General features: G+C 40.7%; 32 protein-coding genes, 2 rRNA genes and 1 pseudogene. 22 read left to right on the top strand and 13 right to left on the bottom strand.

The genetic code is table 11. From position 1 onward, the window contains the following. The first annotated feature begins 1,140 nt into the window (after positions 1–1,140). Positions 1,141–2,829, top strand: a complete 1,689-nt coding sequence (locus tag ACE3PQ_RS09995) for a DUF4394 domain-containing protein (RefSeq protein WP_374297440.1) — start codon at positions 1,141–1,143, stop codon at positions 2,827–2,829. Between the two features lie 488 nt (positions 2,830–3,317). On the opposite strand, the gene ACE3PQ_RS10000 is transcribed toward ACE3PQ_RS09995, so the two are convergent. Next, complete coding sequence (locus ACE3PQ_RS10000; RefSeq protein ID WP_374297442.1) at positions 3,318–4,430, bottom strand: endonuclease/exonuclease/phosphatase family protein; 1,113 nt, start codon at positions 4,428–4,430, stop codon at positions 3,318–3,320. Positions 4,431–4,711: 281 nt separating this feature from the next. Between ACE3PQ_RS10000 and asd the strand changes: the two genes are divergently transcribed. The 5 genes from asd (at position 4,712) to truA (ending at position 10,840) form a co-directional block, all read left to right on the top strand. Then, a complete protein-coding gene (gene asd, locus ACE3PQ_RS10005; protein ID WP_374297444.1) occupies positions 4,712–5,827 on the top strand; it encodes an aspartate-semialdehyde dehydrogenase in 1,116 nt (371 codons plus the stop codon). A 216-nt stretch (positions 5,828–6,043) separates the two neighbouring features. After that, complete coding sequence (locus ACE3PQ_RS10010) at positions 6,044–7,720, top strand: FimV/HubP family polar landmark protein (protein WP_374297446.1); 1,677 nt, start codon at positions 6,044–6,046, stop codon at positions 7,718–7,720. Between the two features lie 2 nt (positions 7,721–7,722). Beyond that, the gene (locus ACE3PQ_RS10015) at positions 7,723–8,913 is read left to right on the top strand and encodes a hypothetical protein (RefSeq protein WP_374297448.1); all 1,191 of its coding nucleotides are present in this window, start codon (positions 7,723–7,725) and stop codon (positions 8,911–8,913) included. 47 nt (positions 8,914–8,960) lie between these two features. Next, a complete protein-coding gene (locus tag ACE3PQ_RS10020; RefSeq protein ID WP_374297450.1) occupies positions 8,961–9,983 on the top strand; it encodes an asparaginase domain-containing protein in 1,023 nt (340 codons plus the stop codon). Between the two features lie 59 nt (positions 9,984–10,042). Further along, complete coding sequence (truA, locus tag ACE3PQ_RS10025) at positions 10,043–10,840, top strand: tRNA pseudouridine(38-40) synthase TruA (RefSeq protein WP_374297453.1); 798 nt, start codon at positions 10,043–10,045, stop codon at positions 10,838–10,840. Between the two features lie 323 nt (positions 10,841–11,163). Here the strand turns inward: truA and ACE3PQ_RS10030 are convergent, their stop codons facing one another. Beyond that, positions 11,164–12,183, bottom strand: a complete 1,020-nt coding sequence (locus tag ACE3PQ_RS10030; RefSeq protein WP_374297455.1) for an AraC family transcriptional regulator — start codon at positions 12,181–12,183, stop codon at positions 11,164–11,166. Between the two features lie 253 nt (positions 12,184–12,436). Here ACE3PQ_RS10030 and infA point away from each other — a divergent pair, with 253 nt between their 5' ends. Then, positions 12,437–12,658 (top strand): translation initiation factor IF-1, encoded by a 222-nt coding sequence (gene infA / locus ACE3PQ_RS10035; protein WP_004920223.1) that lies wholly within the window; start codon positions 12,437–12,439, stop codon positions 12,656–12,658. A gap of 648 nt (positions 12,659–13,306) precedes the next feature. On the opposite strand, the gene ACE3PQ_RS10040 is transcribed toward infA, so the two are convergent. Next, complete coding sequence (locus ACE3PQ_RS10040; RefSeq protein WP_374297457.1) at positions 13,307–15,613, bottom strand: bifunctional (p)ppGpp synthetase/guanosine-3',5'-bis(diphosphate) 3'-pyrophosphohydrolase; 2,307 nt, start codon at positions 15,611–15,613, stop codon at positions 13,307–13,309. A 237-nt stretch (positions 15,614–15,850) separates the two neighbouring features. Further along, positions 15,851–17,326 (bottom strand): 23S rRNA (uracil(1939)-C(5))-methyltransferase RlmD, encoded by a 1,476-nt coding sequence (rlmD, locus tag ACE3PQ_RS10045; RefSeq protein ID WP_374297459.1) that lies wholly within the window; start codon positions 17,324–17,326, stop codon positions 15,851–15,853. Between the two features lie 157 nt (positions 17,327–17,483). Here rlmD and ACE3PQ_RS10050 point away from each other — a divergent pair, with 157 nt between their 5' ends. Further along, positions 17,484–17,681 carry a hypothetical protein gene (locus tag ACE3PQ_RS10050; RefSeq protein WP_298892902.1) on the top strand — a complete coding sequence of 66 codons (198 nt, stop codon included), beginning with the start codon at positions 17,484–17,486 and terminating at the stop codon, positions 17,679–17,681. Between the two features lie 11 nt (positions 17,682–17,692). Here ACE3PQ_RS10050 and ACE3PQ_RS10055 read toward each other — a convergent pair whose 3' ends face one another. Both ACE3PQ_RS10055 and cysM read right to left on the bottom strand, forming a co-directional pair. Beyond that, positions 17,693–18,502 (bottom strand): 3'-5' exonuclease, encoded by an 810-nt coding sequence (locus tag ACE3PQ_RS10055; RefSeq protein ID WP_374297491.1) that lies wholly within the window; start codon positions 18,500–18,502, stop codon positions 17,693–17,695. 36 nt (positions 18,503–18,538) lie between these two features. Further along, entirely contained in the window at positions 18,539–19,501 is a 963-nt protein-coding gene (gene cysM, locus ACE3PQ_RS10060; RefSeq protein ID WP_374297460.1) for a cysteine synthase CysM, read from the bottom strand. Positions 19,502–19,687: 186 nt separating this feature from the next. On the opposite strand from cysM, the gene ACE3PQ_RS10065 reads away from it, so the two are divergent. The 4 genes from ACE3PQ_RS10065 to ACE3PQ_RS10080 all read left to right on the top strand — a co-directional run bounded on the left by ACE3PQ_RS10065 (position 19,688) and on the right by ACE3PQ_RS10080 (position 25,358). Further along, the gene (locus ACE3PQ_RS10065; RefSeq protein ID WP_374297462.1) at positions 19,688–22,603 is read left to right on the top strand and encodes an ATP-binding protein; all 2,916 of its coding nucleotides are present in this window, start codon (positions 19,688–19,690) and stop codon (positions 22,601–22,603) included. Positions 22,604–22,865: 262 nt separating this feature from the next. Beyond that, complete coding sequence (locus ACE3PQ_RS10070; RefSeq protein ID WP_374297464.1) at positions 22,866–23,660, top strand: crotonase/enoyl-CoA hydratase family protein; 795 nt, start codon at positions 22,866–22,868, stop codon at positions 23,658–23,660. Between the two features lie 35 nt (positions 23,661–23,695). Beyond that, positions 23,696–24,571, top strand: coding sequence for an NAD(P)-dependent oxidoreductase (locus ACE3PQ_RS10075; protein WP_374297466.1), 876 nt, complete (start codon positions 23,696–23,698; stop codon positions 24,569–24,571). A gap of 10 nt (positions 24,572–24,581) precedes the next feature. Next, positions 24,582–25,358: a hydroxypyruvate isomerase family protein gene (locus ACE3PQ_RS10080; RefSeq protein ID WP_374297468.1), complete on the top strand. Its 777-nt coding sequence runs from the start codon at positions 24,582–24,584 to the stop codon at positions 25,356–25,358. Positions 25,359–25,491: 133 nt separating this feature from the next. On the opposite strand, the gene tig is transcribed toward ACE3PQ_RS10080, so the two are convergent. Then, positions 25,492–26,829: a trigger factor gene (gene tig, locus ACE3PQ_RS10085; RefSeq protein WP_374297470.1), complete on the bottom strand. Its 1,338-nt coding sequence runs from the start codon at positions 26,827–26,829 to the stop codon at positions 25,492–25,494. 279 nt (positions 26,830–27,108) lie between these two features. Here tig and ACE3PQ_RS10090 point away from each other — a divergent pair, with 279 nt between their 5' ends. The 10 genes and pseudogenes from ACE3PQ_RS10090 (at position 27,109) to ACE3PQ_RS10135 (ending at position 39,876) form a co-directional block, all read left to right on the top strand. Next, positions 27,109–29,376 carry a TonB-dependent receptor gene (locus ACE3PQ_RS10090; RefSeq protein ID WP_374297472.1) on the top strand — a complete coding sequence of 756 codons (2,268 nt, stop codon included), beginning with the start codon at positions 27,109–27,111 and terminating at the stop codon, positions 29,374–29,376. Between the two features lie 96 nt (positions 29,377–29,472). Then, positions 29,473–30,156 (top strand): Fe2+-dependent dioxygenase, encoded by a 684-nt coding sequence (locus tag ACE3PQ_RS10095; protein ID WP_374297474.1) that lies wholly within the window; start codon positions 29,473–29,475, stop codon positions 30,154–30,156. A 241-nt stretch (positions 30,157–30,397) separates the two neighbouring features. After that, positions 30,398–32,092: a 2-isopropylmalate synthase gene (gene leuA, locus ACE3PQ_RS10100; protein ID WP_374297492.1), complete on the top strand. Its 1,695-nt coding sequence runs from the start codon at positions 30,398–30,400 to the stop codon at positions 32,090–32,092. Between the two features lie 232 nt (positions 32,093–32,324). After that, on the top strand, positions 32,325–33,527 hold the full coding sequence (locus tag ACE3PQ_RS10105) for a homoserine O-acetyltransferase (RefSeq protein WP_374297476.1): 1,203 nt from the start codon (positions 32,325–32,327) through the stop codon (positions 33,525–33,527). 2 nt (positions 33,528–33,529) lie between these two features. Then, positions 33,530–34,123 (top strand): methionine biosynthesis protein MetW, encoded by a 594-nt coding sequence (gene metW / locus ACE3PQ_RS10110; protein ID WP_374297478.1) that lies wholly within the window; start codon positions 33,530–33,532, stop codon positions 34,121–34,123. Then, positions 34,120–34,713 (top strand): tetratricopeptide repeat protein, encoded by a 594-nt coding sequence (locus ACE3PQ_RS10115; protein ID WP_374297480.1) that lies wholly within the window; start codon positions 34,120–34,122, stop codon positions 34,711–34,713. The genes metW and ACE3PQ_RS10115 overlap by 4 nt, the downstream gene beginning before the upstream one ends. A gap of 183 nt (positions 34,714–34,896) precedes the next feature. Next, positions 34,897–36,432 (top strand): TolC family protein, encoded by a 1,536-nt coding sequence (locus ACE3PQ_RS10120; protein WP_374297482.1) that lies wholly within the window; start codon positions 34,897–34,899, stop codon positions 36,430–36,432. 188 nt (positions 36,433–36,620) lie between these two features. After that, positions 36,621–37,607 (top strand): annotated as a pseudogene (locus ACE3PQ_RS10125) (HlyD family secretion protein); the annotation flags it as partial. Between the two features lie 53 nt (positions 37,608–37,660). After that, entirely contained in the window at positions 37,661–38,791 is a 1,131-nt protein-coding gene (locus tag ACE3PQ_RS10130; RefSeq protein WP_374297494.1) for an ABC transporter permease, read from the top strand. Continuing rightward, positions 38,788–39,876: an ABC transporter permease gene (locus ACE3PQ_RS10135; RefSeq protein WP_374297484.1), complete on the top strand. Its 1,089-nt coding sequence runs from the start codon at positions 38,788–38,790 to the stop codon at positions 39,874–39,876. The genes ACE3PQ_RS10130 and ACE3PQ_RS10135 overlap by 4 nt, the downstream gene beginning before the upstream one ends. Before the next feature lie 62 nt (positions 39,877–39,938). Here ACE3PQ_RS10135 and ACE3PQ_RS10140 read toward each other — a convergent pair whose 3' ends face one another. The 6 genes from ACE3PQ_RS10140 to ACE3PQ_RS10165 form a co-directional block, all read right to left on the bottom strand. Next, positions 39,939–41,708, bottom strand: a complete 1,770-nt coding sequence (locus ACE3PQ_RS10140; RefSeq protein ID WP_374297485.1) for a dynamin family protein — start codon at positions 41,706–41,708, stop codon at positions 39,939–39,941. Next, on the bottom strand, positions 41,709–43,682 hold the full coding sequence (locus ACE3PQ_RS10145) for a dynamin family protein (RefSeq protein WP_374297487.1): 1,974 nt from the start codon (positions 43,680–43,682) through the stop codon (positions 41,709–41,711). 29 nt (positions 43,683–43,711) lie between these two features. After that, positions 43,712–44,629 (bottom strand): hypothetical protein, encoded by a 918-nt coding sequence (locus ACE3PQ_RS10150; RefSeq protein ID WP_374297489.1) that lies wholly within the window; start codon positions 44,627–44,629, stop codon positions 43,712–43,714. 18 nt (positions 44,630–44,647) lie between these two features. Then, positions 44,648–46,729: a hypothetical protein gene (locus ACE3PQ_RS10155; protein WP_374297490.1), complete on the bottom strand. Its 2,082-nt coding sequence runs from the start codon at positions 46,727–46,729 to the stop codon at positions 44,648–44,650. Between the two features lie 241 nt (positions 46,730–46,970). Continuing rightward, positions 46,971–47,085: ribosomal RNA gene (rrf, locus tag ACE3PQ_RS10160) — 5S ribosomal RNA — on the bottom strand. A gap of 207 nt (positions 47,086–47,292) precedes the next feature. Further along, positions 47,293–47,399, bottom strand: a 23S ribosomal RNA gene (locus tag ACE3PQ_RS10165); the annotation flags it as partial.

Genomic DNA, 47,399 nt, shown 5'->3' on the forward strand with positions numbered 1-47,399 from the left:
GGTCAGCTTCTGTTTTTAGGTTTTTGGCAAATTCTTTAGCTAATGCCAACATTGCTTCATCTTTCATGGTAAACACCTGTGTTACCCCCAACAACGTTGAGGGATAGTTTAAGCGTTTACACAGTTTTATTTACAGTCTCTTCCTGATACATTACAAGGTTTTATTTCAAGAGCCAATAAAACCAAATGGAGTTATGCTTTTTTAGCTTTTATACCACTTATCATTTTAGCCTTTATAGTCCATCTATCTTGGCACACATTACAAGATTTCACCTCAGTAAAAACGATTAATAACTTTGAAGAGGTATGGATTATCCTGATTCAACGTATACCCTTGACAATTCTTGTAATTACATTCGCTTCAATGTGTTTAGCTTTTTTATATAAAATGGTTAGACATTTGACTGAAATTCAGCAACAAGAGTTAAATTTATCAAAAATTAGTTTATTAGCGAGAGATGTGTCCGATTCGGAATTTAACAACCTTGAAGAAAGTGCTAAACAAAAACTCCGCATAGATCGAAAAATGAATTTAATCAGGGACTTTTTGAATTCAGAATTCAATAGATATCTTTCTTTTAATCAAAAAGAAGAAGCAAGAAAGCCCAAATACTCGTTCATACCTAGACTACCATTTGCAACGCCATTTCTCAAAAAGATAACGCAAAACAGTGAATCAAACTAGGACTTTATTACACAGATAAAAATATAAACCCGAATTGAACTCCCTGTCCAATTCAGACTGAGTGTTCTTTTAGAGATAACTGCACCTTAATCATACAACATGTGAAGTCTAAGTGAAGAATTACAACGTTTACACTTACCCACCACACTCGCACTATTAAGCTCAACTATACATTCATAATGCAAAACGATAGCTTAATAAAAAATAAACTTCGCTTTTATTTTGATCATATCTTTTTGCATAAATCAGATGTGTATTCTTTATGTTTTCGCCAAGTTTTTGGTGCAGTAATGACGTTTATAAATCAAAGCAACGATGTAGTTTCGTGCTTTCAATTTTTACAGAGTCAATCACAGCAATACCGATTTTGGTTTAAGCAAATCAAAAAATGGAAGCTATAAAATCAACTGAATAAACAAGTCTTTAATGAACAAAACAATGTCAGGAGTGACAATATGAAAAAGCGCAATTTAGTTTTAGCATTATGTGCCATTGGGAGTATCGGTTTAGCTGGCTGTAATGATGACGATTCAGACAATAATTTTTCCTCAACATCAGGAGACACCATCATTCTAACCAGTGATGGCATGATTAGTTCAATCAACAAAAATGCTCCAGATGAAGTTGTGTCCAACCGAAGCGTATCAGGATTGCAATCTGGCGATGAGTTGGTGGGTATCGATTATCGCCCGAGTAATGGCATGCTCTACGCAGTTGGGATGTTAGGTAATATTTATACCGTCGACCCTGATACGGGCGAGGCAACTTTTGTTGCAGCATTGACAGCAGATCCAAACGACACTACTGATGGTAATGATCCATTTGAGTCCATTATGGGTGATGCTGATCTGATCACCGTCAATTTCAATCCAGTTGCAGATCGACTTCGAGTGATGACCGAAACAGGACAAAATTTGCGAATCAATGTCGATACGGGTGCAACCATCACTGATGGCATGATCAATATGGATGGTGGCGATCCATCTGTCATCGCTGGTGCATATACCAATGCCTTTGCAGGAACAGGCTCAACCAAACTATATAGCCTTGATCAAAATAGCGACCGCATTTATTTACAGAATGCCAATGCAGGGACTTTAGGTATGTCTACCGCATTGGTGACTGGTGTCGATATTGCAGGCTCGATTGGCTTTGACATTGATGGCATCAACAATGAAGCTTATATTGCGTTGAAGTCATCTGGTCAATATATAATGCACACTTTAAACCTTGCAAATGTTACCACTGGAGCTGATGCTGTGGTGAGCTCGTTAAATTTGGCATCGAGTTATAATGACAAAAATATTCGTGGCATTACCTTAAAGCCCGCTGAAGACTCTTCGGCAATGGCATTGGGTCTGACGACTGACAACAAGATGCTCAGCTTCTCATTGATGACACCGAGTGAAACCACTGAAATCATGGTCACAGGATTAGCCACAGATGAGCGCTTAGTTGGTATTGATTACCGTCTTCGCACGATGACAGACAACTCAGGCATGCTATATGGTTTGACCAATCAATCTAATCTCTACACCATCGACCCAGCAACGGGTGTCAGCACCATGGTCAGCACACTTACACCAGCAGCTGACAGTGCTTTTGAAGAAATGGAGGGCGAGCAATTTGTAGTTGACTTCAACCCTGCCGCTGACCGCCTACGTGTCATTAGCAATACAGGGCAAAACTTAAGAATTAATGTCGATACGGGTGAAACTATTTTAGACGGTGAAATCAATGGTATCGAAGGTGCTGTAGTTACAGGCGCAGCTTATACCAACAGCTTCAAAACGGCGATTGAAGACTTAGGCACAGCGTTATTTGATATCGATCAAGCTAACAATTTGCTCGTACAACAATTACCGCCAAATGATGGCACGCTCATCTCTATCGGCACAATCGCAAATTCACTTGGCATGGATAATGGATTTGATATCGCAGGTGGTGATAATGGCTTTGCCTTTGCCACCGTACCATCAACAAGTGGCGGTTCAATGCTATATCGTGTAGATATCAATCCTGATACAAGTCTCACCACACCTCGAATGCGTCCTGCTGTGAATGTTGATGGCACGCCTAATGCAGAGGCATCCATGATTGGTGGTGACAGCAGTGTGATTGATATTGCAATCCTCTTGAAATAACAGCATCGATCAAATTCGATCAGTCAATCTAGCTTAGTTCAACGGTGTTGGACTAAGCTTTTTTAGATTTGAACTATTTTATTTGAACATTGAGAGAATATAGTAAAAAATAAAGCAACAAAGCATTGATTCAATGATGATAACTAACAAACGATACTCAATAAAAATTATTGAAACTGATGAAATCAACTTAAAATAATGAAATGACAACATCAAAAAAAAAACATAAACCCGAATTGAACTCCCTGTCCAATTCGGGCAATATGCGGTTGTGCGACGATTTTTGTTTTTATTAGGTCTTCCTTACCACATCTTTTCCATGATGATGTTCCATTCAGCTAAAGTCTATCCATTGTGTGGGCTTCCAAGCCCGATCCTGCGCTGATGTAGTTATCTTAAGAAAAACACACTTTCACCGAAAGTCGCAAATCACAACAGCTTTTGTAAGCCATTTCTTACAGTATTTTTACAACAGTACATATCACCCTTTATGGCGCTTGTACTTGACCGTTTGGAATATCAGTTTTTAGGTTCTCAGTCCGAGATTTTTCAATACCTTCTTGGATTTTTTCATCGGCTTCTTCTTGGTCACCCTCTTCCTCTTCGATCTCCTCATGGATGTGCTCATACATACGATCTGTTTGTAGTACGGTATACACAGGGAAATGATCCGAACCGATATGTGGTAGCCGTTCCATTTTTACCAATGCGAAGTCAATGCTGTGGAAGATATGATCCAATGACCAACGGAAGCATGGATAGTCCGCATGAAAAGTATTGATAAATTTGCGCCCAACACGTGGGTCAAGCAAACCACTGATGCGCTGAAAAAGGCGTGTGGTCTTCGACCAAGCCACATCGTTGAGATCACCCATAACGATACAACTTTGATCTATATCTTTGATTGCATCACCAACCATGAGTAGTTCCGCATCTCGCAAAGTAGACTCCGCAGCTTCCGTCGGACTTGGTGGCTGTGGGTGCAAACAATACAAATCGACTTCATTGCCTGAGCGTAAGATCACCGAAGCATGAATTGATGGGATTTTATCACTGAGTAAATATTTCACCTCGGCATCTTTGAGTGCAAGCTTGCTATACAGGTGCATCCCGTAGAGATTGTCTAAGGGCACAGCGACACGATAGGGATAATCTTTTTCGATGACATTCAAGGCATTTTGCCAAGATTGATCGGTTTCGAGAGTAAGTAACAAATCAGGTTGCAACTCATCGACCAGATCAATCAGTTTTTGATATTGACGATTTGGTGTCAGTACATTGGACACGATCATGGAGATTTGATTGTCAGGATTGATGTCTTCTTGGCGCACCAACTTGACTTGATCTTTCCATATAAACGTATAAGGCAAGATCATTTTCAGCTGATATGCGATTGCGACCATCAAGGCAATGAGTAAAATTTCACGCCAAATCGTCCACGCTTCAGGCCACCAAATCAGCCCTGCCAATGTTAAAATCCCGACAAATAAAATTTGTAATCGTGGAAAATCAGCGATACGAAACCACCATTCATCACGTGGAATCCGTGACGAAATGGTCAGCCAAATCACCAATATTGCCAAAATCACAAACAACAACATGCTGTAAATCCCCAAACTTTTTATTCGTTTTGTTGGTCAAGCTTACTTTAATGCACTGATATTAACCAATGATGGCAAACGGTGCAGAAATTTTTTGTTATTTATCAGCTTTTAAAAAGCTGAATAGATCATCAGAGTTTGGATTGCATTTTATTGCCCGCAAGCTTATAGAATTGTTACCACTTCGTATGATAAATGCTGTGCAGAACCCATCGCATTTGCTACACTTTAGTCCCTTTAGTCCTAATTACTTTTAATTAAAAAACCTGAGGCAAGATGACATGAAAGTAGGTTTGGTTGGCTGGCGTGGAATGGTTGGTTCTGTTCTGATGCAACGTATGGTTGAAGAAAATGATTTTGCGAATTTTGAGCCATTTTATTTTTCGACCAGTAATGCAGGTGGTGAAGCACCTACATTAGGTGGAAAGACAGCCCCTGCTTTGATGGATGCCAACGATATTAGTCGCTTGAAGCAGATGGACGTGATCCTCACTTGTCAAGGTGGTGACTACACATCTGCGGTCTATCCACAGCTTCGCAAAGAAGGTTGGAATGGCTACTGGATTGATGCTGCAAGTACACTGCGTATGGTGGATGAAGCGATCATCGTACTCGATCCTGTCAATGCTAATGTCATTAAAAATGGTTTGGCAAATGGTGTCAAAACCTTTGCAGGTGGTAACTGTACCGTATCTTTGATGTTGATGGGTCTAGGTTCTCTGTTCCAAAACAACTTCGTGGAATGGATGACTGCGATGACTTATCAAGCTGCATCAGGTGCAGGTGCGCAAAATATGCGTGAGCTGATCACTGGTATGGGCTATCTCTACAACAATACCAAAGACTTATTGGATGATCCAAAATCTGCAATCTTGGATATTGACCGTGAAATCGCCTCACTTCAACGTGGCGATAGCTTCCCGAAAGCGAACTTTGGCGTGCCACTCGCAGGATCATTGATTCCATATATCGACAAACAGCTTGAAAGCGGTCAGTCTAAAGAAGAATGGAAAGGTCAGGTCGAAACCAACAAAATCTTAGGCAATACGCAAATCGTCCCAATTGACGGGCACTGTGTACGTATCGGTGCAATGCGTTGTCACTCACAGGCGTTGACCATCAAACTTCGTCAAGATGTGCCTTTGAATGAGATTGAAGACATGATCGCTCAATCTAACCAATGGGCGAAAGTCGTGCCAAATACACGTGAAGCATCTATGACTGATCTCACTCCAGTGGCTGTGACTGGTACGTTATCTATTCCAGTGGGTCGTTTGCGCAAGCTCAATATGGGGAAAGAGTACCTAGGTGCATTCACTGTGGGCGATCAACTCCTTTGGGGTGCGGCTGAACCATTACGCCGTATGCTTCGCATCTTGATCGACTACAAATCTTAAACTGAAATAAAAGATTAAATCGACTTGCTTAAACGCAACGAAGCATTGTAAGTTATACCGTAGAGTGAATTCATTTGCTCTACGGTTTTTTACAACATATTAATGCCTACAAGCGCACATTTATACGTGACATTGTTAGATTGAACAGTTGTTAAAGGATGTGAATGACATCACCTCCAAAGTGGTACAGTAAAAAATAAGCAAGATGGAACGATCATGGGATTGCAACACAAATTTGGGGTAGCTTTTTTTCAATTAGGCTTAGGGCTAACGATTCTGACGCCTGTTATCAGCCATGCCCTCACCTTAGACCCTGTCAATATTGATTCATCTCGTGGTGAGCCATTGTACGCAGAGATTCCCTTTCGTCAGGCACAAAGCAAAAAATCAATTAATGTATCTATTGCACAGCCTTTTGAGTCGGGTGAAGTTGCTGTATTAGATGAGGCAAAATACGCTCATTACAACTTCTACGTTCGTCAAAATGCGGATGGCAACGGCGTAATCGTAATTACATCGAGCCGTGCTATTAATAGTGACATCATCGACCTTACACTGAAAATCGACGATGCAGGTCAAACACGCATTCAACAAGTACGTGGTAGCTTGCCAAGCCGTATTGATCGCTTAAAAAATAGCTTAAATGACACTGTACTCAAGCCTCGTTATGTCACCAATGATCAAGATTTAAAGCTGAGTCTGCCTGAAGTATCAAACTTACCCGAAGAAAACCAACTCAGAATTGCAAGTGCTGCACCGCCAATGATGCAGAAAAAATCAAACACTCCTGAGCCAAGTAAAAATAGCACAGTCGCATCTACGCCAAGTCTTGTGAGCGCTCCAGCGCAACAAGTGTATCGTCAACCGACAGTCTCGACTAAAGCGACTACATCCAATACAACTGCCACACAATCGACACCTCAACCAGTACGTAAAGATAAAAGCACCACGAATGCAACGGTTCCATCTCCAAAAGGCGAATTAAATATCAACGTCACACGCCGAGATTCAAGTCAACCTGCAACAAAAGCTGAGCCAGTTAAAGTTGCAAAAATTGCAACCCCAGTCGCACAACCTGCTGCAAAAGTTACTGCATCAAGCAAGCCAACAGCTCAACCTAGCGAACCGAAACCCATCGCCGAAAAAGCAAAGACAAAAACCACAACCGCTAAAAACGTACAAAATCAAAGCACTTCGACAACCGCGAATTCAAAAGAAAAGCATCAAGTCCAAGCCAATGAGTCACTATGGGGTATTGCGAATCAAATTTCCAAGCAAGAAAATATTCCGATCTCACAGGTCATGAAGCAAATTCAAGAAAATAATAAGCATGCGTTTATCAACGGTAATGCCAATCAACTCAAGCAAGGTGCTATTTTAAGCTTGAATTATCAATATCAAGTACCGACAGCAAAGCCACAAGCTACTGCACAAGTTGAAAAGCCTAAAGCAATGAAATCCCCTGCGCCACAAAAAGCGCCAACAGCAGCAGAGAAACAATCTCAAGCACATATGAGTATCGTCGCTGGCGATAGTAAGGGCTCAACGCAAGGCACCAAAGCGAAAGGAAGCGACAAAAAAGTTGCCAATGAGTTAACCGTTCGAGTGAAACAACAACGTGAAAGTGCGCTTGGATTGCAAAATAATGTCCGCAAACTAGATCGTGAACTCGTAGCAAAAGAAAATCGTATTTCGCTGATTAATGCACGTTTGGCAGAGTTGGAACAACAACTTAAAAAGCGCCAAGCAACAGAGTCGAAAACCGTTGAAAAAGTGAAGCCGAATGTCACTTCATCTACTACGTCCAAAGCGATAGCACCGGAAAGCTTGCAATACCAAACCTTATCAAATATTCATCAATATAAAATCGTTATGCAACAGGGGTTAGTCTAATTATGTCTACTGCAATTTTAGTGATCTGCGGGGTAATGCTGATCGTAGCGATCTTGGTTCGTATTCGTCAGAAAAAAGCGGAAGAAGAGCCACAGCAAAAGAAAACCACCAAAGCAAGCGCTACGAAAACGAGCAAAAAAACGGCTACAGTTGAAGCAAAGCCCGAAAAGAAAGTTCAAGTAAAAGCGAAGAAAGAAGCAAAACGTCCTCAAATTGACATTGATACTCTAACCGCAAAAATTGATGTCATGATTGCTGATCGTCAGTTTGCAAAAGCAGAAGGCATGATCAACCAAACATTGAATCAAGATGCCTCTCATCATGTTTTATATTCAAAGTTGATGAATATCTATGTTTTGCAACATGATGAATTCGCCATGAATCAGTTGCTCAACACTGTGCAAAATCAAAGATTAAATGAGGTTTATCAAGATCTTTTTAGTCGCAAAGAGTCATATCTAGAAGAAAAAGCTGCTTTAGCAGCGCGAGATCCTAGAAAAGCCGATGTTATTGAATACACACCTTCAACCAATGTGGCAGAAACTCCAGATTTTGATGTTCTCAATACTCATCACAACGCAAATGCTACATCTTCAACAAACGAGCCATTAACGTTCAACAATCCCACAAGCGCTTCAAGTTTTGACGACCTTAGCTTCAATGTTGATAGCCCAAAAGTTGAACAAGCAGATACGTCACTCAACTTTGATCAATCCATTACTGAATCAAAGCCAAATGATGATAGCCAAAGTTTAGTTTTCAATCTAGATCAGGATGCTTCTGCACCCAAAACAGAAAGTACGCCATCTTTTGATTTTAATCTTGATCAACCATCTACTGAGCAACCTACAACAACAAATATAGACTTCAATCTTAACGAAACGACTGAACAAAGCGAATCAACATCATTTGAAGTGACAACAAACTTTGATCAGACCGCTGATATTGGCTTTGAGTCCGAAGCAAATCCGTTTGATGCAGAAACAACTTTTGCCGAAGCTGATGATCCAATCACGCAAGCATTCCCTGCGCTCGCCCAAGTCAATCCAACAGCGCTAGACATCGAGTTGGCAGAGCAATATATTCGTCTCGGTGAAATTACAGCAGCAAAGCAACTATTAACCGTAGATCAAACACAACTAAGCGTCGATCAAGCTGAGAAAGTGCAACAACTTTTGCAGAAAATCGCTTAATTTTTATTTAAGAACAGATTTTAAAGCTACAATAAGCAACTTCCGAGTTGCTTATTTTTTTGCGCATGGCTTCAACACATATTGCAGTGATCTATATGGGCGGTACTTTTGGCAGTATCGGAACACCTCTCTACCCTATGCCTGCAAAAGTATTTTTAGAAAAACTACAACAGCACAGTGTTCAACACCCATTGAACGACTCACAAGAACATCATCTGCATTTTTTTGAAGCACCAAGTATTAAAGATAGTAGCGAACTGTCTACGATAGACTGGCTTGCACTTGCACAGCAAATTTTCGAATTATCGAACCAATTTCAACATTTTATTATTATTCATGGCACAGATACCCTGCACTATGCTTCAGCTTTTTTATCACATCTATTCACTGATCGACTGCATATTATTGTGACTGGCAGTCAATTGCCACTATTAGATTCGAATGGTGAGCACTTACACGCCAACAGTGATGCGTGGGCGAACTATCAATTTAGCGTTGCGCAAATTAAAGACATTACTCAAGGTTGTTATATCGCATTTGCAGGCAAGCTTCATCATGCCAATCAAAGCATTAAAACGCATACCACTGAACTTGAGGCTTTTCAAAGTAATTCTTTACCAAGAGCATGGCAAAGCGCGGTTCAAAATTTAGATTTTCATCAGATTGAACATTGGATTTTACAAGTTAAGGATATTCGCCTCACCAATTTGTATTGCACACCATCACCACCTGATCAGATTGCATCTCAACTAAATGTACTTCATCAAAATCCCCCCCAGATACTCATATTACAAACATTTGGTGCAGGCAATTTAGCTTATTCAGCGTCATTGAAATCCGCACTGCAAAACTTGATTGCAAAAAACTGTTGGGTGATCATAAGCAGTCAGGTATTATTCGGCGAACTTTCCAATGGCTACGCTGTGTCTTCGTGGTTATCTGAGCTTGGTGTCATCATTGAGCCACATTATAGTCAGGCAGACCTTTATGCACGCTCAATGCTGTTGTACTTGCAATATGCCGACCAACAGGATTGGCAAAGCTATTGGCGCAATAAAGCTATAAGCTAATTTTTAAGTTTTTAATTGTTTTAACTCGTCTATTAAATCGTTTTGGTAATCTGTCAGTTATGCAACGCTTTGCACTTGGTATTGAATTTTGTGGTACACGCTTTAAGGGTTGGCAAACTCAGCAAGCTGGTGTACGTAGCATTCAAGAAACCATCGAAACCGTCTTAAGTAAAATCGCCGATGAGCCCATCATCGTTCACGGCGCAGGACGCACCGATGCAGGTGTGCATGCTACCAATATGATTGCACACTTTGATACCAATGCAATCCGTCCTGAGCGTGGTTGGATCATGGGCGCAAATTCACAGCTTCCAAAAGACATCGCTTTGCAATGGATTCAACCGATGGGCGAAGATTTCCATGCTCGATTCAAAGCCTGCGCACGGCGCTATCGTTATGTTATCTATAATGCACCTCGTCGCCCTGCGCTACTTTGGGGACAAGTCACGCATGCACACTACGCATTGGACGTGGAAAAAATGCAACGTGCCGCACTCAAATTCGAAGGTACGCATAATTTTGAAACTTTTCGTGCAGCGGCCTGTCAATCCAATCAGCCTGTTCGCCATGTAAAACATTGTCGCCTATTTCAACACGGTGCTTATTTAGTGCTTGATATTCAGGCGGATGGATTCCTACACCATATGGTGCGTAATATCGTCGGTTGCTTGCTCGAAGTCGGGCAAGGGTTTTATGATGTGGATCATATTGATGATATGTTCGCTGCAGAAGATCGAAAAGCTGCAGGTATCACTGCACCTGCACACGGTTTGTATTTTATTAATGCGTATTATCCAGAGCAGTTTCAGCTACCCAAAACAGCAGTTGGACCATTGTGGCTCAACTTACCTGACTAGTTCTGATTTACTTGAAATCTAAAAATTAAGGGTCTAGATAACTTGAGTGCGGCATAAGAGGACTAAAAAACTTTATGCTACGTGGGGACGTCAGTCGCACTGTTTGAGGTCAGGACGATATTAGTAAGTTAATGTTTTTCAAAGCAGTGGTTTTGTTTCGGTATTTGACCGAGTTTGCGACTGACAAATGGTTTTGCCTACTTTTCCCGAAAGAAAAGTAGGTCGAACCGAAGGTTGATCTGTCCACATGCCCATAAACGGTACGACTCCGAGTAAGACTTCATATTTTCAATTAGATAAAGTAAATATTTATCGAACTCACGTTAGTTACTCTGTATCAACTGCTTACGCTTGCGATACTCCACAGGCGTTTCATCTGTCCAACGCTTAAATGCACGATAAAATGTACTTGGCTCAGAGAACCCTGTTAAATAGACAATGCGTTCTACACTCTCATTGGTACTTGCCAAAAGCTTTTTCGCCAAGCGACAACGATAATCTGAAAGAATTTGCTGAAAACTGGTATTGGCCTCACTCAGCTGTGTACGCAAACGGCGAGGTGTAATATTGAGCTGACCCGCCACAGTTTCTAATGTGGTTTCACCACTTTCTAGCGTTGAACCAATAGCACGACGCACCTCACCAACGAGGTCATAACGTGCTAATTCTTGAAGTTTCTCAACCGCCAACTGCTCATGTAGTTGAAGAAGTTCAGGCTCAGCCTGCCACATTGGAAATTCTAAAATAGCATGATCAAAATAAAGCCGTGTTTCCCGCTGTCCTAGACTGACTGGGCAACCATACACGCGAAGATACTCTTCTTCATTGGCACCTTCTTCAAAGTTAAAATCAATAAATGCAGGGGTGAAGCGACCTTCTGTCACAAACTTGAAAAAACGTAATACGCCAGAAAAAATACATTCACTATAGTGACGATTGACCATCGAATCGACAAACTCTTGCATTCCATTGGTGATATAACAGTGTGCTTCATTAATCACCAACTCGGCACTCAGCGCATCACTAATCAGACGCTGATAAGCCAAAGCTCGCTGTAGACCTTCGCCAAAGTTCGCACTACTCATAAATAGATGCTCAATCACTTGCCCACGATATAAAGGCAAATGCTCACCAAGATGCAATCCTGCATCTTCATCACTTGTCACTTGTACTAGTGCTGACCAAAAAGCATGCTGTGCACTCAGTGGTGTTCGGGCATTTGCCTGCATCTGCCCTTGTGCAACTCCTGCTTTGGCAAGAATCTCCTCAGTTGGCAAACCTGCCCGACGCATTGCTTGGTAGCCTAATCGCAAAATCACCGACGCATCAGTTAATTGACTCACGCCATACATCCTTTGTGTTTATCTTTTTAACACATTAAGATTAGCGCCAATTGACCAAACTGACAATGTATCTTGTCTTATTTTTGCAAAATATTTATAAATTTTTCAATTAAATGCATTGTAATCACATTCGATATCATTAAGTGCCTTATATCTGAAATACTCTAGAATAAATTACGTTGAGATTCACTTGAGATTTTGGATGATTTTTGCTACATTACGCACCACTATTTTCCAATCAATCAGGTAGGCCATGGCCAATAAAGAAGAACTCATTGAGTTTGAAGGCGTTGTCACCGAAACGCTTCCAAATACAATGTTCCGTGTTCGTTTAGAAAACGGTCACGAAGTTATCGCTCATATTTCAGGTAAAATGCGTAAACATTATATCCGCATATTGACTGGCGATAATGTCAAAGTCGAAATGACACCGTATGACTTATCTAAAGGTCGTATTACTTATCGTGCACGCTAAGCACCGTTTGATTTTTGCATAAAGTTATTTTTTGAAGTAATTGAATGAGTTAATCTGCACAAATTAGCCCTTAAATGTTAAAAGCCACAAAATTGAATTCTGTGGCTTTTTTAGTGCTCAAGAATTATATTAAGCGCAGATATAATCGAGACACAAATCACAACAAGGGAAGTTAATTAATCATTTCAAAATAACAAATATTTTAATCATTGCAATTGGAACCATAGGTTTGCAAGCTTGCGTAAATAGCAACCAGTTGACTAAAAGACAAGACTTTGTTGCTTATCTCGACCAATTTAAAGGTAAAACGCAGGATCAGTTGAAACAAGAACTTAACTTCAAACAGTTTGGCTTCGATGCTTCAAAACAAAAATTGGGAAACAAAACCAATCTATGATGCAATATCGTATTCATCGCCCTATCTCAGTACCAATCCCAATGTTTGAACCTAATTATGGTGCTTCTAGTGGAGGCGCTAGTGGGATGCAACCAACTTTACATACATCGGCAAACTCTTATGAAGTTGATATGACCTGTAATATTACCTTTCACTTAGAAAATCATATCCTGATAAGTTGGGAAGCAAAAGGAAAGGCTTGTTATTACAAGCCTTTTCAATATAAAAATTTTCCAAAACAGTTAAAATATTTAACTACCTTGCACCAAACGCCTTGCACTAATAATCCCCGGCTGTTGCTCCAGTCGAGCAAGCAATTTTGAGAGTTGTGCCAACCCCTTAACTTCAATGAGTAATTTCAAATTGGCAATGCCGTCATTATCTGAAAGTGTATTCACCTGACGGATATTGACATGATCTGCAAAAATGACTTGCGTCAAATCTTTCAATAAGCCACGTCGATCGTATGCTTCCACCACGATCTGCACACTCTGACCACGTGTCGGTTGCATTTCCCAGTCCGCTTCTACACCACGCTCAGGTTCGTTCTCGATCATCCGTAGATAGTCTGCACAGGCGATTTTGTGGATACTTACACCACGATTCAACGTGATATAACCACCAATGGATTCACCATGTACAGGTTGGCAACAGCGTGCAATATGTAGCTCGACATTATCCAAGCCATCAATCAAAATGCCGTGCGCTGAGAGCGTATGACTGGCACGAGGATTCAGTGTTGGTTTGAGTACGAGCTCAGGTTCTTCCGCATCAAGGTGCATTTGCTTATTGATTTGATTCATCAACGAATGCAAACCAATATCACCTGTCACCAACGCCACTAAAATATCGTCACCCGTTTTGACATTGAAGTGATTTACATAGTCATTCAAATCAATACTTTTTGGGTGGATCGCTAGGCGTGTTAGCTCTTTGTGTAAGGTTTCACGTCCGACGTCGATATTTTTGGTACGATCTTGCTGTCTAAACCAATGACGAAGCTTGTCACGTGCTCGTGCTGTTTTGATGTAGCCGAGTGAATTGACTAGCCAATCTCGATTTGGCTCACGATCCTTCTTGGTGAGAATCTCAACTTGCTCACCAGTTTTAAGCACATAGGTCAAAGGCACATAACGCTGATTCACACGAGCAGCATAGCAACGATTACCAACTTCGGTATGCACATGATAGGCAAAATCTAGCACTGTTGAATCACGTGGCAATTCTTTGATATCACCGTCACGGCTAAATACATAAATTTTCTCAAAACCTTCAAAATCTTGAAGATTTTCCTGATCTTGCTCATCCTCATCATTGAGGTGTTCAGGTTGTGATTCTTTACGTTCTTGATAGTTTTCAAGCACAGAACGCAATGAATGCAGACGATGATTAAAGCGTTGATCGGTACGCTTCTCACCTTCTTTATAATTAAAGTGCGAACATACACCAAGCTCTGCTTCTTGGTGCATTGCGTGGGTACGTATTTGAATCTCTAGCGACTTATTCTCAGCAATCACCGCAGTATGCAATGAGCGATAACCATTGGCTTTTGGATTGGTAATGTAATCATCAAACTGATGCGGAATATGACGCCACATTTGATGCACAATACCCAAAGCGTGATAGCACTCAGGTACACTATTCACCAAAACACGGAGCGCACGAATATCGTACAGCTGATCAAAGCTGAGGTTTTTACTGCGCATCTTGCGGTAAATCGAATAGATATGCTTCGCACGTCCAGTAATTTCCGCATGAATATCATTCCGTTCGAGTTCTTGCTTTAAATGCGCAATCACAGACTGAATATATTGCTCACGCTCGGTTCTTTTTTCATTGAGTAATGAGGCAATTTCTTTATAACGATCTGGTGAAAGATAGCGAAAAGCTAGATCTTCCAATTCCCATTTCAGCTGTGCAATCCCAAGACGGTGCGCAAGTGGCGAGTAGATCGTTAAGACTTCACGAGCAACTCGCTCTTGGCGTTCTTTTGAAGCATTATTCAACTGACGTAAGCTATACGTACGTTCTGCAAGCTTAATCAAAACCACACGTACATCTTCAGTGACAGAGATCAGCATCTTATAAATGCCTGTCAGATGCTCACGCTTATTATTATTAAAATGATCTTCGAGATGTTCATTTTGCTCAATCAGATCAGACAGTTTCCCCATTGCCAGTGCACCTTGCACGAGCTGTAAAACGTCATCACTAAATTGTTCTTCGACGGTACTTAGTTCGACAAAACCTTCACGCACACTACGATACAGCATCGCTGCAACCAATGTGTGCTCATCGACATTGAGATGCGCCAAAATATCCGCCATCCCAACACCCATCGCAAAGGCATTGGTGCGGTGCTTTACTGCGCTATTCAGTTCTAACTCAAGTGCTGAATGACTCGCTTGCTTCAACCAATCAAGTGGTTGACCATTGAGCTGTTCGATACGCTCAAGCCAAGCCACTAAGTCGATTTGTGTTTCTGCGGCATGCTCCCCAGTCGTCACTACAGAAAGCTCGTTGAGTCTTCCTGGTAGCTCCTCCCGTACTGTGACCATACCATCCTCCGTATCATTATCACTTGTTGATCTTGCTTTACACTAGTTTTTTCAAACTCGGTTTATCACAACATCTATTGTATCTAAACAATTTATATAAACTTCAATACGGCAATTTGAACTACAACACAGAATTTCTAAAAACTTGTAAATTTTTAATCACAATCTCAGATGAGATTATTCAATTCATTCTGATTTAAAACGTCTATTTAATCGCTCGAATTTCAAATTTAAAGCTTAAATTTCAGTTTTAACATCAGTTCTTTCAAATAACGTGATCGACTCTACATGCTCGGTGTGAGTAAACATATCCATCACACCTGCTTTACAAAGCCTGTAACCCTGTGCGATCAACATCGCCGTATCTCGTGCCAATGTCGCAGGATCACAAGACACATAGACAATACGTTTGGCACGAAAATTCGCCACATATTGCATGACTTGCGATGCGCCTGCTCTTGGCGGATCAATCAGTAGCGCATCAAATCCCTGATTCGCCCATGCTTGATCAGAAAAATCTGTTGCCAAATCTTGCTGATAAAATTGCACATTGTCGATCTGATTGAGTTTGGCATTCTCAAAACCACGATGCACCATCTCATCCACACCTTCAACCGCAACCACTTGCCCTGTCGCACCAACACAGCGCGCCAAAGCAAAGCTAAAGTTACCCAAACCACAAAACAGATCAAGCACACGCTCACCTACTTTGAGATTAAGCAACTGACATGCCAATGACACCATCTGCTGATTTACATTGGCATTGACCTGCGTAAAATCCATTGGCGAAAATGCCAATTTTAAATCAAACGCAGGCAAAGCATATTGCAAGCGCATTATAGCATTAGGCTGATCAATGCGCCTTAAGCTTTGGTAACTATCTGGCAATAAATACAGCTGCCACGCCCTTGTTTTTACAAAATCTAACAATTTATCAATATCTTGCTGAGGAACACTCACCGTATGACGCAACACCAGTGCAATATCTGCATCACCAAGTGCAAACTCTAAATGCGTGATCTTCTCTCGAATATCAAGCTGGCTTAGACAATTTCGTAATGTGTCTAAATGAGCAGATACACGATCATCCAAAACCGTGCATTCTGAAATCGGCGTTAAATGATTACTCTGCACCTCACGAAAACCAATAATCAATTGCTGTGACTTGGCAAGCCAACGCACACCCAAACGTGCACGACGACGATAATCCGCTTTTTGATTTTGAATTGGTGCAAGCCATTCTAAAGGCTCAACATTGGCAAAGTGTTTCAGATGCGATGCTAAAACATGCTGCTTATGTTGCAACTGCGCCTCAACATCTAATTGCTGTAAGGCACAACCGCCACATTGCCCAAAATGTTTACAACTCGGTTGAATCCGATCTTTGGAGGGTGCAGTGAGTAACTCCACCATTTCCGCTTCGTCAAAGCGTTTATGTGATTTGGTAAGTTTAGCTTGGACGGTTTCCCCTGCGAGTGCGTAGCGAATAAAGACTTTTTTTCCTGCGTGTGTGCTTTCACTATAATTTAAATCATTTTCAGCGAAGTCATTTTCATTTGCACCATACATGGCAACGCCACGCCCTTCATGCGATAAGCTCGTCACATGAAATGTGATCGGCTCAGATGAAAGCGTTTGAGATGATGCAACTTTGTGGCGGGAATGGCGATCAACTGGCTTTTGATGTGGCTGTGACCGTGAATGTTTTTTCAAAATGGATACTCAATACACCGACTTTGTGCGGTGAAAATTTTGGAAACTTAATAATGACAGTATATAAAAGTTGTGGGGAAAGCACTATTTAAATGTTGAACGAGTGAAAGCGTTATAAATCCAATAACTATTCCACCTTCTTAGGAGTTTTAAAACAATGAATAAAGCAAACAATCAAAAGCCTGAATGGGTTGATAAAGGTAAGACGATTTCTCAACTAATTAAAGAGTTACAGACATTTGAAGACCAAAGTTTAAGAGTCCATTTATCATTTGATAGCGGAGATACCTGTTTACCAATTAGCCTTATAGGTAAAAAAGGTGACAAATGCTTATTAATGTATATCGATAAATAACTTTTTAAAAATCAACCAAAATCCAGCGCTGTAAATTCACTACTTAGCGAGCTTTTACGCCAATCTTCCAAAAATTCGGCATGTTGCGACTGCGTATTTAAGTATTGAATGGTATGTCCAATCCATTGGCGATGTTGATCTTGCTGAATAAAGCCACGAAGTAACATCCACCGCAAGTACACCAACCACGTATTCAGCACATCACCTTCACAATAACTACTCAGATTCAGCCATTGTGCATTTTTCACATAATCCGCCACATGATAGCCTGAGATGCCACGCTTACCAGGGTAACCGAGGATTTGCGCCACATCGTCGAGCTTTTGCACATAACGCACATTAAAACTCGCCAATACATCCATCAGGTCGGTATGCCGTGGATGGTAGCGATTTTGGTAATTATTATGACGCTTTTGACTATTCCAATCACCCTGCTCAAACAGCTCAGGCGCAGACAATCCATAATACAAACTACGATACATGATCACAGGCAGATCAAACTGCGCACCATTCCAACTGACCAAAACAGGTGATTTCTTGCTAAAAATCGAGATAAATTTCTGCAAAATTTCTTTTTCGCTGTACTGTTCTTGGGTCCAAGAAAACAATTGAAATTTATCCTCATCAATCCATAAACCCGAAATGCACACCACCTCATGCAGTGGCAATCGTGGAAAATCCGTGCCTGATTCTTGACGGCGAATCTTAGCTAAGGCTTGGTTGGCATCGTCATCAGATAAATCCAATTGATAAAGTTGGCGACCTGCTTTGAGCGCTGTCACCGTTTCTATATCAAACACCAAGACAGGATTGCCAAACATCATTTTGGATTTTCCTTTTTAGAAATATTCAATCAATTAGTCATCTTTTTGGGAGAATAGTCCTGTCGATAAGTAACGGTCACCACGATCACAGATAATACATACGATCACCGCTTCAGGATTTTCATTGGCAATTTGCTCTGCGATTTGTAGTGACGCCCACACCGCACCACCTGATGATGTCCCTGCACTAATACCCTCTTCACGTGCTAGACGGCGCATAGTGACTTCGGCATCTTTTTGATCGACATCCATCACTTGATCGACACGACTTGCATCAAAAATCGTCGGTAAATACTCCTGAGGCCAACGACGAATACCAGCGATCGAAGAACCCTCTGACGGTTGCAAACCGAAAATTTGAATCTCAGGATTTTGTTCTTTGAGGTATTTCGACACACCCATGATCGTACCAGTGGTGCCCATTGAGCTGACAAAATGGGTGATTTTGCCTTGCGTCGCATTCCAGATCTCTGGGCCTGTGGTGCGATAGTGCGCATCAACATTATCAGGATTGCCAAATTGATTGAGCACCATGCCTTTGCCTTCGGCTTGCATTTGTAGCGCCAAATCACGTGCACCTTCCATACCTTGTGCTTTGGTCACTTCAATCAGCTCAGCGCCATAGGCAATCATGGCGTCTTTACGCTCCTGGCTCATATTGTCAGGCATGATCAGCTTCATCTTGTAGCCACGCATCGCAGCCACCATTGCCAAAGCAATGCCTGTATTGCCACTGGTCGCTTCGATCAAAGTATCACCTGGTTTGATTTCGCCACGCTTTTCCGCCTGCATGATCATATTGTACGCAGGGCGATCTTTGACTGAACCCGCAGGATTGTTGCCTTCAAGCTTCGCCAATACAGTCACAGGACTTTTATTGAGTCGCTTCAAACGCACCAATGGCGTACCACCGACAAAATGATCGAGGGTAAATTCATCGGTATTAAACAGTGCTGAAACTGGATTCAAAGCAGAATTCGAAGGCTGATTGCTCATAATAAAAACTTATTTAGAAATATAAAATTTAGAGGCTTATTGTAGTCAAAAAGTCCAAATTTTGCATCTGTATCTCTGTGTAATGTTTCGCAAAAGTCTTGCGAAGTGAATTGCAAAATGCAATGACTATTATTTAAAGCATGCTAATATCCGTACACAATCATAATTTTTTTACGACGATTTGCGATGCAGCGAAGATCAGAAAGCTTTTGGCACCGATTTAAAATTAGTAATGCCTATGGACAGTTAATTGCACTGATTTTTGTGCCGATCATGATCTTGTCGTTGGCAGGTACTTTTTTAGTCTTGCAAGAAACTTCTCGCTCTATGCAAACCCAGCAAATCACTGCGGCGTCTGCGGTGTTGACCCGTTATCAAAAAACAGCTTCGATCTTAATCAAACTCGATAAAAGCACGGTTCGCCGTCAGGCCGAAGCACAGCATATTTTGCAATATATTCTCAATGAACCTGATGTGATTCGCACGGCCTTGGTCGATATTCATGGGCAAACACACCTCAGTGTTGGACATCGTAATCATCGTGCATGGCCAAACTTCCCAGTAAATAATAATTTCTTCGGTCCTATTGATAATGGTCAGAATCATATCTATGGCATGCGGATCGGCTATGCTGAGCAAGGCCCTGTATGGCTGATGATCGAGTTGGACAATAAGCCTTTGACTCTTGCTAAATATCGTGTGTGGTTAGTATTGGTCGTAACAGGTTTATTGACTTTATTATTGCTCTTGTTATGTTTGAATTTTTACGCTCGACGTTGGATTGCGCCGATGTACGAGATTCGTTTGCAGTTGCAACGGATGAATGCGGACAGCTTGGGTAAGAGCTTTCAAACCAACTCCACAGGTGAATTGGCATTACTTCAAAAGGACATTGCGACCTTATTGCGCCGTTTGAACTTTAGTTTTTTAGAGCTCAAAGAACATACTGAACAAACTGAAGATGATTTGCGTAAAACCTTAGACACTCTAGAAGTGCAAAACATTACTTATAAAAAAGCACGTGACCAAGCGATCTCTGCCAATCAATCTAAATCGGTTTTCCTTGCCAATATCAGTCATGAACTGCGCACGCCCCTCAACAGCATTGACGGTTTTATTCACCTGATGCTGCGCCGTGGTCAGCTTAATGATGAAAACCAAATGTATGTGCAAACCATTCGTAAATCCTCTGCACATCTTTTGGCATTGATCAATGATGTTCTTGATTTTTCTAAGATTGATGCAGGGAAACTTGAGCTTGAAGTGGCCAATTTTAATTTGGAAGAAGCAATTTTTGATGTGATGGATATGCTCTCCCCACTCGCTTCTGAAAAACAAATCGACATGGCGATTTATTATGATCATGATTTGCCGTTTCAGGTCTGTGGCGATGCGCTTCGCTTTAAACAAGTCTTGACCAATCTCGTGTCGAATGCGATTAAATTCACGCCTGAAGGTGAGATTATTGTCCGCACACGACTTGAGCACCAAGAAGCCAACCGTATTACCATGCACTGTACTGTACAAGATAGCGGTATTGGCGTGAGTGGGACTGATCGTAAAAAATTATTTGCCTCATTTAGTCAGGGTGATACCTCTGTCACACGTCAATTTGGTGGCACAGGACTTGGACTTGCCATCTCAAAACAATTGGTGCAACTGATGCACGGTCAGATTGGTTTTGAGGACAATCAAGAACGCAATCCAACCGAAAAAGGCGCAACCTTTTGGTTTAATGTACAGTTTGATCTGCCAAATGATCAACCTGAACTTAGCACTTCTTTGGCGCAGTTCAATGTACTCAGCCACATCGCCCACCCTGCGACTGCAAATATTTTAAAACAATATCTTGAAGACTATGAGGCACAGCATCATGAGTCGAGTTCAACTTTGGACTTATTTAGCCGTTTAAAACAGTTTAATGAACTCGGTGAAAAAGCATGGGTCATCGTCGATCATTCGGGTGATTTGGATGCTTTGTTGCAAGAAATTCGTACACGCTATCAAGGCAATTTGGCGATTTATGGCTATCAAATGCTACTTGATCCGCAAGTCTTACAAACACATCATGCGATCGCACTCAATCAACCACTAAGTCGCCAAAACCTTTTAAAACTATTCTTTAACCAAACCCTAACCATCAGCACTCCTGTCTTTAATGGACAAGGCTTACATGTGCTTGCTGTTGATGATCATTTGCCAAATCTTGTAGTTTTAGAAGCGCTACTGAATGAGCTTAATGTTAAAGTCACCACCGCACTTAATGGTCAAACTGCATTAAATCGTATCAAAGAACGACTTGATAAAAATCAGCCACTTTTTGATTTGGTCTTTATGGATATTCAGATGCCCGTCATGTCAGGCCCTGAAACTACGCAAGCAATTCGTGGCATGGAACATCATGCAACACAGACGAATCAACTACCCATCATTGCGCTGACGGCACATGCCATGTCAGATGAAAAAGAAAATCTGATGCACGCAGGTTTTAATGATTATGTGACTAAGCCGATCCAGCTTGAACAACTGATTCAAATATTAGGTACATGGACGAAGGCTGAAAAACTCCAAAACATCGACGGTTTTGCAAATAGCAATTTGAATAACACCTTAAATAATAGTTTGAATAACAGCCTAAATAGCATCTCAGCTAACAACGTATTAGCAAATGCTGAAAGCAATGTACATACAGCGAGCACCTCATCTCAATCGCAGATTAAACATCATGCAGATGACATCATCTTGGACTGGAATTTAAGCCTACAACTTGCTGCCAATAAAGTTGATCTTGCCAAAGATTTACTACGTATGCTTATTGATAGCTTTGATGAAGAACAGCATGAGATGCAACAACTGATCGAGCTCGAAGACTTTCCGCAGCTTGAGCAAAATCTTCACCGCATCTATGGCGCAACACGTTATGTCGGTACGCCACAGTTGCAAAAGCTTACTGGTGAATTTGAACAGTTTGTATCCACACTACGCAAAGAGCAACGCCCTGCCGACGACGACTTTATCGAACAGGTGTTACACCGCTATAAAGTATTACTCGAAGCGATGGCGCACGTTCGACTTGCTGCACAAGAGTATTTAGCTGAATAATTTTCGGGAATCTCGAAAAACCATCTGCGTAAGCAAATTTCTGCGTTGTACCTTGCTCGCAATCCTCATGTACCACTCGTACACTGCGGTTGCTGTGAGAGGTACGCCTTGAAATTTATTTTACTCGCTAGGTTTTTAGAAACTCCCTTTCATAAGTAACGTTGAGTTGACTGTGAACTTAGCGTCAATTTCTTTGTCCTGACTGAAATACCGACATGCTATGATTCGTAGCGATCTAAAAAACAAATAGAGGAATTCCCCCATGTCTTTACTGAGCGTAGACATTAATCCGCAAGGCATTGCAATCGTCAAACTAAATCGTCCTGAAAAACGTAATGCAATGACCTTTGCACTATTACAAGCCTTAGTAGATACTGCGAAATCATTGAAAAAAAATAAAAAAATTCGCTGTATTATTCTCACTGGTGAAGCAAATGTCTTTAGTGCTGGGATTGATCTGAGTGATTTGAATAATCCAAAAAATCGCCTATTTGCCGCATGGGAACTCATTAAACCGGGTCAAAGTCTATTCCAAAAAGCATTTCTCATTTGGCAAAGTATGCCTGTTCCAGTGATTAGTGCGATTCAAGGCTATTGCTTTGGTGCAGGGATGCAACTGGCACTTGCATCGGATATTCGTATTGCCCATCCAAACACACAAATGTCGATCATGGAAAGTCGTTGGGGACTCGTGCCTGACATGGGTTTAACACGTTCACTCAAAGGTTTGATCGGTTTAGACCTTGCTAAAGAACTAACCCTCACCGCACGTATATTCGACGGTGCATATGCCAAAGAGATCGGCTTAGTCACCCATCTCGATGACAATCCTATGATCAAAGCACAAGCTTTAGCTGAAGAGCTGATTCAACGCTCACCTGATGCCTTGCTCGCTGCAAAACGTGTCCTTGATGCGATGGAACACCAACCGAACAAAGCTCTACGTTTGGAAAAGATTTGGCAATTCCGCCTCATCGCAGGTAAAAACAGTAAAATCGCACGTAAAAAGGATAAGCATCCTGAAACTGATTTTGCACCACGCCAATATAATGGTTAATCGGCTCATCACCGTTAAAATATAGGGTTTTATTTATGCCACAGTTTTCCACCGAATCCTCTATCGCTTTTCTTGGCATGGGTTTGATGGGCACTCGCATGAGCAAACGCTTGCTTGATGCAGGCTTTACTGTGGCTGTTTGGAATCGTACTACAAGTGCTTGTGATGAAGTCATCGCTTATGGCGCAACTGTTCTGAACCTACAAAAAATCACTGATTATCCAATTATCATGCTGTGTCTGGCTGATGATCATGCTGTACAAGCAGTGGCTGATCAGCTCATGCCAAATCTGCAATCTGGACAAATTATCATTGATTTTTCTAGCTTGTCTGTGGCGAAGACACATGCCCTATCAAAGCAAGTCGCAAACAAAAATGTGACTTGGATTGATTCGCCTGTGTCTGGCGGTACCGTAGGTGCAGAGCAAGGCAGTTTAGTGATTTTTGCAGGTGGTGATGCGACTCTAATAAACGCTCTTGCACCAATCTATGCACCACTATCTGCACGTGTGACGTGTATGGGTGGTGTCGGCACAGGTCAGGCAACTAAGATTTGCAATCAACTCATCGTCGCAGCGAATAGCACACTCATCGCCGAAGCTGTCGCACTCGCACAGCAAGCAGGTGTCGATGCCAATCTACTTGCACCTGCACTTGCAGGTGGGTTTGCCGACTCCAAACCATTTCAAATCCTTGCGCCACGCATGGCAAGTCAACGTTTTGAGCCTGTCCAATGGAAAGTGCAAACCCTTGCCAAAGACTTAAATAACGCCACAACTTTAGCAAAAGATCTGGGCTTAAATATTCCTGTGGCAAGTCACGCTTTAGCACAATTACAACAACATCAACAAAATGGCTTTGCAGAACAAGACCTTTCGAGCATAATATTAAATATCAACATGGAGATTTAGGAGACTTTCGATGCTTAATCTTGCGGTCAATCTTTCCTTAATCTTTCACGAAGTTCCCTTGATTGAACGCTTTGCCCTCGCCAAAGCACAAGGCTTTCGTGCTGTCGAAATTCAATTTCCCTATGAACTCAGTATTACGCAGATTCAAAATGAATTGGATCGGCATGAACTCGATTTGGTGCTGATCAATGTGCCTGCGGGTGACTTGATGCAAGGTGGTGACGGCTTAGCCTGTGTACCTGGTTGTGAGTATGAGTTTGAAAAAGCGGTACAACTCGCCATTGAATATGCAACTGCACTACACGTCCCAACGGTGAATATTTTGGCAGGGAAACAGCCGATTGATGCAGACCTACTCCCTTGCTTACAAACCTTTGCCAACAATTTGAAATTTGCCTGTGATCTCTTTCAAAGTGCGGATATTAGCCCTGTGATCGAGATGATCAACGGCACGGATATGCCACGCTTTTTAATTCAAAATATTGCGCAAGCTCAGGAAATGCTTGAGGCTGTGCAACACCCTGCTCTTCGATTGCAATATGACTGCTACCATATGGCAATGATGGGTGAGGACTTACTCAGTACCTTACAAGAAAATATTGATGTCATTGGTCATATTCAATTTGCAGACTATCCACATCGTCATGAGCCATTCACTGGTAATATCAATTTCGCCGAGTTTTTTGATTGGATTCAAAATAGTCATTATCTTGGCTACTGTGCCGCAGAATATAAGCCAAGCCAAAACTCAGAGGACAGCTTTGACTGGTTAAAAGCATATATTTGATGCTTTTAAATCGTATAGCCTGCAATTCAGCTTTTTAACTCAAAACGATAGCCATAAAAAAACCAAGTGATAAATCACTTGGTTTGTTACATCAACATACTTCACTCAACTGATGCTAAGTGAAGCAAGGTCATTAACCTTGTTGTTGACGCGCTTGCTGTTCTTGCAACAACTCTTGATAAGACACTTCTGTTTCAGATACTTTTGCACCTTGCAAAATGTGATCTACCACTTGATCTTCAAGGACAACCGCTTCGATTTGCGCACGTTGTTGCTTATCAGTGGTGAAGTATTCAATCACTTCTGCTGGATCTTCATAAGAAGACGCCATATCTTCGATGAACGCTGTTACACGAGCTTGATCTACTTCAAGTTTTGCATCTTGCAATACTTTAGAAATCAATACGCCTAACTTCACAGAACGCTCTGCTTGGTCTTTAAACAAGTCATCTGGTAATACGCTAGAATCAAATGCTTTCGCACCTTGCGCACCAAACTGCTGTGTGAACTGTTGAACCATCTGTTGACGTTGACGGTCAATTTCTTGTGCAACCATAGAAGCCGGTACTTCGATTTCATTGGCAGCAACAAGTGCATCAAATGTAGCTTGTTTCACTTGGCTACGTAGACCATTTTTTACTTCACGTTCCATATTTTTGCGAACGTCAGCTTTTAATTTTTCAATGCCATCTTCTTCAGACAGACCGAATACTTCTAAGAATTCTTTGTCGATTTCTGGAAGTTTAGACTTTTCAACCTTTTTCACAGTGATTTTGAACTGTGCCGCTTTACCCGCAAGGTTTTGAGCTTGATAGTCTTCAGGGAAAGTCACATCAATCACTTTCTCTTCGCCTTTCTTCATACCAACGATGCCATCTTCAAAACCTGGAATCATTTGACCTGAACCAAGTACCAGCGTGTAGTCTTCAGCAGAACCACCGTCGAACTTCTCACCGTCGATTGAACCTTCAAAGTCGAAAGTCACTTGCATGTCTTTTTTCGCCATACCCTTGGTTTCAGCCCAAGTTTGACGTTGCTTTTGCAAGTTTTCGATCATGACATCAACATCAGCATCTTTCACTTCTGCTTTTTTACGCTCGATTTCCAAGCCATCAAAACCAGCCACTTCCACTTCTGGATACACTTCAACAGTCGCTTCATAGACCAAAGCATCGTCTTTGTTTTCTACTTTTTCGATGTTTGGCGTACCAACAGCGTTGATTTTTTCTTGTTGGATCGCTTCAAATACAGTGTCACGAATGATGTCATTCACAACTTCTTGGTAGATACCCGCACCATATTCACGGCGAACGACATTCACAGGTACTTTACCTGGACGAAAGCCGTTCATCTTCACAGTTTTCGCAGTACGTTGGATACGTGCTTCAAATTTCTCATTCACACGACTGTTCGGTACTGACACATTTAAACGACGGGAAACACCCGAAACCGCTTCAGAAGTTACTTGCATGGCTTCCTCTATCTTTGGATTAATCATTACAGTTTTTAAAAAAGTGCCACATTATATGACAACATTGGACGATATACAAAACTTGTGCGAAAAATCTTTAGATCATCGCCAACTCAGACCATTAATTCAATATTTATGAATATCCTAATCAGTAAATTAAATCATTATTTAAGGGCTGCGAGCTTAACTGATATTGCAATTAAGAATGATTATTATTAGAATATACATAAATTGTTACATCATGTAGCTGTTTCTCCTTAATCTCTACGGATTTTAAATATGAAAACAATCAAAAGTCGTAAGCACCATCGCGCTCCTCAGCTCCTCGCTGTCGCTGCTACAGCCTTGCCTTTTGCAGTCCACGCTGCCGATCAAGTCGTTGAGTTACCGACGATTGAAGTGAAGGCCGAACAAGAACAAGGTTTAAAGGTTGATCACTCTTCTAACTCTAAATATGTAGCACCTTTACTCGATACTCCCAAATCTGTTTCTATCATTTCTAAGCAACTTCTTGAAGATACACAAGTAACTACATTAAGTGATGCACTACGTACTGTACCAGGCATTACACTTGGTGCAGGTGAAGGCGGTAATCCTAATGGTGATCGTCCATTTATTCGTGGCTACAACTCCGAAAGCTCAATGTATGTTGACGGTATTCGCAATTCAACTTCACAAAACCGTGAATTGTTTGCTGTAGAACAAGTCGAAGTGACTAAAGGTTCTGCCTCTGCACTTGGTGGTTCAGGCTCAGTTGGTGGTAGCATCAACATGATCTCTAAGGTTGCAAAATCTGGCAATAGTTTAGAAGGATCAGTTGCTACGGGTACGGACGACTATCAGCGTATTACACTTGATGGTAATAAAGATTTTGGTAATGGTATTGCTGCTCGTGTTGTCGTAATGGGTCACCATAACGACAAAGCGGGTCAAGAAGATGGTACTGAATATGCACGTGCAGGTATTGCGCCAAGTATTACGTTTGGCTTGGATACGCCTACCCGTGCGACCTTAAGCTATTACTACCTCAAAACAGATGATACTCCTGATTCAGGCGTACCCTACAACAATCCTACGGGCTATTCGCAATATTCAGGGAAGCCAATTGATGTCAAGCAAGGCATTTATTACGGCTGGAAAGATCGCGATTTTCAAAAACAAGAAAATCAAATTGGTACAATCAAGCTTGAACATGATCTTACTGATAATTTAACCCTTAGTAATACCGCTGTTTATAACAAATCTAAAAATGATTACCTTTGGACCAACCCAGATGACTCAAGAGGTAATATTTATAAAAATGGCAATGTTTGGGCGCGTGCAAACTCACGTGTGGCAGATACCGATGCATTTACAGACCAATTGGCTTTAACTGGTAAGTTTAATACAGGTCGCTTAAAGCACAGCTTTAACTTAGGTGCTGAGTACTCAGACCAAGAAACTGACCGTACCCAATATATTATTGACGGCTTATCAACTACAGGAACGGCAAATAGCTCATGTCGTGCAAGCGCGATTGCATCGGGTTGGTGTACTTCTGTTCAAAATCCTAATCGTGGAGATTGGACAGGGACCATTAGTACTGATGGTGCTGACCGCTATAACATTCAGAATAAAAACACTTCTGTATATTTCCTCGATAGCATTGAATTACACCCACAGTGGATCTTGGATTTAGGCTTACGTTGGGATGATTATTCTGCGAAGCAGACCATGACGTATGGCGCACGTAATAGTGTTGTATTAGGCAACCCAACAGCAACACCACCTGTACTACCAACCGCTAAAGTTGGCGATCAAGTAACGATTAAAAATGACTCTGATTTTATCAACTATCAAGTCGGCTTAGTCTATAAACCAGTCGAAAATGGCTCAATCTATGCAAGTTATGCAACCTCATCAAATCCAGTGGGTGTCGATGGTGGTGATGGTTCAGAAGGTATTACAGCAGCTATTCAGAACTTAAAACCTGAAGAAGTCCGCACTATGGAACTGGGGACTAAATGGGATGTCTTGAATGAAAAACTTAATTTAACAGCAGCCATTTTCCGTACTGAAAAAACCAATACTCGTGCAACAGCTGATGACGGTACAACCAAAAATATTGGTGAAACACGTGTCGATGGTTTTGAATTAGGTGTAAACGGTAATATCACAGACAAATGGGCGTTATCTGCTGGTTATACCTATTTGGACAGCGAATTAGTGGATGATGGCACTGATTTAAATGATGGTAATCAGGTTCAAAACGTTGCTAAGAACTCTGCAACACTTTGGACCACTTACCAAGTCATGCCACAGTTGACTTTAGGTGCTGGTGCTGTTGCGATGGATAAAGTGTATGGTAATGCGGCAAATACCAAATTTGTTCCAGGGTATGTCCGTTACGATGCAATGGCGCGTTATAACGTGAATAAAAATGTTGATTTACAACTCAATGTGAACAACCTAACAGACAAACGCTATTTCACTAAAGCGTATTCCAATCACTACGCCACTGAAGCAGAAGGTCGTAGTGCAGTGCTTTCTCTAAACTTTAAATACTAATCCCATATATTAGTTATGGAATTGTGATATAAAAATAGCCTCTGCATGCAGAGGCTATTTGCATGTATTAAGTTATTCTAAATAAAAGGTGTTCGCGTGATTCATCATATCCCTAACGTACTCAGCACATCACAAGTGCAATATTTCCGTGAAGAAATGGATAAGATAGAATGGGTCAATGGAAAAGTTACGGCAGGTACGCTTTCAGCAACGGTTAAGAATAATCAACAGCTCCCTGAAGATCATCCACTGACACACCATCTGGGTACGATAATTCTTGAATCTTTGGGTCAACATCCACTTTTCTTATCTGCGGCGATTCCTCTCGACATTATCCCCCCTTTGTTCAACCGATACGAAAGCAATGAATCCTTTGGGTTTCATGTAGATAACTCAATCCGTCGTATACGTGGCACAAATGAGCGATTGCGTACTGATTTATCCTGCACAGTGTTTTTGAGTGAGCCCGATGAATATGAAGGTGGTGAACTGGTTGTTGAAGATACCTATGGCTTTCATGATATAAAACTTCCCGCAGGAGATATGGTTTTGTACCCTTCGACAAGTCTACATGAGGTCACTGCTGTTAGCTCAGGCTGTCGTATTGCTTCATTTTTTTGGGTTCAAAGTATGATTCGAGATGAAAGTGAGCGTTATACGCTATTTAATCTTGATCAAAGTATTCAAAGTCTTAGAATGCAACTTGGAGATCAGCATCAGGATGTCATCAAACTTACCAATATGTACCATAACTTGATGCGCAAATGGGCTGAACTTTGACGAGTGTTCAGGGATTTAAATTTCTCACCATAAATCAATTTTGTAAAAAATATTTCCACAAATTAAAAAATATCAGAAATTAATTGTCACACCCAGTTATACTTTTGCTTAGATTAGAAATACATTTTCATTTTTTCAGCGTACAATAATAGCTAATCAATCTATTGTCCTTTGTATTATCCACGCAAAACGACTCAATGCTGTTTTACAGTGTTTTATATTCGTCAAAAGCGGAGCGCTCATCATGTTAAAAGATCCTAGCCAAAAATATCGTCGAATGTACCAACGTGTCGATTTACCCGATCGTCAATGGCCAAACAACGAAATTACACAAGCCCCGATTTGGATGAGCACCGATCTGCGTGATGGCAACCAAGCGATTTTCGAACCGATGAGCATCGAACAAAAATTCAAAATGTTCCAAATGTTAGTCGGCATTGGCTTCAAACATATCGAGATCGGCTTCCCTTCTGCATCGCAAGTCGACTTTGACTTTACCCGCAAATTGATCGAAGAAAATCACATTCCCGATGATGTCTATATCGAGGTCTTGGTGCAAGCACGTGATCACTTGATCGAGCGCACTTTTGAATCGTTAATCGGTGCGAAGCGTGCCATCGTCCACATTTATAATTCAAACTCACCGACTTTCCGTAAAAAAGTCTTGAATGTCGATGAGGCAGGTGCCAAAGCTTTGGCAATCAATGCAGCGACCAAAGTCAAACAAACTGCGGAAAAATATCCTGACACCGAATGGGTCTTCCAATACAGCCCTGAGTGCTTTACGGCAACAGAGTTAGAAGTAGCGAAAGATGTGTGTGATGCTGTCACTGAGATTTGGGAAGCATCTGCGGACAACAAAGTGATTTTGAATTTACCTGCAACGGTTGAAGTGTCTACGCCGAATGTCTATGCCGATCAGATCGAATGGATGCACCGCAACTTACAACGCCGTGAGGGTGTGATCATTTCTGTTCATCCGCACAATGACCGCGGCTGTGGTATCGCTGCTGCCGAACTTGCATTGATGGCAGGTGCGGATCGTGTCGAAGGTTGTGTGTTTGGTAATGGCGAACGTACTGGGAATGTCGATGTGGCAGCCGTTGCCTTAAATATGTACACGCAAGGTGTTGCGCCAAACTTAGATTTCTCTAACGTCAATGAAATCATTGCCACCATTGAAGAGTGTACAGGTTTGCCAGTGCACCCACGTCATCCATATGCAGGTGATTTGGTGTTTACTGCATTCTCTGGCTCGCACCAAGATGCGATCAAAAAAGGCTTCGAATTCCAAAAAGATGAAGCCATTTGGGATATGCCGTATTTGCCAATCGACCCAAAAGATTTGGGACGTAGCTATGATGCGGTGATCCGTGTCAACAGTCAGTCTGGTAAAGGTGGTATCGCCTACTTGCTTGAATCAAGCTATGGTGTGGTCTTGCCACGTCGCTTACAGATTGAGTTTAGCCAAATCGTGCAACAACATACCGATGCACATGGTACAGAGATCAGTGCCGATCAAATTTGGGAATTGTTCAAACAAACTTACATTTATACTGCTCAAAAATATTATCAAATTAAAAATTATCATTTGTCTGATCACAATGGTCGTCAAGCGGTTCAGTTTGAAGTATTGGCAGGTGGCGAAGTACGTCATCTCACAGGCGAAGGCAATGGACCAATTTCTGCGATTTTGGATGCGATTGCCCTACCGATCGACGTATTGAACTATGAAGAAAAAAGTATCGGTCACGGTGCCAATGCCAAAGCACTTGCGATGATTGAGTTGCAAGTCCAAGGTCAACCAATCAGCGGATTTGGTGTCGGGATTCATGACAATATCGTCACTGCATCCATCGAAGCGATCTTGGCATGTATCAATCGCATGATCGAAAAAGGTGCGATTGAAGCTGAACAAGTTACAGAAACGGCTTAAGGCAACTTCGAGAAACCACCTACGTCGGCAAATTTCTGCGTTGCGCCTTGCTCGCAATCCTCATGTATCTCATATACACTGCGGTTGCTGTGCGAGGTGCGCCTAGAAATTTACGCTACTCGCTAGTTTTTCGAAATTCCCTTCAATTAAAATCATTTAAAGCAATTTTGCTATGGAAGGATACCGATTTATTGGTATCCTTTTGCGATGAAGAGTTTATAAAGGAATCAGCGTGAGCTTTGCAAGTGATTCAGTCGGTATCGTCAGTCCACAAAAGTTTAATTTTGAAGAGCCACTTGAGCTTGAGTGTGGTCGAGTTTTGCCACGTTTCGAAATCATGGTCGAAACTTATGGGCAACTCAATGCCGATCGCTCCAATGCGATTTTGATTTGCCATGCGCTCTCTGGACATCACCACGCAGCTGGTTATCACCACGAAGATGATAAAAAAGCAGGTTGGTGGGACGAATGTATTGGCCCAGGTAAAGCGATAGATACCAATCTCTTTTATGTCGTCGCTTTGAACAATATTGGTGGTTGCAACGGCTCTACAGGACCAACCTCTCCGAATCCTGAAAATGACAATCGTCCTTACGGTCCAGATTTTCCACTCGTTACAGTACGAGATTGGGTCAAAACCCAAAAAATGCTCTCTGAGCGTCTTGGTATTGCGGTATGGCATGCTGTGGTCGGCGGTTCATTAGGTGGTATGCAAGCCTTACAATGGTCGGTCGATTATCCTGATGATTTGCGTAATTGTGTCATCATCGCAAGTGCACCGAAGCTCACCGCACAAAATATTGCCTTTAACGAGGTGGCACGTCAGTCAATATTGTCTGATCCTGATTTTCATCATGGGCGTTACCTCGAACATGACAGCTATCCAAAACGTGGCTTGATCTTGGCACGCATGGTTGGTCATATCACCTACCTGTCTGAAGAAGCGATGAAGCAAAAGTTTGGTCGTGATTTAAAACTTGGAAAATTCATGTACGGCTTTGACGTCGAGTTTCAAGTAGAAAGCTATTTGCGCTATCAAGGTGAGCAATTCAGCCGAAACTTCGATGCCAATACTTACCTGATCATGACCAAAGCCTTAGATTATTTCGATCCTGCACGTGAGTTTGGTGGCGATTTACCGAAAGCCTTAGCGCAGACTAAATGCCGATTCTTAGTCGTATCATTTACCACTGACTGGCGCTTTGCTCCTTCTCGCTCGCAAGAGATCGTCAAAGCACTCACGTCGAACCACAAGCCTGTCAGCTATGTCGATATCGAAGCTGAACAAGGTCACGACTCATTCCTATTCCCTGTACCGCTATACGTTCAAACCATGCGTAATTTCTTAACGAGCTCTTTTTCAAGCTCTACGCCTCGTGAACACAAGCCTGTTGAAGCAACAGCAGAACAACAAGTCACGGTACAAGGAGAATAAGCATGCGTTTAGATCAACAACTTGCAGAAAAGTGGATCAAGCCCAACTCTCGTGTACTCGATTTGGGTTGTGGCAATGGTGAATTGCTTGCCCATATGCAAAAAAAGCACAATGTTCAAGCCTACGGACTCGAAATTGATCAAGAAAAAATCGCGGTTGCCATTGGTCGGGGCTTGAATATTATTCAACAAGACCTTAATCTAGGCTTAAAACAGTTTGCAGACCAAAGTTTTGACTATGTGGTTATGGCACAAGCTTTGCAAGCTGTAGATACACCAGATGTATTACTTCGTGATATGGTGCGAGTTGGGCGAGAGGCGATTATCACCTTTCCAAACTTTGCCCATTGGAAAACACGTTCTTTCCTTGCTTTAAAAGGGAAAATGCCTGTTTCTGAAGCGTTGCCATACATGTGGTACAATACGCCAAATATTCACCTGTGCACCTTTAAAGATTTTGAAGCGTTGTGTGCAGAAAACAATATACGAATTATCAACCGTCTTGCTGTCAATGATAATCAGCAAGGCAGTTTAATTATGAAACACATGCCAAATTTATTTGGTGAAACAGCAATTTATAGAGTCAGTGCCCTATGAAAAAACTCGCTTTAAGTAGCCTTTTCGGCGTCCTTAGTGTTGTTGCGATGTCTACTCATGCCGAACTCATCAGCCAACAACCATCTAGTCAGTCTACTGTTGCACAGTATACGACCATGCCAATCAACCAGTTGGCTCAGACTGCACAAGCAGGTCAAGCACCTGCGCAATTTTTCTTGGCAGAGCGTTATAAACGTGGGCAAGGTGTTGCCAAAGATATGGATCAAGCCTTTGCGTGGTTTAAAAAAGCAGCCGATCAAGGCGTTCCTGCAGCACAGCTGAATGTCGGTCAAATGTATGCAAATGGCAATGGTGTAAAGAAAAACATTGACGCAGCAAAACAATATCTCATGAAAGCGGCCAAGCTTGGTGACAACCGAGCGAGCTACAATTTAGCAGTGCTTGAAGAACGTGCTAAAAACTATGTCGGCGCTTATCAATGGTATGAGCTATCGACACGTGATGGCATGCTCGACTACCGTGCCAAAGATATGTCTGAAAAGAAAATCGTGAAATTGGCTGCCAACCTGAGCCAAAATGACATGCGTCTTGCACGTGAGCGTGCTGACAGTTGGATTCAAGCAGACTAACTCTTTTTATTCACAACTTAGACACCATCAAGCCAATGCAAGTCATTGGCTTTTTTGCACTTAGGCATTGCCGATTTATTTTGTGTACAAATGATCACCGACTTATAAGTTTTATTAAACCTTTTTTTCTGATTCCAGCTTGTCATATACTGTGAGCATATTGACTTCCATTGCGTGGTTGCAATGCAACAAAAACTAATGAAATCACCTTATCCAAATTTATCATTTTCAAAACCGTCATTTTTTACACGACCAAAACGCTTGGTCTTGAGTATTGCCATATTCTGCAATAGCATCGTCTATGCAACGCCTTATAGCTTTGAGCAAGCCGAACAACGTGTTTTTGACGCCTCTTATAGTATGCAGTCGCAACGTGCACTACAACAGGCTAGCGAACTTGAAGCACAAGCAGTCAAGTATTTAGGTTTACCACGTGTCGATTTAAATGCACGAGCTTATGCGTTTCACGCTGAAACTGATGTGCCACTCAATCAATTTAAACAAGGCATTGAAGATCAGCTTTCGCAACGTGTCAGTGATCGAATTTCTGAACTTGAAAATGCAGGTGTGCCAAGTGGTGCATTAGATAGTGTGCAGTCGGGGATTAACAATATTATTCATGATGGGGTCAGCCAATTTCCAAACTACGCCCATCTTGAGCTCGAAGATGAAGTATTTCGCCCAACGGTTTCTGTGAGCATGCCGATTTATACTGGTGGCTTAACCTCCAGTGCAAAAGAAATCGCTAAAATTCGTGCCAATAGCAGTTCATTTAACCAGCAACAAACCGAAGATGCCCAGCGCTTCCAATTGATCACCTTATATTTCGATGTGCAACTTCAGCAACAGCTCCTTGCATCAAGTCGCAATAATCTCGATGCAATGCAACGTCATTTAGACAATGCCCTGAAGCTTGAGCAACAAGGTTTTATTAGTCGTGGGCAGCGCATGCAATTCGAAGTGGCTCGCAATAATGCCGATCGTTTGTATCAAAGCGCTCAGCGTCAATTGCAATCTAGCCAATATCAACTACAAAACCTCCTACACAGCATGGATACGGTTGAACCGAGCACACCCTTATTCGTCAATGAGCAGTCCGCTTTAAATTTAAATGAGTTGATGGAAAGCTATGCAGGCAATTCTCCACTGATTCAAAAATTGCAAAATGATACAGCCCTTGCACAACAGAAAGTCAAAATACAACAAGCCGCACAAAAGCCCAAAGTATTTGGCTTTGGTGAATATGCTTTAGATGACAAGGAGAATTGGATCGTTGGCGTGATGGCGAGCTATAACCTGTTTTCTGGCATTGATAAGCGCAAGCAAGTGCAAGCAGCACAGCTACAAAGCCAAGCCGCACAGCTACTCACCGAACAGAGTAAAATCGAACTTGCCAATGTGATTTATAGTAGTTATCAATCCATGCTCGGCGCACAGCGTAGCCATCAATTATTAAAAGACAATATGCGGGCTGCCGAAGAAAATCTACGCATTCAAACCCTGTCCTTTCGTGAGGATATGGTTACAGCGACCGATGTGATCGACGCTGAAAATAATATCAATGCATTGCATGCCGAGATTGCCACCAATGCTTATAAATATGTCATGTCTTTGGCGACACTGTTACAAAGTCACGGCTCACTCGATCAATTTCAAAATTTTATCCATGCACCTGATAGCGATAAAATTGTTACCACAGTTGCAGGAGGTACACCATGAACGATCAACCAAATGATGATGTACCGAGCAACGATGTTTCAGGCAATAATTCATCAAAAAGTAATTCAACAAGCAAAGATTCATCAAACAACGATGTATCCAATAATGGCGTAGAAAATAACGCACCGCAAAACCAGCCTGACGGTAATTTTTCTGAAAGCAATTTGAATGACAACAGCTCAAATGCACAGAAAAAATCAAAGCTGAAAAAAGCCATTGCTGTATTGGTGGTATTGATCTTACTGGGCTTGATTATTTTTGGACTATGGAAAAGCTATCAGCCAAAAACCATTAGCATTCAAGGACGTGTTGAAGCCGATACCATTCATGTCAGTAGCAAAGTGCCGAGTCGCATTGAACAGCTCTTTGTGCATGAAGGTGAGCAAGTGAAACAAGGTCAGGCGCTGATCAAACTCAGTAGTCCTGAAGTCGAAGCGAAAAAGCAACAAGCCCTCGCCTCACTTCAATCTGCGCTCGCATTACAGTCCACCGCAGAACGCGGCTCGCAACAAGAAAATATCGACACGCTCTACGCCAACTGGCAAAGTGTCAAAGCGCAAGCAACACTGGCAGAAACTACCTATCAACGTGGACAGACCTTATATCAACAAGGTGTGATCTCTCGTCAGCGTCGTGACCAAATGCACGCCGCAAATATTTCTGCCAAAGAACTGGCGGAAGCATCGTATCAACAATATGCCCGTGCCGAACGTGGTAGCACCACACAGCAAAAATCCTCTGCCGACGCACAAGTAGAAATCGCTCGTGCAGCAGTGAGTGAAGCCAATGCTATGGAAGCGGAAACCTTACTGCATGCACCACAAGATGCCACAGTGTCGGAAATCTATGGTGAAACCAGTGAGTTGGTGGTGATGGGCGTACCGATTATCAGCCTGCTGACAGATGATTATTGGGTCAGTCTGAATGTGCGTGAAGATCAATATGCCAATGTCTATAAAAAGAAAAGCCTTGAAGGCTATATTCCTGCGCTAAATCAAAAAGCGACTTTTTTAATCAAAACCATTGATGCTGAAGGTGACTTTGCCACCATTAAGACCACACGTCAGACAGGTGGCTATGATATTCGTAGCTTTAAATTGCATCTTGAACCTGAGCAAAAAATCCCTGATCTCAAAGTCGGCATGAGCGTAATCTTTGAAGTTAAAGGACAATAAAGCGTTGAATTTTGATTCAAATTCGATAGCGCATGGCGATAGGTAAAACATCAATGTGGACTGCACTCAAGCGTGAACTGAATTATTTGATCACTCATCCGTGGGATCTGTGTTTGGTGACGTTGGTGCCTACTTTTTTGATCATTGTATTTAGCGCCATGTTTTTAGACGGCAAGCCTGAACATTTACCCATAGCCGTCATTGATCAAGATCATTCTGAACTGAGCCGAACCATCGAGAAGCATTTGGCACTCAATCACACCATTCACATCGAGCATGGCATTGAACGGATTGACCAAGCCGAAGATTTGATTAATCGCACTAAAATTTGGGGCTATGTGCATATTCCCGATGGTGCGGAGCGCAATCTGGTGCAGGCGCAAGACCCACAGATTAGCATTGCGTATAATCTGTCTTTTTTCTCTATTGGTAATACGCTGTCTACAGCGGTATCGCTTGCGACCGTGCAAGGCATCGCCAACTACATGGGCAATGCATACTTAGAAAATAGTTTGCCCTATGTCGAAGCGCCCACGCCAAATGTCAAAATCTCGCCTTTATTTAATCCAACGCTAAGTTATGAATTATATCTTGAGCCGTTTTTAATTCCTGCGATTATGCACCTATTGTTGTGCTGTTGTGTGGCGTTTAGTGTCGGGCAAGAACTCAAATATCAGACTGTCAAAACTTGGCTCGGCGGACACAATATTTTCGCCATTTTATTCGCCAAGACCATGCCATATATCCTGATCTTCTCATTATGGACGTGGGCGTGGATGTTTTGGCTGACGGAGATTCGTGGCTGGTCGATTGCAGGATCATTGTGGTTATTATTGCTTGGACAATTTTTATTTTACGCTGCATATGCCCTGCTTGCTGTCTGCTTGGTTTTAGGAAGTAAAGATTTACTCAAAACCTTTGGCTTGATTGCAGTATATGGCGGATCGTCCTTGAGCTTCGCTGGGGTGACGTTACCGCTGAATAATGCACCGACCTTTACTCAATTTTGGTCGTACATCATCCCCTATACCCCCTATGCTAGATTGCAGACTGAGCAATGGGTCGTCGGTAGTCCAATTACCACCTCACTAGAGCCTTTTGGCTTGTTATTGCTCCATTTTTCAGTGTTCTTGATTTTTGCCCTGTTGCTGATCAAAAAAACAAAAAAAGAGGTCAGCACATGAAATCTTTTTTTTGTTATTATCTGCAAACTTTTAAAAATATTGCCAAAAATCAATCGGTGCTAACCACCATGATTTTATCAGTAATTTTTTACAGCTTTTTCTATCCAACAGCCTATGAAGGACAACATGCCGAGTCGTTACCGATTGTGATCGTCGATGAGGAGCAAAGTCAGCTCAGCAATCAAATCATCACGCAAATTCAGAAAAGCCCCAATGTGGAAATTCGTGCCGTCACTGCGAATTTTTTAGAGGCAAAACAATTGGTTCAGGAACAACAGGCCGATGGGATTCTGTTGTTGCCGAATAATCTCACCAAAAGCATTCGACATGGTGAAAATGGGGGTATTGGTATTTATCTGAGTGCGGCATATTTCCTGAAAACAAAGCAAATTGGCGTGGCTATTGCTGAGTCTGTGGAATCAACATTGGCTGAATATGCCGATAAATATGCCAATATCAGTGCCTTTGAGCCGAGTATTCCGATTCATCAAATTCCCTTATTCAACACTTTATCGGGTTATGGCAGTTATATTTTTCCTGCGGTGGCACCTGTGATCATCCATCAGACCATTTTTTTGGGTTTATGTATGCTGATCGCAGGCTACCGAGAGTCGAATTGGCGACCAGAGCCGAGTGAGTTTTGGGCGCTTTTTGCTGTAGCGCTCACCATTGGGAGCTTGGGCTGTTATTACCTATTTGGCTTTACCTTTTGGCTGTATGACTACCCTCGTGGCGGGAATTTTATTGCGATGCTTTTTACCGTGCCGATCTTTGTCGCGTGTGTTGCTGCGATGGGGATGTTTTTATCGACATTTCTTGATATTGCTGAACGTGCGGGGCATGTGATTGTGGTGAGCTCGGTGCCTTTATTTATTTTGTCTGGGATTGCTTGGCCACATTCATCCATGCCATTATGGATTTCCTCTATCGCCACCGCACTGCCCTCTACACATGGTGTTATGCTCTTCGTCAAACTCAATCAAATGGGCGCAACTTTGTCACAGGTGGCTGAGCATGTATGGTTCTTAGCGATCATGGCGATGGTATTTTTAGCTTTGGCGTATTATCGTTTGCACAAACGATAATACGTCATACATAGACATCAATTTCAATGACGATGATGTCTATGACATTTAAAATATTAGACTTATAAATCTCTTATGTAATTTTCCGTCGCAAACATTTGATCACGGAATTGGTGAATATCATAACCTCCTAACATTCCTTTCACATATTCATGTTTAAGTAAATGAATATCAGATTCAATTTTTTGATGATAGGTTTTAAGTAGTTCAGAACGTACAGTATCTTGAATTTGTTTACTTAAGCGTAAAATTTCAACCTGTAAGGCATCCTGATTTTTCTTGTTTTGGAAATAAGCAAACCCACTACCCAAAACAGCTCCACAAACTACAACAGGTAATGCAATAGCACTCACTGCAGCACCCATTGTCACTGCTGCCGCATTTGCACCAAGTACCGCTGTATAACCTGCAGCCATAGTACCAGCTACACCAGCAAACACGGTTGCTTTCATTGTTGTGTTTATCACATCATACGTTTCATTCAGTTCAGGTTTTACATCATAATCAAACATTGCATATGTTTGCTGTAAAAGTAATTCTTCATTTGATCTAAACTCAGTGAAACGTTGCTTACTTTTTTGTTGGATGTTCGTCACTAATGATTTCATGGATGAAAAATAATAAGGTTGTACATGATCATGAATAGTATCAATTTGCTGATTAACAATTTGATCTAAGACTGATTCTTGCATCGCCTGTACTTTGCTAAATGGATTAGCCAAAGTATTTTTTAGATTTTGCATTTTCGTATGAGTAGCAGGATCATTTTGCTGATGTCCCAAAAGAATAGCTTTAATTTGCTGTTGTAATGCCGAGTTTTGACAAATCTCTGTACATTGGCTATCTACTTGAGAATTAATCTCAGATATCAGCATTTCTTTTTCAAACTCTAAATCCTGATCAAAAGCAGATAGATCTGCTAATTTATGTTGCATCTGTCGAATAATTGATTCATGCACTGCTTTTTCAGCATAGTGTAAAGCCTCTAATGATGATTCGACACTGTCTTGCTTAACATCCTTTGCTTTATGACTTACTTGTTCTTTGAGATACGTTTTAAATTCCTCAAAATATTCAAAGTACTCATCATTTTGTTGGCTAGAATGCGCAGATAATGCAAAAATTTCAGTAAAATACTCACCTGCATGACGATTAACGTATTTTATTAGACGCTCAGGGCTAGTGTCTACTTCATCTATTTTACTAATGACCGCAATGATTGGTTTACCCAGTTGAGCTAAATTTTCAACCTCTTGCATAATATCAGTTTGCCCAAGATGATTCGCATTCAATACCCAAAGCGCAATATCTACATCCTTAAGAACACTACGTGTTAATTGAGCATTCTGCTCAGTTACTGTAGCTAATCCAGGTGAGTCGACTAGCAATAATTCACGAAAATCATGCTGCTTAGTACGAACTTTGATACATGCAATATCTTTAGCTTTTTCGAGATTTTCTTGGTTTGTAATGCTTAAAACGGATTGAACATTTTCAAATGGAATGGTTTCATTTTGATCATTATGATATTCAATACAGGCACTGTCCTCAGATCCATAACCAATTTCCCATAAACTGGCAGTTGCCTCTAAAATATTAGTCGGTGAAATTTCTTGCCCAACTAGCGTATTAATCAGCGATGACTTTCCAGCTTTCACCTCACCAATAACAAATACTTTAAGTATTTGTTGTAAATTATCAATAATATTCTGTAGACGTTTCGGATGATTTTCTGCATCGAATTGTACTAATTGCTGTAAAGGCTGATGTATACGCAAAGGTGACTCAGAAAACTTATTCTTTAAATTAAGACATTTAGTTAAAGTATTCAATTACTTCCTCCCTAATATGAAATCTTGAAAATGAATACGGTCAAACTTTTCGTGTTTCATTTTTTCTAAATCGTGAAAAACTTTAAATATTTCAGAACATTCGTTTCTAGGTAGATATAAATGACTAAATTCCTGATTTAGATGATTGATTAAATTTTTTTGATGCTGTACAAATAATTTATCAATAAATTTGTTAATATTCGCTTGGCAATCATTTGAAATTGTTTCTAGTTGTTGGTTAAACCCTTCTTTTGCTTTATCAACACGACGGCTCTTGCTCCATAAAAAGCCAATAGCTGCAGCAGCGATCCCAATTGGACCAAGTAGAAGCATTGCAACGCCAGCCGCTGCACCACCTATCATAATACCTTCAGCATCGGAGCTACTAAAATCAATAGCTTGATTTTTATAGATCTCTCCGCCATGATCATGAGCCATAATCGTTGAAGGTTTTAATTGGCTAATTAAACTAAATCTTTCAAAAGATTGACAGATATGCTGATATTGTTGTTGCCCATATTTTACTAAATCAGTTGATTTATCACGCTGAAACTTAGAAAGCATTGTTTGTAATTCATCAACAATAAAGATTTGTTTCTGAACAAAAGAAGGTTTATCCGCTTCATTTTCCAATTCAGTATATGCTTGAGCATGCGTATAAATATTATTTTGGACTTTTTGACTATAGCTGTTAAAAGTTGACGTCCAATCCTTAGTATACTGTTCCTTTAAGCGCTTTAAATCGATTAGTATTTTTTGATGATAACTATCATAAGTTTCAATGTCTTGCTCAAAACGTTGTAGGAATGACTCACTATCTTGTAAATGCGTTTCTATCAAACCTACAAAATTTTTTGCTTTACCTTCAATTCGAATACTAAAAGCATTGTCATAAAAGAACTTCTGAATTTTGTTGAGCAACTCCAGATAGCCAGATTGATTGATCAGCGCTTGGTCTTGATTTTTTTGTCCTTGAAGGGCTTCTTTTGCAGAACAAGGTAAAACATCCAAGAAATATCCAGCAAAAATTTGTTTTGCAGAGTTTACAACTCCAGCAACGGCTTGCTCTCCACCTGATGAGCGAACTTTATCAATTTGACTCAATACAGCAAGCATATTTTCACTTTTTTGGCCGACATGATTTAAACTTTCAGCTAATTGATCCAATACTTGTTTGGGTTTATTTGCCGAAAGTGTTGTACTATCCAATAACCATAAAATTCCATCTGCCTGATGATAAAAATCACCGACGTGCTCACCATGCTTACCGTTATGGCTCTGCCATAGCCCAGGCGTATCCACGATACTAAACTGATGCAATATGGAATGCTCAGGTAAATCTGGTAAACCCCATTGAATTTCTTTTATATCAGAGCGATATAGTAATTTTTCTTCAAGTTCTTCACGTAGCTTTTTCTTTTCCTCAATCACGTTTAAAGTCTTCGATAACTGACGGAATTGTTTCTCTACTTCATCCTCACTATCTTCACGTTTAAGCTCTTCTTGTTCAATAATTTTTTTTGCATCATCAATACTTAACTTTTTTTCTTGCCCACTTCTATATTTAATGATTGCTTGAGTAGCAGATGGCACTGCGTAGAAAAAGTCGGTTTTCCATGTCTTTGGTAAAACATCAACATCAGCAACTCTACTACCTACAAGTAAGTTTAATAAAGATGATTTTCCTACTTTCCCCATTCCCATAACATACAAAACAAATGGATGATTCATTGATTCACGGAGTAACTGCAACTTAGTTATTAGTTCTTGTAAGTTAGCAACTTGTCTAGTTAATAAATTTTCATCATGGAGTTTTTGCTGTTGAAGTTGCTGAATAAAGCCTTTTATGATCACAATACGTTGATCTAAAAATAAAAATAGAGCATCCTTATCCTTTAAGTTTTTTTCAGCATTTAATTCATTTGCAATTGTATTATGAAATTGATTCCATAACTCAAAGGATCTGGTTTGCATAGACGAATTCATAGTGTTTCCCTGATCACTTAACCAATAAAATGAAAACCAATAATGAAAACTAACAATGCCAACACTGCCCAAATACAGTTTTGTTGAAGAGTTAAACGCTTTTCTAGTTTTTGTTCTTGTTGACTTAGTTGAGTATTTACACTTGTATTCAAACGTTCACCAAAGGTTTTCATTTTTGTCATCAAGCTTGCTGCATTTTGTATTGAATTTGTCTTTAATGCATTATGAGCCTCTTGGACTGTCTGCACATTAGCATTAACCTGTTGCTCTAATTGGCTTTGCAAGGTCTGCATTTGTAATAGCATAGAATGGTGTAACTGATCTAACTTTTCCTCAACATGTGAAATTTTTTGCTGAATTTCACTCTCTGTTTTATTTAATACTTGCGCATACTGCTGATTACTCTGATTGAGCTGCTTTATTAAACCATCTAGACCTTGTGTAAATTTTTCTAATTGAACTGCTACAACAGCAGCTTTTTCAAGTGCTGGTAATGTTTCCAATAGATCCTTTTGAATAGGATTGATGACATCATTTAAGATTTTTTGTGTTGCTTCAGCAGCCACAGAATCTAGTAATTCATGCTTATTTTTAATTTCAGTGGAATGTTGCTGCAATTTTTCTACAACTTGTTGAGCACCAGATACAGCTTGAGCAGCTTGAGATAATTCAGGGCTAAGCTCATTCAACTGTAACATTACAGGTTGAATAGTCTGATCTAAAATCTGATGAGTTGTCGTTTCTACAATTTTTTGCATATCGACATACTGTTGCCCTAGTTGATGAGCATATTGCTGAATTTTACTGATTTCTTTTTGAGATTCATTCAGTGTTTTGCTTAGTGGTTCTACACATTGCTCTATGACACCAGAAGAAGTGGTATTCACTAATTCCACAAATTGTTGATATAAGGGGTTATTAACTTGAGTATTCATAATATTATCCAATTAGCGTCATGAAGGTTGAGATAGTGTCAAACCATCTCTAGATGTAGTTTCTGGGTTTAAAGCGTAATATTGATAAAGTTCAAGTTCTTTATTTAAAAGCTGTAAATAATTTTTTAATTTTGGATGATAAAACTGATTGGAATTTTCAAGACAAATCCAACCTGCTTGTACTTGATGAGCATAGCTCTGATTTATCAATTGCTTTAAATAAGATTCCAACTCATTAAATCGATTTAATTTTTGTTCATGTAAGAATTGGAAATGTAATAATAAAATTTCCTCATCCTTATTTGAGTGTTCATGATTTAAAGCGGGTATATGATATGCCTTTAAATCTTCTTCATACAACTTGTGCCGTATCGGCAAAATTTCTTTTACAAAAAGCTTAGCTAATTCAATCAACTGATACGAAACTTTCTTTGCTTGTGCTACGACATAAGGTTTGAGTAATTGATCTGATTGTGCTGAAGCGAAGATATTCCCAAGAAAAGCACCCACAGCACCACCAACCATAGCTCCTATAGGACCTGCTATGATCGCACCGCCCCAAAAACCAATATTTTTACCAGCCAAGACTCCAGAAACTTTTGCACTAGTATCAACTATAGTGTGTAAAGCTGCATCCTTAGCTTCGTAACCTCCATGTTCATATAAATGATAATGGCGTTTAGACGATACGAACAGAGCAAGAAATGGTGTTAATACACTCTCTTGCATTGAACCAAATTGATCTAAATGAGTGACAGAATCGGCTAGAACCGTCTGTACTGTTTCATGTGATAAATCATAATCAATAATGACATTTGGATGATCTTTAAAATATTCTGCCATTTCACTATTAATAATGACTGGGATATCAGGATGATTGTTTAAGTGTTGTTGAATATAACTTTCACTAGTAGTGCACTTCACTTGCATTGGTTGACCATCTACAAGTAAGTCATATCCCATTTGATTCGCTTTTTCAGGAAACACAACATGATGACCTTGAGCTTTTAAATGTTCAGCCACTTGCTGCTCAGCAACATAACCAGATAAGCGTGTAAGTGCACCATCACTCAAAGTACTTGCCTTATCCTGCAAATCAAAAAAATTAGTTGGATGATCTGCTGAGGAAAATCCTAATGCTTGTAACACTTCCGGTTGAATCTGAGAGTAGTTCCATAAACTAAAAGCAGAGATGATTCCTGCTTGAAGTACACTATCATTAATTTTTAATTGTTTATTTAGCACATAATGTAAGCGCTCATTCAGATGATGATGAACATTAAAATATTTCTTAACCTCATCAGGTGAGAGACCTAGCGGAGCAGATCTCACTAAATCGTTATAATAAGGAAGTTCAGCATTCCCTCCAAAAAATTTATTTGATGTGTTATAACTTAATCGTTGTAAACCACCCAATAATTGTGATGTTGCTCCCGGACTAGAAAGTGAATTAAACTTATATAGAGTCAATTTTTCATTAATTAGTGTTTGGTACTGTTTATATTGACTTTTGTTATGGGATGAGTATTGATAATTTAAACTTTGAGCCAGCTCTATATCTTTAACATTATAAGAATATTGTCCATCTCTTTGAATTAGAAGATCTATAAAACTTCCCAAAGCATCCATATGCCGTTCTATTTTATGGTGTTTAGTGCGTGTTAGATTTATCTTTTGATAGAAGATAGCTTTACTATATTGCTTATTTCGTGTTAGAGCTTTAATCAGATATTCATTAAGTTTTGTGCTTTGATAAACACTCACCATTGAATCGAGAATTTTTTCAGAGTCAGGTAAAAAACCACGATCCTCAAGAATAGAAGCTATATACTCATATTCATTTATTTTAAAAATATTGTATTTTAAGGCCTGTAAACACCACTGTTCAGCCCAACCATTATTCTTACTTATTTGGTCAACTATATGACTTCTGCTCTGATTCTCCAATAAACAAAAAATAATATTATGTAATAAGGTACAAGCTTCAGCATTGTTTTCAGGATTAGGGAAACGCCAAATTTTGTGCTCTTCCAATAAAATTACTTTCTCATACTGTTGCCAATGATTTGAAATTTCTTTTTGTGAGAAAAGAAGCATCATTTCAATAATACTTAGATCATTGCGAAAACGTAGAAAAGTTAACCAACGATTTTGAAGTAATTTAATCGTGAACATAAAATCATTTAAAATCTTTTATTAAAGCATACAATTAATTGCAAAAAAAAACAATTTTTTCAATAAATATTATTGAATCCGCATGATAAGTATTAGTTATTTGATCCGAATCAATCCTTGCCAATAAAACCCCCCACCTAATAAGGTGGGGGGTTTTGAAATTAAAAGCTGGCGATGACTTACTCTCACATGGGTAACCCCACACTACCATCAGCGCTAAGTGGTTTCACTTCTGAGTTCGGGAAGGGATCAGGTGGTTCACACTTGCTATTGTCGCCAGCAAACTGTTATGACTATGCTTTGGTCTTATTCGCTGTGTACTTTGTTATGTACTTCGCTTGCCATTGCTTTGGTCAAATGAGTGTATTAACAGTAAAAATTGAGTCGTGCATTGTATTTAGCAATTCGTTCTGAATCAAGTTATTTATGACGTTTATGTCATTGGTATGAATCGATTCTTGCATATTCAACAACCACTTGGGTGTTGTATAGTCAAGCCTCACGAGCAATTAGTATTGGTCAGCTTCACACGTCACCGTGCTTCCACATCCAACCTATCAACGTCCTAGTCTCGAACGGCTCTTTAGTGGACATA

The sequence above is a fragment of the Acinetobacter sp. genome (genome assembly GCF_041911495.1).
Classification (GTDB): domain Bacteria; phylum Pseudomonadota; class Gammaproteobacteria; order Pseudomonadales; family Moraxellaceae; genus Acinetobacter.

Excerpts from the sequence above, each read along its gene's own strand:
- ACE3PQ_RS09995 (WP_374297440.1), top strand. The coding sequence starts at position 1,141 with ATGAAAAAGCGCAATTTAGTTTTAGCATTATGTGCCATTGGGAGTATC.
- ACE3PQ_RS10000 (WP_374297442.1), bottom strand. The coding sequence starts at position 4,430 with ATGTTGTTGTTTGTGATTTTGGCAATATTGGTGATTTGGCTGACCATT.
- asd (WP_374297444.1), top strand. The coding sequence starts at position 4,712 with ATGAAAGTAGGTTTGGTTGGCTGGCGTGGAATGGTTGGTTCTGTTCTG.
- ACE3PQ_RS10010 (WP_374297446.1), top strand. The coding sequence starts at position 6,044 with ATGGGATTGCAACACAAATTTGGGGTAGCTTTTTTTCAATTAGGCTTA.
- ACE3PQ_RS10015 (WP_374297448.1), top strand. The coding sequence starts at position 7,723 with ATGTCTACTGCAATTTTAGTGATCTGCGGGGTAATGCTGATCGTAGCG.
- truA (WP_374297453.1), top strand. The coding sequence starts at position 10,043 with ATGCAACGCTTTGCACTTGGTATTGAATTTTGTGGTACACGCTTTAAG.
- infA (WP_004920223.1), top strand. The coding sequence starts at position 12,437 with ATGGCCAATAAAGAAGAACTCATTGAGTTTGAAGGCGTTGTCACCGAA.
- ACE3PQ_RS10040 (WP_374297457.1), bottom strand. The coding sequence starts at position 15,613 with ATGGTCACAGTACGGGAGGAGCTACCAGGAAGACTCAACGAGCTTTCT.
- ACE3PQ_RS10050 (WP_298892902.1), top strand. The coding sequence starts at position 17,484 with ATGAATAAAGCAAACAATCAAAAGCCTGAATGGGTTGATAAAGGTAAG.
- ACE3PQ_RS10055 (WP_374297491.1), bottom strand. The coding sequence starts at position 18,502 with ATGTTTGGCAATCCTGTCTTGGTGTTTGATATAGAAACGGTGACAGCG.
- cysM (WP_374297460.1), bottom strand. The coding sequence starts at position 19,501 with ATGAGCAATCAGCCTTCGAATTCTGCTTTGAATCCAGTTTCAGCACTG.
- ACE3PQ_RS10065 (WP_374297462.1), top strand. The coding sequence starts at position 19,688 with ATGCAGCGAAGATCAGAAAGCTTTTGGCACCGATTTAAAATTAGTAAT.
- ACE3PQ_RS10070 (WP_374297464.1), top strand. The coding sequence starts at position 22,866 with ATGTCTTTACTGAGCGTAGACATTAATCCGCAAGGCATTGCAATCGTC.
- ACE3PQ_RS10075 (WP_374297466.1), top strand. The coding sequence starts at position 23,696 with ATGCCACAGTTTTCCACCGAATCCTCTATCGCTTTTCTTGGCATGGGT.
- ACE3PQ_RS10080 (WP_374297468.1), top strand. The coding sequence starts at position 24,582 with ATGCTTAATCTTGCGGTCAATCTTTCCTTAATCTTTCACGAAGTTCCC.
- tig (WP_374297470.1), bottom strand. The coding sequence starts at position 26,829 with ATGCAAGTAACTTCTGAAGCGGTTTCGGGTGTTTCCCGTCGTTTAAAT.
- ACE3PQ_RS10090 (WP_374297472.1), top strand. The coding sequence starts at position 27,109 with ATGAAAACAATCAAAAGTCGTAAGCACCATCGCGCTCCTCAGCTCCTC.
- metW (WP_374297478.1), top strand. The coding sequence starts at position 33,530 with ATGCGTTTAGATCAACAACTTGCAGAAAAGTGGATCAAGCCCAACTCT.
- ACE3PQ_RS10115 (WP_374297480.1), top strand. The coding sequence starts at position 34,120 with ATGAAAAAACTCGCTTTAAGTAGCCTTTTCGGCGTCCTTAGTGTTGTT.
- ACE3PQ_RS10120 (WP_374297482.1), top strand. The coding sequence starts at position 34,897 with ATGCAACAAAAACTAATGAAATCACCTTATCCAAATTTATCATTTTCA.
- ACE3PQ_RS10130 (WP_374297494.1), top strand. The coding sequence starts at position 37,661 with ATGTGGACTGCACTCAAGCGTGAACTGAATTATTTGATCACTCATCCG.
- ACE3PQ_RS10135 (WP_374297484.1), top strand. The coding sequence starts at position 38,788 with ATGAAATCTTTTTTTTGTTATTATCTGCAAACTTTTAAAAATATTGCC.
- ACE3PQ_RS10145 (WP_374297487.1), bottom strand. The coding sequence starts at position 43,682 with ATGCAAACCAGATCCTTTGAGTTATGGAATCAATTTCATAATACAATT.
- ACE3PQ_RS10150 (WP_374297489.1), bottom strand. The coding sequence starts at position 44,629 with ATGAATACTCAAGTTAATAACCCCTTATATCAACAATTTGTGGAATTA.
- ACE3PQ_RS10155 (WP_374297490.1), bottom strand. The coding sequence starts at position 46,729 with ATGATGCTTCTTTTCTCACAAAAAGAAATTTCAAATCATTGGCAACAG.